Annotated in this window: 56 protein-coding genes and 2 other RNA genes; 27 read left to right on the forward strand and 31 right to left on the reverse strand. The window is 39.4% G+C overall.

What is annotated here, in order from left to right; all coding sequences use genetic code 11:
* The 3 genes from IA57_RS00010 to IA57_RS00020 form a co-directional block, all read left to right on the forward strand.
* On the forward strand, positions 1-1914 hold a 1914-nt coding region (locus tag IA57_RS00010; RefSeq protein ID WP_036117545.1), incomplete at its 5' end, for a gliding motility-associated C-terminal domain-containing protein.
* 13 nt (positions 1915-1927) lie between these two features.
* The gene (locus IA57_RS00015; RefSeq protein WP_036117547.1) at positions 1928-2854 is read left to right on the forward strand and encodes a PorP/SprF family type IX secretion system membrane protein; all 927 of its coding nucleotides are present in this window, start codon (positions 1928-1930) and stop codon (positions 2852-2854) included.
* Positions 2855-2865: 11 nt separating this feature from the next.
* Positions 2866-4776 carry an OmpA family protein gene (locus IA57_RS00020; protein ID WP_036117551.1) on the forward strand — a complete coding sequence of 637 codons (1911 nt, stop codon included), beginning with the start codon at positions 2866-2868 and terminating at the stop codon, positions 4774-4776.
* Between the two features lie 315 nt (positions 4777-5091).
* On the opposite strand, the gene IA57_RS00025 is transcribed toward IA57_RS00020, so the two are convergent.
* Both IA57_RS00025 and pdxH read right to left on the reverse strand, forming a co-directional pair.
* Entirely contained in the window at positions 5092-5586 is a 495-nt protein-coding gene (locus IA57_RS00025; protein WP_036117554.1) for a CAP domain-containing protein, read from the reverse strand.
* A gap of 165 nt (positions 5587-5751) precedes the next feature.
* A complete protein-coding gene (gene pdxH / locus IA57_RS00030) occupies positions 5752-6402 on the reverse strand; it encodes a pyridoxamine 5'-phosphate oxidase (protein ID WP_036117557.1) in 651 nt (216 codons plus the stop codon).
* A gap of 82 nt (positions 6403-6484) precedes the next feature.
* On the opposite strand from pdxH, the gene IA57_RS00035 reads away from it, so the two are divergent.
* Positions 6485-6922 (forward strand): hypothetical protein, encoded by a 438-nt coding sequence (locus IA57_RS00035; protein ID WP_036117560.1) that lies wholly within the window; start codon positions 6485-6487, stop codon positions 6920-6922.
* Here the strand turns inward: IA57_RS00035 and IA57_RS00040 are convergent.
* From IA57_RS00040 to lon, 8 genes are all read right to left on the reverse strand, one after another.
* Positions 6891-7802: a ribonuclease Z gene (locus IA57_RS00040; RefSeq protein ID WP_036117563.1), complete on the reverse strand. Its 912-nt coding sequence runs from the start codon at positions 7800-7802 to the stop codon at positions 6891-6893. The two genes, IA57_RS00035 and IA57_RS00040, sit on opposite strands and share 32 nt — an antisense overlap.
* 1 nt (position 7803) lies before the next feature.
* A complete protein-coding gene (locus IA57_RS00045) occupies positions 7804-8136 on the reverse strand; it encodes a hypothetical protein (protein WP_036117565.1) in 333 nt (110 codons plus the stop codon).
* Between the two features lie 5 nt (positions 8137-8141).
* Complete coding sequence (locus IA57_RS00050; protein WP_036117568.1) at positions 8142-9071, reverse strand: aspartate carbamoyltransferase catalytic subunit; 930 nt, start codon at positions 9069-9071, stop codon at positions 8142-8144.
* Positions 9072-9080: 9 nt separating this feature from the next.
* Complete coding sequence (gene pyrR / locus IA57_RS00055) at positions 9081-9620, reverse strand: bifunctional pyr operon transcriptional regulator/uracil phosphoribosyltransferase PyrR (RefSeq protein ID WP_036117571.1); 540 nt, start codon at positions 9618-9620, stop codon at positions 9081-9083.
* Positions 9621-9751: 131 nt separating this feature from the next.
* Positions 9752-11590: a 30S ribosomal protein S1 gene (gene rpsA / locus IA57_RS00060; protein ID WP_036117573.1), complete on the reverse strand. Its 1839-nt coding sequence runs from the start codon at positions 11588-11590 to the stop codon at positions 9752-9754.
* 182 nt (positions 11591-11772) lie between these two features.
* The gene (cmk, locus tag IA57_RS00065; protein ID WP_036117576.1) at positions 11773-12468 is read right to left on the reverse strand and encodes a (d)CMP kinase; all 696 of its coding nucleotides are present in this window, start codon (positions 12466-12468) and stop codon (positions 11773-11775) included.
* On the reverse strand, positions 12465-13493 hold the full coding sequence (porQ, locus tag IA57_RS00070) for a type IX secretion system protein PorQ (RefSeq protein WP_036117578.1): 1029 nt from the start codon (positions 13491-13493) through the stop codon (positions 12465-12467). Before porQ ends, cmk begins: the two co-directional genes overlap by 4 nt.
* 94 nt (positions 13494-13587) lie before the next feature.
* Positions 13588-16038: an endopeptidase La gene (gene lon, locus IA57_RS00075; protein WP_036117581.1), complete on the reverse strand. Its 2451-nt coding sequence runs from the start codon at positions 16036-16038 to the stop codon at positions 13588-13590.
* Positions 16039-16256: 218 nt separating this feature from the next.
* Between lon and IA57_RS00080 the strand changes: the two genes are divergently transcribed.
* From IA57_RS00080 to IA57_RS00090, 3 genes are read left to right on the forward strand one after another with little or no spacing between them, the layout of a single operon-like run.
* Entirely contained in the window at positions 16257-16820 is a 564-nt protein-coding gene (locus IA57_RS00080; protein WP_036117584.1) for an RNA polymerase sigma factor, read from the forward strand.
* Positions 16821-16831: 11 nt separating this feature from the next.
* Entirely contained in the window at positions 16832-17383 is a 552-nt protein-coding gene (locus IA57_RS00085; RefSeq protein ID WP_036117589.1) for a hypothetical protein, read from the forward strand.
* Positions 17361-18446: a DUF4097 family beta strand repeat-containing protein gene (locus tag IA57_RS00090; protein ID WP_036117592.1), complete on the forward strand. Its 1086-nt coding sequence runs from the start codon at positions 17361-17363 to the stop codon at positions 18444-18446. The genes IA57_RS00085 and IA57_RS00090 overlap by 23 nt, the downstream gene beginning before the upstream one ends.
* A 53-nt stretch (positions 18447-18499) precedes the next feature.
* Here IA57_RS00090 and IA57_RS00095 read toward each other — a convergent pair whose 3' ends face one another.
* The 3 genes from IA57_RS00095 to IA57_RS00105 form a co-directional block, all read right to left on the reverse strand.
* Positions 18500-19639 (reverse strand): hypothetical protein, encoded by a 1140-nt coding sequence (locus IA57_RS00095; RefSeq protein ID WP_036117596.1) that lies wholly within the window; start codon positions 19637-19639, stop codon positions 18500-18502.
* A gap of 42 nt (positions 19640-19681) precedes the next feature.
* Complete coding sequence (locus IA57_RS00100; RefSeq protein WP_036117601.1) at positions 19682-21001, reverse strand: MFS transporter; 1320 nt, start codon at positions 20999-21001, stop codon at positions 19682-19684.
* Positions 21002-21067: 66 nt separating this feature from the next.
* On the reverse strand, positions 21068-21898 hold the full coding sequence (locus tag IA57_RS00105) for a M48 family metallopeptidase (RefSeq protein ID WP_036117604.1): 831 nt from the start codon (positions 21896-21898) through the stop codon (positions 21068-21070).
* Between the two features lie 236 nt (positions 21899-22134).
* Between IA57_RS00105 and msrB the strand changes: the two genes are divergently transcribed.
* Together msrB and IA57_RS00115 are read left to right on the forward strand one after the other, a co-directional pair.
* Positions 22135-22563, forward strand: coding sequence for a peptide-methionine (R)-S-oxide reductase MsrB (msrB, locus tag IA57_RS00110; RefSeq protein ID WP_036117607.1), 429 nt, complete (start codon positions 22135-22137; stop codon positions 22561-22563).
* Positions 22564-22593: 30 nt separating this feature from the next.
* Complete coding sequence (locus tag IA57_RS00115) at positions 22594-23124, forward strand: DUF1572 family protein (RefSeq protein WP_036117610.1); 531 nt, start codon at positions 22594-22596, stop codon at positions 23122-23124.
* Between the two features lies 1 nt (position 23125).
* Here the strand turns inward: IA57_RS00115 and IA57_RS00120 are convergent, their stop codons facing one another.
* Positions 23126-24424, reverse strand: coding sequence for an NAD(P)/FAD-dependent oxidoreductase (locus tag IA57_RS00120; RefSeq protein WP_036117613.1), 1299 nt, complete (start codon positions 24422-24424; stop codon positions 23126-23128).
* Between the two features lie 108 nt (positions 24425-24532).
* Here IA57_RS00120 and lpdA point away from each other — a divergent pair, with 108 nt between their 5' ends.
* Positions 24533-25909, forward strand: a complete 1377-nt coding sequence (lpdA, locus tag IA57_RS00125) for a dihydrolipoyl dehydrogenase (RefSeq protein WP_036117615.1) — start codon at positions 24533-24535, stop codon at positions 25907-25909.
* A 79-nt stretch (positions 25910-25988) separates the two neighbouring features.
* Here the strand turns inward: lpdA and aroQ are convergent, their stop codons facing one another.
* The 4 genes from aroQ to IA57_RS00145 form a co-directional block, all read right to left on the reverse strand.
* The gene (aroQ, locus tag IA57_RS00130; protein ID WP_036117618.1) at positions 25989-26408 is read right to left on the reverse strand and encodes a type II 3-dehydroquinate dehydratase; all 420 of its coding nucleotides are present in this window, start codon (positions 26406-26408) and stop codon (positions 25989-25991) included.
* A 111-nt stretch (positions 26409-26519) separates the two neighbouring features.
* Complete coding sequence (locus IA57_RS00135; protein WP_051880933.1) at positions 26520-27065, reverse strand: hypothetical protein; 546 nt, start codon at positions 27063-27065, stop codon at positions 26520-26522.
* A gap of 159 nt (positions 27066-27224) precedes the next feature.
* Positions 27225-27758 (reverse strand): hypothetical protein, encoded by a 534-nt coding sequence (locus tag IA57_RS00140; RefSeq protein WP_051880934.1) that lies wholly within the window; start codon positions 27756-27758, stop codon positions 27225-27227.
* A 151-nt stretch (positions 27759-27909) separates the two neighbouring features.
* Positions 27910-28542, reverse strand: a complete 633-nt coding sequence (locus IA57_RS00145) for a porin family protein (RefSeq protein ID WP_036117623.1) — start codon at positions 28540-28542, stop codon at positions 27910-27912.
* 197 nt (positions 28543-28739) lie between these two features.
* Here IA57_RS00145 and xerD point away from each other — a divergent pair, with 197 nt between their 5' ends.
* The gene (gene xerD, locus IA57_RS00150; protein ID WP_036117626.1) at positions 28740-29636 is read left to right on the forward strand and encodes a site-specific tyrosine recombinase XerD; all 897 of its coding nucleotides are present in this window, start codon (positions 28740-28742) and stop codon (positions 29634-29636) included.
* Positions 29637-29892: 256 nt separating this feature from the next.
* On the opposite strand, the gene rny is transcribed toward xerD, so the two are convergent.
* From rny to IA57_RS00165, 4 genes are all read right to left on the reverse strand, one after another.
* On the reverse strand, positions 29893-31464 hold the full coding sequence (rny, locus tag IA57_RS00155) for a ribonuclease Y (RefSeq protein WP_036117629.1): 1572 nt from the start codon (positions 31462-31464) through the stop codon (positions 29893-29895).
* 55 nt (positions 31465-31519) lie between these two features.
* Positions 31520-31627, reverse strand: a non-coding RNA gene (gene ssrS, locus IA57_RS12425) — 6S RNA.
* Positions 31628-31681: 54 nt separating this feature from the next.
* Positions 31682-31975 (reverse strand): cell division protein ZapA, encoded by a 294-nt coding sequence (locus IA57_RS00160; RefSeq protein WP_036117631.1) that lies wholly within the window; start codon positions 31973-31975, stop codon positions 31682-31684.
* A 24-nt stretch (positions 31976-31999) separates the two neighbouring features.
* Positions 32000-32290: a hypothetical protein gene (locus tag IA57_RS00165; protein WP_036117633.1), complete on the reverse strand. Its 291-nt coding sequence runs from the start codon at positions 32288-32290 to the stop codon at positions 32000-32002.
* Between the two features lie 200 nt (positions 32291-32490).
* Here IA57_RS00165 and IA57_RS00170 point away from each other — a divergent pair, with 200 nt between their 5' ends.
* Both IA57_RS00170 and IA57_RS00175 read left to right on the forward strand, forming a co-directional pair.
* Entirely contained in the window at positions 32491-34185 is a 1695-nt protein-coding gene (locus IA57_RS00170) for a M23 family metallopeptidase (protein ID WP_036118657.1), read from the forward strand.
* Positions 34186-34192: 7 nt separating this feature from the next.
* On the forward strand, positions 34193-36655 hold the full coding sequence (locus IA57_RS00175) for a TonB-dependent receptor (protein WP_051880945.1): 2463 nt from the start codon (positions 34193-34195) through the stop codon (positions 36653-36655).
* Positions 36656-36670: 15 nt separating this feature from the next.
* On the opposite strand, the gene IA57_RS00180 is transcribed toward IA57_RS00175, so the two are convergent.
* Entirely contained in the window at positions 36671-37819 is a 1149-nt protein-coding gene (locus IA57_RS00180) for a cysteine desulfurase family protein (RefSeq protein ID WP_036117636.1), read from the reverse strand.
* Between the two features lie 125 nt (positions 37820-37944).
* Here IA57_RS00180 and IA57_RS00185 point away from each other — a divergent pair, with 125 nt between their 5' ends.
* The gene (locus IA57_RS00185; RefSeq protein WP_036117639.1) at positions 37945-38916 is read left to right on the forward strand and encodes a hypothetical protein; all 972 of its coding nucleotides are present in this window, start codon (positions 37945-37947) and stop codon (positions 38914-38916) included.
* On the opposite strand, the gene IA57_RS00190 is transcribed toward IA57_RS00185, so the two are convergent.
* Together IA57_RS00190 and IA57_RS00195 are read right to left on the reverse strand one after the other, a co-directional pair.
* The gene (locus tag IA57_RS00190) at positions 38913-39467 is read right to left on the reverse strand and encodes a Smr/MutS family protein (protein WP_036117641.1); all 555 of its coding nucleotides are present in this window, start codon (positions 39465-39467) and stop codon (positions 38913-38915) included. The genes IA57_RS00185 and IA57_RS00190 overlap by 4 nt on opposite strands.
* A 3-nt stretch (positions 39468-39470) precedes the next feature.
* On the reverse strand, positions 39471-39659 hold the full coding sequence (locus IA57_RS00195) for a hypothetical protein (RefSeq protein ID WP_036117644.1): 189 nt from the start codon (positions 39657-39659) through the stop codon (positions 39471-39473).
* Between the two features lie 96 nt (positions 39660-39755).
* Between IA57_RS00195 and IA57_RS00200 the strand changes: the two genes are divergently transcribed.
* The 4 genes from IA57_RS00200 to IA57_RS00215 all read left to right on the forward strand — a co-directional run bounded on the left by IA57_RS00200 (position 39756) and on the right by IA57_RS00215 (position 41139).
* Positions 39756-40043, forward strand: coding sequence for a DUF2752 domain-containing protein (locus tag IA57_RS00200; RefSeq protein ID WP_036117647.1), 288 nt, complete (start codon positions 39756-39758; stop codon positions 40041-40043).
* A 5-nt stretch (positions 40044-40048) separates the two neighbouring features.
* The gene (locus tag IA57_RS00205) at positions 40049-40381 is read left to right on the forward strand and encodes a CCC motif membrane protein (RefSeq protein ID WP_036117649.1); all 333 of its coding nucleotides are present in this window, start codon (positions 40049-40051) and stop codon (positions 40379-40381) included.
* A gap of 82 nt (positions 40382-40463) precedes the next feature.
* A complete protein-coding gene (locus IA57_RS00210; protein ID WP_036117652.1) occupies positions 40464-40742 on the forward strand; it encodes a CD225/dispanin family protein in 279 nt (92 codons plus the stop codon).
* Positions 40726-41139, forward strand: a complete 414-nt coding sequence (locus tag IA57_RS00215) for a DUF2752 domain-containing protein (RefSeq protein WP_036118663.1) — start codon at positions 40726-40728, stop codon at positions 41137-41139. The genes IA57_RS00210 and IA57_RS00215 overlap by 17 nt, the downstream gene beginning before the upstream one ends.
* 63 nt (positions 41140-41202) lie before the next feature.
* Here the strand turns inward: IA57_RS00215 and rocD are convergent, their stop codons facing one another.
* Positions 41203-42447 carry an ornithine--oxo-acid transaminase gene (gene rocD / locus IA57_RS00220; protein WP_036117655.1) on the reverse strand — a complete coding sequence of 415 codons (1245 nt, stop codon included), beginning with the start codon at positions 42445-42447 and terminating at the stop codon, positions 41203-41205.
* A gap of 184 nt (positions 42448-42631) precedes the next feature.
* On the opposite strand from rocD, the gene rlmD reads away from it, so the two are divergent.
* The 5 genes from rlmD to IA57_RS00245 all read left to right on the forward strand — a co-directional run bounded on the left by rlmD (position 42632) and on the right by IA57_RS00245 (position 48126).
* Complete coding sequence (gene rlmD / locus IA57_RS00225; RefSeq protein ID WP_036117658.1) at positions 42632-44041, forward strand: 23S rRNA (uracil(1939)-C(5))-methyltransferase RlmD; 1410 nt, start codon at positions 42632-42634, stop codon at positions 44039-44041.
* A gap of 7 nt (positions 44042-44048) precedes the next feature.
* On the forward strand, positions 44049-44558 hold the full coding sequence (locus IA57_RS00230) for a DUF6452 family protein (RefSeq protein WP_131505662.1): 510 nt from the start codon (positions 44049-44051) through the stop codon (positions 44556-44558).
* Complete coding sequence (locus IA57_RS00235) at positions 44530-45258, forward strand: DUF6048 family protein (RefSeq protein ID WP_308418516.1); 729 nt, start codon at positions 44530-44532, stop codon at positions 45256-45258. The genes IA57_RS00230 and IA57_RS00235 overlap by 29 nt, the downstream gene beginning before the upstream one ends.
* 92 nt (positions 45259-45350) lie before the next feature.
* On the forward strand, positions 45351-47777 hold the full coding sequence (gene pheT / locus IA57_RS00240; protein ID WP_036117668.1) for a phenylalanine--tRNA ligase subunit beta: 2427 nt from the start codon (positions 45351-45353) through the stop codon (positions 47775-47777).
* Between the two features lie 103 nt (positions 47778-47880).
* On the forward strand, positions 47881-48126 hold the full coding sequence (locus tag IA57_RS00245) for a putative signal transducing protein (RefSeq protein WP_036117671.1): 246 nt from the start codon (positions 47881-47883) through the stop codon (positions 48124-48126).
* Here the strand turns inward: IA57_RS00245 and IA57_RS00250 are convergent, their stop codons facing one another.
* Entirely contained in the window at positions 48127-49752 is a 1626-nt protein-coding gene (locus IA57_RS00250; protein ID WP_036117675.1) for an ABC-F family ATP-binding cassette domain-containing protein, read from the reverse strand.
* A 127-nt stretch (positions 49753-49879) separates the two neighbouring features.
* On the opposite strand from IA57_RS00250, the gene IA57_RS00255 reads away from it, so the two are divergent.
* The gene (locus tag IA57_RS00255; RefSeq protein WP_229730311.1) at positions 49880-51346 is read left to right on the forward strand and encodes a TlpA family protein disulfide reductase; all 1467 of its coding nucleotides are present in this window, start codon (positions 49880-49882) and stop codon (positions 51344-51346) included.
* Positions 51347-51404: 58 nt separating this feature from the next.
* Here the strand turns inward: IA57_RS00255 and fsa are convergent, their stop codons facing one another.
* The 3 genes from fsa to ffs all read right to left on the reverse strand — a co-directional run bounded on the left by fsa (position 51405) and on the right by ffs (position 53062).
* Positions 51405-52058, reverse strand: a complete 654-nt coding sequence (fsa, locus tag IA57_RS00260) for a fructose-6-phosphate aldolase (RefSeq protein ID WP_036117678.1) — start codon at positions 52056-52058, stop codon at positions 51405-51407.
* A gap of 44 nt (positions 52059-52102) precedes the next feature.
* A complete protein-coding gene (locus IA57_RS00265) occupies positions 52103-52906 on the reverse strand; it encodes an SDR family oxidoreductase (RefSeq protein ID WP_036117682.1) in 804 nt (267 codons plus the stop codon).
* Between the two features lie 57 nt (positions 52907-52963).
* Positions 52964-53062, reverse strand: an RNA gene (ffs, locus tag IA57_RS12430) — signal recognition particle sRNA small type.
* A 56-nt stretch (positions 53063-53118) separates the two neighbouring features.
* Here ffs and IA57_RS00270 point away from each other — a divergent pair.
* The 3 genes from IA57_RS00270 (at position 53119) to IA57_RS12615 (ending at position 56164) form a co-directional block, all read left to right on the forward strand.
* Complete coding sequence (locus IA57_RS00270) at positions 53119-54183, forward strand: glutaminyl-peptide cyclotransferase (protein WP_308418515.1); 1065 nt, start codon at positions 53119-53121, stop codon at positions 54181-54183.
* A gap of 141 nt (positions 54184-54324) precedes the next feature.
* On the forward strand, positions 54325-55881 hold the full coding sequence (locus tag IA57_RS00275) for a hypothetical protein (protein WP_036117685.1): 1557 nt from the start codon (positions 54325-54327) through the stop codon (positions 55879-55881).
* A gap of 130 nt (positions 55882-56011) precedes the next feature.
* On the forward strand, positions 56012-56164 hold the full coding sequence (locus tag IA57_RS12615) for a hypothetical protein (RefSeq protein ID WP_160171679.1): 153 nt from the start codon (positions 56012-56014) through the stop codon (positions 56162-56164).
* 67 nt (positions 56165-56231) lie between these two features.
* On the opposite strand, the gene glyA is transcribed toward IA57_RS12615, so the two are convergent.
* Positions 56232-57503 carry a serine hydroxymethyltransferase gene (gene glyA / locus IA57_RS00280; protein WP_036117688.1) on the reverse strand — a complete coding sequence of 424 codons (1272 nt, stop codon included), beginning with the start codon at positions 57501-57503 and terminating at the stop codon, positions 56232-56234.
* Between the last annotated feature and the right edge of the window lie 168 nt (positions 57504-57671).

The following is a 57671-nucleotide window of genomic DNA, read 5'->3' on the forward strand; positions in this document are numbered from 1 at the left end:
GCTGATGGTAACTGTGCTTCGGAGAGCATCATCACCAGAACATGGACTTTAGTAGATGCGTGTAACAATACAACGACTGCCGTTCAGACCATTTCGGTTGTTGATACTACAGCGCCTACCTTTACCGTGCCTGCTGATATCACCATCGAGTGTGATCAAGATTCAACCGACTTGACCCTAACCGGTGACGTGACTGATGAAGCCGATAACTGTGCCACTGGACTAGAAGCCACTTATAGCGATAGCGTTGCTGATGGTAACTGTGCTTCGGAGAGCATCATCACCAGAACATGGACGCTAGTAGATGCCTGTAACAATACGACGACTGCCGTTCAAACCATTTCGGTTGTTGATACTACAGCGCCTACCTTTACCGTGCCTGCTGATATCACCATCGAGTGTGATCAAGATTCAACCGACTTGACCCTAACCGGCGATGTAACCGATGAAACTGATAACTGTGCCACTGGACTAGAAGCCACTTATAGCGATAGCGTTGCCGATGGTAACTGTGCTTCGGAGAGCATCATCACCAGAACATGGACCCTAGTAGATGCCTGTAACAATACGACGACTGCCGTTCAGACCATTTCGGTTGTTGATACCACAGCGCCTACCTTTACCGCGCCTGCTGATATCACCATCGAGTGTGACCAGGATTCAACCGACTTGACCTTAACCGGTGACGTGACTGATGAAGCCGATAACTGTGCCACTGGACTAGAAGCCACTTATAGCGATAGCGTTGCCGATGGTAACTGTGCTTCGGAGAGCATCATCACCAGAACATGGACCCTAGTAGATGCCTGTAACAATACGACGACTGCCGTTCAGACCATTTCGGTTGTTGATACCACAGCGCCTACCTTTACCGCGCCTGCTGATATCACCATCGAGTGTGACCAGGATTCAACCGACTTGACCTTAACCGGTGACGTGACTGATGAAGCCGATAACTGTGCCACTGGACTAGAAGCCACTTATAGCGATAGCGTTGCCGATGGTAACTGTGCTTCGGAGAGCATCATCACCAGAACATGGACGCTAGTTGATGCGTGTAACAATACAACCACGGCCGTTCAGACGATATCAATAGTTGATTCTACTGCGCCAGAGGTTACAACCGATTTGTCAGACATCTCTGTGAACTGTGACAACATTCCAGAGCCTACAACTTTAAGTTTTGAGGACTGTTCTGAAGTTAGTGTCATTGATTTTTCAGAAGCGACCACGTTCGATGGTTCCAACAACAATTATGATATTGTTTGGACATGGACCGTTGCCGATGCCTGTGGAAATGAGAATATATTTACGCAAAATGTATTTGTAACCGTTTCTGAAACCGTATTAACAATAACCGACAGCAGATGTACAGATGATGGCGATATAGACCTTTACGACTATGTTAATGCTACGGATGACAACGCTGATTGGAATATCGTTTCGGGTAACATAACGCCTAGTGATATTATCAACGGTATATTTGATCCTTCGTTATTAGATCTTGGAGAATACGTATTTAGCTATTCGGTATCTGATACATTTGGCTGCTTTACCACAACAGAAGTTGTTCTAGACATTAACGACGACTGCGTTGTGTTGCCAATAGAATGTTCAAAAGAAGACATTACCATTTCAAAAGCCATTACGCCTAATGGTGACCAATGGAACGAATATTTTGAAATACTTGGTGCAGAAGATTGCGGATTTACAATAGACGTAATGATATTTAACCGTTGGGGAGCCAAAATCTTTGACGCCAAAAACTATCAAAACAATTGGAATGGAAGTGCCCACAAGGCAGCAATTGGTACGGCAGATAAAGTACCAACAGGAACATACTATTACATTGTTAATTTAAGAAACAGTGGATTTGAGCCAATTACAGGACATATCTACGTAGGAACCAAATAAAAAGCTATAACCTATGAAATCTATTAGAAATTCTATAGTTGCTATTGCGCTGCTGAGTACGACATTAGGGGTGGCCCAACAGATGCCTCAGTTTACCCAGTACATGTTCAATACAATTTCTATAAACCCTGCATATGCAGGCAGTAGAGAGACCTTAAGCATTGTGGGGCTTCACAGAAGCCAATGGGTTGGGTTCTCTGGGGGGCCTATTACACAAACCCTATCGGTACACTCGCCTTTAAGGAATGAAAAAATTGGATTGGGCTTTTCGTTTATAAACGACAAGCTTGGAGATGAGCATTTTTCGTACATGTACGGCGATTTCTCCTACACTATTAACACTGGTGTAAAAACAAAATTAGCGTTAGGGTTAAAAGCCGGCCTTACCAGTTATCGATTGGATAGAGAAGCCTTAGACCCCAATGCCCAGGATCCTAACATTTACGGTATTGAAGACAGATGGAGCCCAAACATAGGTGCCGGTCTATATTGGCATACCAATAGATGGTACTTAGGGCTTTCGGCACCTAGAATTTTTACAAATGATTACCACGATAGCGATAGCGGTCAAGATTATGCCGCATTAGAAAGAATAAGCTACTATTTTACGGGAGGGTATGTGTTTGATTTAAGCCAAAACACCAAACTAAAACCCGCCTTTTTAGTAAAAGCGACCAATGGCGCACCGCTTTCTTACGACCTGACGGCCAACTTTCTATTCTACGAAAAGTTTTGGTTAGGCGCTGGTTACAGGTTAAACCAAAATACAGCTGCCCTTGGTGGGATTGCAGATTTTCAAGTCTCTAAACAATTGAGAATTGGTTATGCATACGAATACCCGCTTTCTGAAATTAACGATTATGTTGGCGGAACACATGAAATTCTAATCATGTTTGAATTATTTAAAACAAAAAGAGTTAAATCACCTAGATACTTCTAAAAACGAACAGCATGAGAACAAAAGTTATACTTACAATACTAGCATTAAGCAGCTCTCTTATCTTTTCGCAAGAAAAAGTTGCTGACAAGTTTTTTGAAAAGTACGCCTATTTAAAAGCAGCCGAACTTTACCAAGAAGCCTATAACAAAGGAAAAGATTCCGAGCATGTGCTTACCCGCCTAGGAGACTGTTACTACAACAACTCCAACCCCGAAGAAGCAGCAAAATGGTATAAAATGGCTTTGGATAAATACCATAAAATTGGCCCAGAGTACCTTTACAAGTACATACAAACCCAACGTAGTCTTGGCCATTATGAACAAGCCGACGAATGGCTGGTTAAGTTCAAGGAAATCCAATCGGATGACAGCAGAGTTGAAGAATTAGACGGAAGCAACCTACACCTATATAACGAACTGGCATCGGTTCAAGGGGTTAATGTCGATATAACCAACTTACCCATCAACTCTAAGTATGCCGATTATGGCTCACTTATGTTAGGGAACACACTGTACTTTTCATCTTCTAGAAATACAGACAACGAAATTTATAAATGGAATGGCGAGCCTCACCTAGATCTCTACCAAGCCACAAAAACCGTTGTTGAAGGAAAAATAGAGCTTACAGATGCGACAAGGCTTACCTTTGAAGGCCGAGACAGAAAAAACGTCCACGAAGCCAATGCCGCCGTTACCAACGATGGAAAAACCATGTATTTCACTAGGGACAATGTTAACAAAAGAAACAGGCTGCTTTACGACAGAGCCGGCACCACACACTTAAAAATATACAAAGCCCAACTTATTGATAGCACGTGGTCCAATATTGTAGAGCTCCCATTTAACGATAATGTTTACTCTACAGGTCACCCTGCATTAAGCCCCGATAATAAGACCCTGTATTTTGTTTCGGATCGCGATGGAGGTTATGGACAAACAGACCTTTATAAAGTAGCCATTAACAACGATGGTTCTTATGGTGCTGTTGAAAACTTGGGAAGCAAAGTAAACACCGAAGGACGCGAAGTGTTTCCGCATGTTGCAAAAGACAGTACGCTTTACTTCTCCTCAGATGGGTTTTTAAACCTAGGCCTGTTAGATATTTTTAAATCTAACATTATTAAAGATGAAGCTGCCGAAACCATTAACCTTGGAGCACCATACAATAGTGGTTATGATGATTTTGCCTATTTTGAAGATGAAGATGGCCGCGGCTATTTTGCATCTAACAGACCAGGCGGAAACGGAAGTGACGACATTTATGGCTTTCACGAATATGTATGCATGCAAATTGTTAAAGGCGTTGTAAAAGACAGTAAAACAAATGCACCCTTAGCCTTAGCTACAGTACAATTAATTGACGAAGCAGGCAAGATTGCCGAAACAGTAACCACCAACGAACAGGGCGAATATTCCTTTGAGGTTGACTGCAATAAAACCTATAATATTTTAGGAAGCAAACAAGACTACAAAGACGATTTAAAGGAACTTAAAACCACCGAAGAACACGAAAAAGAACATCTGGTGGATTTATACCTCATACCGCTTATCAATGATAACGAAATTGTAATCAACCCTATTTTCTTTAACTTTGACAAATGGGATATCAGACCAGATGCTGCCTACGAACTAGAGAATATTGTTTCGGTTATGCGTGCACATCCAGACATGGTTATTAAAATAGAATCGCATACCGATAGCCGTGGAAGCGACAAGTACAACATGAAACTTTCAGATCGTCGAGCGAAATCGACCAGAGATTACTTATTATCCAGAAACATCGCAGCAGAGCGTATAGAGAGCGCCATAGGCTATGGCGAATCGCAACTTGTAAACGAATGTGCCAATGGTGTAGAATGTTCTGAAGAAAAGCACCAAGAAAATAGACGATCTAAATTTTTAATTCTTCCAACAGAAGAATAGCCCCCCCTATTTATTTATAACCTATAAAACGTATTTAAGCCAAGTCTGAGACTCCTTACTTGGCTTAAATACTGTTTTACCATACAGGTAATAAGTTCTTGGTTAATTATAATTATTATAGCTTACATATTAGAATTTTCTACTCCCTTATTACCTAAAAGCCACTCTTATCTAGAGTGGCTTTTAAACTTTAATAATATGCCATAAAAAAGCCGCTCGATTAAAAGCGGCCTTGTCATTCATGATTAACATGAAAATCTAAAATTAACAACAAAAATTGTTAAACAATAATATAGCTTACATATTATCCTTAGTTTATTTTTTAATGAAAATGTTTGTGTAATACCACTTCCCTTGGTTGTCCATTTCTGCCGAAATATCAAAATTCGTAAAGTTTCCAAGCATAACATCCCTATGGCCCGGGCTATTTATCCAAGCATTAACAACCGACTCGGCAGACGAATACCCATAGGCTACATTTTCTGAAACATTAAGTGCTCCAGCATTGTTGATTAAAAAACTACTTCTTTCTGAAAAATTATCATGCGATACGTTGCTTTGCGCAATCATGTAATCGGTATGAGAATACGCTTGAGACTTAATAATGTTCATCTCTTGCAAGGCATTTTGCCCTTCGCTAAGCCTATAATTATTAATAAGCTCTAATATTTCTATTTCTATTTGTTTGGCTTGGGGTGCAGCTACTTCCGAAGCTGTGTCGTGTGCTTGCTCATCGATTTGTTCTGTTGAACAAGAAAAAGAGAGCAAACATAACAGCGCCATTAAAGGGAATAAGTTGTAACGTTTCATTGTTAAGCATGATAGATTTGGTTTAGTAAAGTTATCATCCTGTTTAAAATAAAATGTTAACAAAATGTTAAAATCGATAAAACACATGTATTTCATCGATTTTTAATGCTTTTTAACGTTTAGATATTCTTGATTTTACACAAAAACAACCTTTAATCGTCTTTTTTATGGAGATAATCGATTTTTACCCCACTCGCCTGTTTCTTCATTTTTTGTATATACAATTCTGTCGTGCAAGCGGTTAGGCCTTCCTTGCCAAAACTCAAGCTCTAACGGCAAAACCATATACCCACCCCACCAACTTGGCCGTTCTATACTTTTATTGGCATACTCCGCCTCTAAAGCTTCTAATTTGGTATCTAAAACCGACCTGTTTTTAACTACCTCACTTTGGTTGGAAACCCAAGCTCCTAACTGGCTACCCTTTGGTCTGGAATAAAAATACTCATCGTTTACAGCATTTGAGGTTTTTTTAGCCTGGCCTTTAATAATGACTTGGCGTTCTAAACCGGGCCAGAAAAAAGACAAACAAACTTTGGGGTTATTTAATATAGAAGCGCCCTTATGGCTGTTGTAATTGGTAAAAAAAACAAAATGGCCATCCATAATGTGTTTTAACAAAACAATTCTGCTTTCCGGAAAGCCACTTGCTCCAATTGTAGACAATGTCATGGCGTTGGCCTCGACCTCAGAAAATTGCTCTTCTACATCCTTAAACCACGCATTAAATAATACCATGGGATCGCTGGGAGTTTCTGCTTTTGTCAGGCTGTGTTTTTCATACGATCGTCTATAACTACCTAAGTCTCTATCCATTATATGTGCTATTTTTATTTTAATTTATTTTACTTTTTAACCTCATAAAATTAACATAAATTTAGAGAAAATTTTGTTTAAAATGACGTTTGAGAATAGCCCCTATTTTAAGAGTTATGAACATAAAAAAATAAGCCTCTCCTTTGGTGATTTTTACTTTCTTGACCATTTTTTAATTTCTGAATTGAATGAAGGCATTCATTTAGATTGGAAAAAAATACTAGAGGTTATCGCTGAAATTAAAGCCCACTATGGACCGAATAAAAAGTTGGCCTATATCTCCAATAGGGTAAACTCCTACTCTATTGAGCCACATTTGTGGATTAACTTTAATAAAGAGTTTGGTTTTATTATGGCTAGCGCTATTATTTCTTATTCTGAAATGAATTATATAAATGCCACCTTAGAAAAAAGGTTCTCCACCAAAAGCCTTAAGCGATGTACCAGCTTAGAACAAGCTATTGAATGGGTAGAGAATTTAAGGGAGTTTAATCAAAATAAAACACTTCACCTTCTTTAGCGAGTTTTATGTCACCACTAAAAACTGTTTGCGCTTCTTTTTTAAAGGCTTCTAAATTGTCGTAGCGTGTAGAGTAATGCCCTAAAACCAAAGTGCCTACCTCTGCTTTTTTGGCTATTGCTGCGGCTTGCTTTGCCGTGCTGTGTTTTGTGGGCTTTGCCAGTTTTTCGTGCTGCTCTAAAAACGTCGACTCGTGGTACAACACGCTCACCTCTTTAATTATTGGCACGATGGCCTCGTTATAAGCCGTGTCGCTACAAAAGGCATAACTTTTAGGTTTTGGTGGCGGCAAGGTAACTTCGGTGTTTTTAATTAAAACCCCGTCATTATTAATAACATCGCTGCCTTGTTTTAATTTTCTAAAATAAGCCTTATCGATGTTTGCATCAAGTGCAGCTCCTAACCGCAAGGTGCGTTCTCCCGGTTTTTCCTTAAACAAAAACCCGTTTGTGTAAATTCTGTGGTCTAATGGAATGGTACTAACTTCTACGGCATCGTCCTCATAGATTACTTCTGGCTCTTTGGATGTGAGTTCGTGAAAAAATAAATTGTAGTTGGTCCATGAGTCTGCCAACTTCATCTGTAGCGTAATAACCTCTTTTAGGCCTTTGGGGCCATAAACATGTAAATCGGCCTCTCTTGTTAGCAGCCTAAAAGTAGAAATTAATCCGACCAGACCAAAATAATGGTCGCCATGCAAATGCGAGATAAAAATGTGCTTAACTCTATTAAACTTAACCTTATTCTTTCTAAGCTGCACTTGCGTTCCTTCGCCACAATCTATTAAAAACACATGGTTTTTTATATCTAATACTTGGGCCGTAGGGTTGGTATTAATTCTTGGTGTGGCACTATGGCAGCCTAAAATGGTTAATTTCATATTAGAAGCCTAGATCTCTTTCCATTTCTTCCATTTCAATAACATCGTATGCTTCCTTTAGGGTTGGCACAACAACAATTTCGTCGGGCATCTCATCAAAATTGGCGTTGCTAGCCACCACAACAAAAGAATTCTTGGCTGCTCTATGGTCGTTAGAGATTTTTAAAAATTCGACCACATCTTGAAGCGAAACAGGTTTTAAGCCTGTTAAACTTACAACAATGTTATCGTTTTTAAATCCGTTGTACATGACGTCCAACTTCTTGACCAACTCGATAACTGAAGCTTTTTCCTGAGTGATTACGGTTATGTTACCGTTTCTGTCTATAATCATGATAATTACTGTTTTATTTTAGAAGCCAATAAGTAAATAACAGCCATTCTAACGGCAACACCATTTTGGACCTGTTCCAAGATAATGGCTTGATCAGAATCGGCAACATCACTTGTTATTTCCACGCCCCTGTTAATAGGGCCTGGGTGCATAATAACAATTTCTTTATCTAAGGTGTCTAACAATGCTTTATTAACCCCAAATTGCTGCGAATACTCTCTTGTTGAAGGAAAGTAGTTAATATCCATACGTTCGTTTTGCACACGTAACATGTTGGCTACATCGCACCATTCCAAAGCTTTTTTAAGGTTTGTTTCTACCTTTACCCCCAATTTATCGATGTATTTTGGAAGCAGTGTTTTAGGACCACAAACCATAACGTTAGCCCCTTGCAATTGAAGGGCATAAATGTTAGAAAGGGCCACCCTGCTATGTAAAATATCGCCAACAATAACCACATTTTTTCCACCTACCTCTCCTAAGCGTTCCCTTATGGAGTACGAATCCAGAAGTGCTTGGGTAGGGTGTTCGTGGGCACCATCGCCGGCGTTAACAATACTGGCGTTTATGTGTTTGGATAAAAACACCCCTGCTCCCGGGTTGGGGTGGCGCATAACCACCATATCGACCTTCATGGAAAGGATGTTGTTTACCGTATCGATTAAGGTTTCTCCTTTTTTTACTGAAGATTGCGCTGCCGAAAAGTTTATAACATCTGCCGACAAGCGTTTCTCTGCCAATTCGAAAGAGAGTTTTGTTCGTGTTGAGTTTTCAAAAAAAAGATTGGCTATGGTAATGTCCCTTAGTGAAGGTACTTTTTTAATGGGCCTATTAATAACCTCCTTAAAATGATCTGCTGTTTCAAAAATTAAGTCAACATCAGATTTTTTTAAATATTTTATTCCCAACAAGTGATTTACACTTAACTCGCTCATGGTATACAATTAGTTCTTTATTAAATATACAGCATCTTCCCCATCGTGTTCCTGCCATTTTACTTTAACCTTTTCCTCGTTAATGGCATCTACTTGCCTTCCTCTATAATTAGGTTGTATGGGCAAATGCCTGCTAAACCTTCTGTCTATTAGGGTTAGTAGCTCAATTTCATTAGGCCTACCAAACGATTGTATGGCGGTTAATGCTGCTCTTATGCTTCTTCCGGTATACAACACATCATCAATAAACACCACTTTTTTATTTTCGACCAAAAAATTAATCTGGGTGGTATTGGCTTCAAGTATTTTTTCGCCCCTTCTAAAATCATCACGGTAAAATGTAATGTCTAAAAAGCCCAATTTTATGTCTTTTATCTTGTAATCATGCTTTAAAATATCGGCTAACCTTTGGGCTAAAAACGTTCCTCTAGGCTGCAAGCCTATTAATACGGTGTTTTTAAAATCGTGGTGGTTTTCAATAAGTTGACAGGCCAGTCGATGAAGAATGATGTTTACCTCTTTTGCACTAAGTAAAGCTTTATGACTCATATTGTAACCAAAAGTATCTAAAAAGCAAAGTTACGGTAAAAAAGTGTAGGGTACAATCTAAAAATACGTATATAAAAAAAGCCTTGCAGATTTTGCAAGGCTCTTTTTTATTTTAGAATAGCGAAAGCAAATTAGCTTTTACCGTCCATTTTATCTTTAAGGGCTTGAAGCGTTTCGTTAGCATCGCCTAAAGTAGGTTTTGCTTCTGCCGCGGCGTTTGCAGCTTTCTTAGCAGCAGCCTTAACAATTTTAGCTTCTTCTTCTCTAAAGATAGCGGTATGCGAAGCAACTACACGTTTGAATTCTTTGTTGAACTCAATGATTTTAAATTCTGCTTCTTCGCCTTTCTTAAGTTTCTTTCCGTCTTCTTTTTCTAAGTGACGTGATGGAACAAAAGCAACGATATCTTCGTTAAACTCGATTGTAGCACCTTTGTCTACGATATCAGAGATTTCAGCTGTGTGAGATGTTCCTACAGCAAACTCAGCTTCGTATTTATCCCAAGGGTTGTCTGTTGTTTGTTTGTGACCTAAACTTAGTTTACGTCCTTCAACATCCAACTCAAGAACAACAACTTCCAATTCGTCTCCTACGTTACAGAATTCGCTTGGGTGCTTAATTTTCTTAGTCCAAGATAGGTCTGAGATGTAAATTAACCCGTCAATACCTTCTTCTAATTCAACAAACACACCAAAGTTTGTAAAGTTACGTACAATTCCTTTGTGCTTAGATCCTACTGGGTACTTGGTAGTAATGTCTGTCCATGGGTCTGGTGTTAATTGCTTAATACCAAGAGACATTTTACGCTCTTCTCTATCTAAGGTTAAGATTTCTGCTTCTACTTCGTCTCCTACAGATACGAAATCTTGTGCAGAGCGTAAGTGTGTTGACCAAGACATTTCAGATACGTGAATTAAACCTTCTACGCCTTCTGCAACTTCAATAAAGGCACCGTAATCTGCAATAACAACTACTTTACCTTTTACTTTATCGCCTACTTTAACGTCTTCACCTAAAGCATCCCATGGGTGCTTGCTTAATTGTTTTAAACCTAATTGGATTCTAGATTTATCCTCATCGAAATCAAGAATTACAACGTTAAGTTTCTGGTCTAATTCTACAATTTCGTTAGGGTGGTTAATTCTAGACCAAGATAGGTCTGTAATATGAATTAAACCATCTACGCCACCAAGGTCGATAAACACACCGTAAGATGTAATGTTTTTCACAACACCTTCTAGTACTTGACCTTTTTCTAATTGGCTGATAATTTCTTTCTTTTGCTCTTCAATATCGGCTTCGATAAGCGCTTTATGAGACACCACTACGTTTTTGAATTCGTGGTTGATTTTCACCACCTTAAATTCCATAGTTTTGTTTACATACGCATCGTAATCGCGAATTGGCTTCACATCTATTTGAGATCCTGGCAAGAACGCTTCAATACCAAATACGTCAACGATCATACCACCTTTAGTTCTGCACTTAACAAAACCTTTAACGATTTCGCCGTTATCGTGGGCTGCATTTACGCGATCCCAAGCTTTAATTACACGTGCTTTTCTATGCGATAATACTAATTGTCCTGTAGCATCTTCACGAACATCGATTAACACCTCTACTTTATCACCTACTTTTAGGTCTGGGTTGTAACGGAATTCGTTTAAAGAAATTACGCCTTCAGATTTTGCGTTGATGTCGATAATGGCATCGCGATCTGTAATGTGGATTACTTCTCCTTCAACAACCTCATCATCTAAAGTGTCTACAAAGTTCTCGGCAACTAATTGCTCGAACTCTTGTAATTGAGAATCTTCAACCTCATCAATACCTTCTTGGTAATTGTGCCAGTTAAAGTCCTTTAAAAATTGTTCTGGATTTTTTTGAGCCTCAGAAATTTGTACTTCTGGAGCTTCTGCTGTTTTTACCTCAGTTGCTTCAACTTCGGCTTGTTTTGCTTTGTCAGCCATGTGCTGATTAAAATTTGTATTCTGCATGGCTACGGAAAATTTAAAACGACACACACAGAAGTGTTTTATAAAAAGTTGTTTTAGCGCCTTTTCTCTTTTCCGATTATTCGTTGAAAAAAGGTGTGCAAAAATACAACTTTTTATGCAATTAGCCTAATGTTAGCACCTTAAAAATTAAAGGCTTATCTTTTTGTTTCTAAAGCCGTTTGAATAATTTGAAGTATTTTATTCAATTGGGCTTCTGGCGTAAGTGCCGAATTGTCGATTACAATGGCATCTTCGGCCTTTGTTAACGGCGAGTTTGCGCGATGCGAATCGATATAGTCACGTTCTTTTACATTTTTTAAAACCTCATCGAAAACAACCTTATCTCCTCTGTTTATTAGCTCATCGAACCGTCTTTGAGCCCGAACTTCGGCAGAAGCCGTCATAAAAATTTTAACTTCTGCATTTGGAAACACCACAGTTCCTATATCGCGACCATCCATAACCACCCCTTTGGCCTCGCCTATTTGGCGTTGTTGTTTAACCAGTTGGTAACGTACTTCTGGAATGGCCGCCACTTGGCTTACAAATGACGATACGGCCAACGTGCGTATTTGATTTTCTACGTTAGTACCGTTTAGATAAACTTCTGAAAAGCCTAAGTCGGGGTTAAACTGAAAATCGATTTTTAAATCGTGTAGACTGCCTATTAGCTCATTCACCTTAAAATCAGCTGCACTTATAAGGTTGTTTTGCATGGCAAAAAGCGTGACGGCCCTATACATGGCTCCACTATCAACATAGGTGTATCCCAAATGCGCTGCAATTTGCTTGGCAACGGTACTTTTACCTGTTGATGAATGGCCGTCTATGGCTATTGTAATTTTTTTCATTGGCCGTTTAAATCTATTTGCATGCCAAAAAAGTTGGCATTAGCGGCACTGGTGTAACGCGCATGGGTGTAACTAAACCTAAAATTACCAAATTTTAGTCCTAATCCTGCCGAGATACCAGAAAAATTACGCTGGTCTACAATACGCAATTCTTCCCCTCGTCTAAAATTATACCCCAATCGGATGTTAAATCCGCCCTTAGGGAACAATTCGGCTCCTATGATGGTGTGTCGTAAAACATTTCCAAAAAAGCTTACGTCGTCTTGGGTTTGGTTACCTTCTAAATCGCTTTCGGCGCGTGCTGGGTTGGCCACTCCTATTGGCCATTTCTGCAAGTTCTCGAAGGTTAGGTGCCACCGCAACGGAACATTTTCTAGGGTTTGCGACATTCCAAAAGCGACTTCAAACGGCAACGGTTCGTTTTGCCCAGCATAGGTGGTTATTTGCACACCTGCATTACGCACCACCAAGGACGCTTGAAATTCTATGTCTTCGTTTATGTACAACAGACCTGCATCAATTGCAGCACCAAAAGAATTATACTGCTCTAGTTTAGAGGTGATTAGTTTTAGGTTTCCTCCCAAATAAAAATCGGAATACCCTATTTGGCGGGCATAACCTACCGATAGGGCTGCTTCGTTCCCGGTAAAACTATTGGTCGCATTCCCGTATTCGTCGTAGCCATCAAACTGCCCGTAATTAATGTAATTAACACCTATGTGAAGGGTTTGTGTTCTTCGGTCCCAGGTATAGGCATAAGCAGCCGTTCCGTAATTTATACCCCCAAGGTAGCTGGTATAATTTACCGCCAATTGGTTGTCCATTGCAACATTTATGGTTGCCGGGTTGTATAATGCCTGAGTCACATCGTAATCGACATTGGTAAGTACTTTGCCTCCTAAAGCAGCTTGTCTGGGAGAGGCTACCAAATTAAGAAATTGATAGGTTGTCTCGCCACCAACCTGTGCTTTAACCACGCCAACCAGCAATATAAAAAACAAAGAAAGGGTAAAGGTTCTTGACATAAAAGATGCAAAATAACTAAATCTATCTTAAAACGTCTGCAAGTTTAATTTATTTTTACGTCATTAAAAAACCCCGAAACTTCCGGGGTTTTTCTTATAGCGTTTTAGCATTTTTGACTTTAGTATTGGTCAAGGCTATGTTTACCACCTCACTCATATCGGAAACGTAATGAAACTCCAGTCCTTTTAAATATTCGGGGTTAATTTCATTGATGTCTCTTTTATTTTCATCACACAGAATAATTTCTTTAATCCGCGCCCGTTTTGCCGCTAGGATTTTTTCTTTTATCCCGCCTACCGGAAGCACTTTGCCGCGCAGGGTTATTTCGCCTGTCATGGCTAAATTTTTCTTTACCTTTCTTTGGGTAAATAGCGATACCAACGAGGTTAGCATGGTAATCCCGGCACTAGGGCCATCTTTTGGTGTGGCGCCTTCTGGAACGTGTATGTGAACGTTGTAATTATCGAACACCTCTGGATTAATTCCAAAGGTTTTGGCATTCGATTTTATATATTCCATGGCTATGGTTGCCGACTCCTTCATTACCTTACCTAAGTTTCCGGTAATGCTTAAGGTGCCTTTTCCTTTAGAAAGAATAGACTCTATAAATAGAATATCGCCACCAACTCTTGTCCATGCCAATCCGGTAACCACCCCGGCCACGTTATTGTTTTCGTATTTGTCACGCTCTAATTTAGGGGCACCAAGCACGTCAACCACATCTGTATTGGTTACTTTTATGTTATAGGTTTCTTCCATGGCAATATTTTTTGCCGCAAAACGTACCATCTTGGCAATTTGTTTGTCTAGACCACGAACTCCAGACTCGCGTGTATAGCCTTCTACTATTTTTTCTAGTTGGGGTTTTCCTATTTTTAGGTCTTTGGTAGTTAAACCGTGTTCTTCCAACTGTTTTGGCAACAAATGCCTTTTGGCAATCTCTACTTTCTCTTCTATGGTATACCCCGTAACATTTATAATTTCCATTCTGTCTCGCAGGGCAGGTTGTATGGTAGACAAACTGTTACAGGTTGCAATAAACATAACCTTAGAAAGGTCGTAGCCCATTTCCAGGAAGTTATCGTGGAAATCGCTGTTCTGTTCGGGATCCAACACCTCCAGCATGGCCGATGAGGGATCGCCTTGATGGGAATTAGACAGCTTATCGATTTCATCTAACACAAACACCGGGTTTGAGGTTCCTGCTTTTTTAAGGCTTTGTATAATTCTACCTGGCATGGCGCCAATGTAGGTTTTTCTATGGCCACGTATTTCGGCTTCGTCCCGCAGGCCTCCTAACGACATGCGCACATACTCTCTCCCTAAGGCTTCTGCTATAGATTTCCCCAAGGAGGTTTTCCCCACCCCTGGAGGGCCGTACAAACACAGTATAGGCGATTTCATATCGTTACGCAGCTTAAGCACCGCCAAGTATTCTATAATACGGCGCTTAACATCGTCTAGCCCATAGTGATCCCGATCTAGGATTCTCTTGGCACGCTTTAAGTCGAATTTATCCTTGCTAAACTCATTCCAAGGCAACTCCAGAAAAAGATCGAGGTAATTACGCTGTATGGAGTATTCTGCTACTTGCGGATTCATGCGTTGCATTTTGGCAATTTCCTTTTCAAAATGCTTCGCTACTTTTTCGTCCCATTTTTTACTTTTGGCACGTTGTCGCATCTCTTCCAGCTCTTGGTCGTAGCTTACACCGCCCAATTCTTCCTGAATGGTTTTCATTTGCTGGTGCAAAAAGTACTCGCGCTGTTGCTGGTTCATGTCGTTTTGAACCTTAAGCTGTATGTCGTTTCTTAGCTCTAGCTTCTGAAACTCTAAATTCATGTACTTTAAGGTCTCTAAAGATCGATCTTTTAAGTGATTAATCTCTAGCAGCTTTTGTTTGTCCTTCACATCCAAATTCATGTTTGAAGACACAAAATTTACCAAGAACGAATTGCTTTGAATGTTTTTTATGGCAAACGATGCTTCGGTAGGAATGTTTGGACTATCTTTTATAATTTGAAGCGCCAGTTCTTTTATAGAATCTATTATAGCAGCAAACTCTTTATTTTTTGGTGTTGGCTTTTCTTCTGGCACATCGCTAATGCTCGCTGTCATGTAAGGCTCTTCGGTTAGAACCTCGTTAATTTTAAAACGTTTTTTTCCTTGTATAATAACGGTTACGTTGCCATCGGGCATTTTTAGCACACGTAAAATACGGGCCACTGTACCAGTGTTATATACATCGCTCGCCGTGGGGTTTTCTACTGCTTCGTCCTTTTGGGCGACCACGCCAATAACCTTACCACCGGCATTGGCATCATTTATAAGTTTTATAGACTTATCTCTTCCTGCTGTAATGGGAATAACCACCCCTGGAAACAAAACTGTATTCCTTAAAGATAGTATGGGCAAGGTTGCCGGCAAATCCTCCTTATTAATTTCCTCTTCGTCTTCTGGAGTCATTAAAGGAATTAATTCTGCATTCTCATCAAAATCCTGTAGTGACAAACTGTCAAGGCTTAGTAAACTTGTTTTCTTCATAATCTTATTTGAGCCATTCTGTCATAACCCTATGGCCGCGACAGAAATCCGTCTTTTATTAAACGTTAATATATTATTAGGCTTCAAGCTCTTAAGCTTAAGATAGCCTATCTTAACCTCTTTCTTAGGACAATTAACATGCCATGACGTAAATTTATACCACAAAACTGTAACATTTTCGTTTTTACATTATCTATAAAGCAAACCATACGTTTTAATTGACACTAACCAACCAAAATATCGAGCAGCTTATTTTGCTTTGTAAAACGGGCAACCAACTTGCGCAATTGGAAGTCTATAATAGGTACCACAAAGCCATGTACAACATAAGCTATAGAATTGTGAAAGACCAGTTTGCTGCCGAAGACATTATGCAGGACGCATTGCTTTCGGCATTTACAAAACTAGATTCACTAAACGATATAACCACCTTTGGTGCTTGGTTAAAACGTATTGTGATTAACAAGAGTATTTATCATTTTAACCAAAATAGTAAATACCAAAACGTTGCTTTTGAGGATGTTGCTTTTAAAGTAGAAGCCGAACACCATAACGGGGTTTCACAAGAAGATTTCACACATTTAAAAGCTAAGGAAGTCTTGAAAACTATGGGCCTATTAAAGGACAGCTACAGGATTTCCCTAACCTTACATCTTATTGAAGGTTACGATTACGAAGAAATATGCGATATCATGAACCTGTCTTACAGCAACTGTAGGACAACTATTTCTAGAGCAAAAGCGAGTTTGCGCGACAAACTAAAACATTTGGTCTATAATTAAATTACAACGCTATGAGCAATGACTTAGAACACTTATTTAACCGATTGGAAGGAGATTTTGACTTGGCTTCGCCCAAGGCTGGCCACGAAAAGAGGTTTATGGAAAAACTGCAAAACGCCTCTGAGCAAAAGAAACAAAACGGACGTTTTAAATGGTTGCCGTTTGTTGGTATAGCCGCGACCATAGCCCTGCTGTTTTCTATTGCAGTCTTAAACACCAATCGCCAAGATCAAACCGGTCTTGCCAGTGTATCGCCAGAAATGGCCAAGGCCGAAAGTTTTTTTATATCGACCATTGCCGCCGAGCTTAAAAAGTTGAACCAAGCCGAGAATACCAATACCAAGCTTATTGTAAAGGACGCCTTGGTTCAACTAAAAAAACTGGAAAACGATTACGATCTTTTAATGCTGGACCTCTCGAAAAGCGGTAACGACCAAAGAGTAATCTATGCCATGATCTCGAATTTTCAGAGTAGAATAGACATTTTGCAAAACACCCTTAAACAAATCGAACTCATCAATCAATTAAAAAACAAACATTATGAAACCAATAAAACCCTTTAAAATAGCCTGTATTTTCTTGCTTATTATGCCGTTTATCGCGTTTTCAGCAGAAAAGTACAAACACGATAAAACAAAAACCATTAAACGCAGCTTTAATGTAAACCCAAATGCCGAATTACGTATTGATAACAGCTACGGCAACCTTAACATTACAACATGGAACGAAAACCGCATTGCCATTGAAGTTACCATAACCACCAGCGGGAATAACGAAGATAAAGTCACCGAAAAATTAGATGCCATTACTGTGGCCTTCGAAAACACCTCTAATTTGGTTTCGGCAAAAACCATTTTTAACAAAAAAACGTCCAGCAGTTGGTGGAACTGGGGCAAAAAAACCAATGTTAACATGCAAATTAACTACCTTGTAAAAATGCCCGTAACCAATTCGGTTAACTTAAAGAACGATTATGGCAATATCGACCTAGATAAACTGCAAGGTCGGGCTGTAATAAACTGCGACTACGGTAAAATTACTACCAAGGAGCTCATGGCCAATAACAACAGCCTTAATTTTGACTATACCAAAGGCTGCTATTTCGACTACATTAACGATGGTAGTATTAATGCCGATTATAGCGATTTCACCATTTCTAAAGCTGAAAACATTACCATTAATGCCGATTATACAAATGCTACTGTAGACGTGGCCGAAAAAGTGGTTTACAACAACGATTACGGTACTGTTAAAATTGGCCAAGTCAATAATGTTGAAGGCGATGGCGATTACTTAACCCTTGTTATTGGCGACCTTTATAAACATGCAGATATCGATGCCGATTATGGTTCGATTAACATTAAAAACATTGCTCAAGGTGCCAACAACATTACTATAGACACCGATTACACAGGCATTAAAATAGGCTACGATACCAATTGGAATTTTAATTTTGATTTTGACCTCTCTTATGCAGACCTGCGTAGCGATGACGCCCTACAGTTTTCCTTGAAAGACAAAGATGGCAGCGATAAGACCTATAAAGGGCATTACGGTAACAGCAACTCTTCTAACAACATTACAATAGATGCCGATTATGGCAACTTGACCATAAAAAGAAACTAAACAAAAAAGCCGCTCAAAATTAGAGCGGCTTTTTTTATATCATTAAAAACTGTTTAATACGCTAGGTCTACTTCGCCTTGAGAAAGGTTTAAGTCTGCTCCGTTTGACACACCGGTTACTATACCACCAAAGGTTCCTGTAATTTGGCCACCAGAACTCACGGTTATGGTGCTCGTAAAATCGTCGAAGCCATCGGTATTTGGTGCATAATCACTTCCGTTTAAAGTAAGTATAAAATTCTGCATAACATCAACACCTATTTCGTTTTCGGTCACTTCAAAATAAATGTGATAATTTGCGCCTTGCTCTGTATTCGACCCCGTTACTGTAATTAGCCCATTAGATAAGGTTGCGCTTCTGGTTATAAAATCGATAGGCAGGGTTCCTGCTGTTACCTTTAAAACACCTGTAGATTGCTCTTGACTACAGTCTAAACCATCTATTGTCGCTTGAATGGTACCATTAGGATCGCCACAAGCAGTTATTTTACTTTCTAAAGCGTTAATGTAGGCATTACATAAAGTAGTATCTCCCGAATTTGCATTATAGGCAGCGGCGGCGGCGTTTGCTTCTGTAGTTGCTTCATCGCATGCTGTTACACCGGGATTGTTATCTTGTGTTCTTTGCCATACAGTTGTTGAAACAATTTCAATAACAACATCAAGTCCTTCTACATTTTCAACGGTTTCTTGGTTTTGCGAGATCGTTAAGGTGTTCCCATTATTAGTAATTAGAAACGTTGCCGTTTGCGGACCTGCTATTTCTGAAGTCTCTACACCGCCAATCTCTAGGTTAAAAAATGCGTCATTGGTTGATAGAGTATTGCCTTCAACAGTATATTCGCCATTACCGTTTACATTTTGAAACGATTCGACAAAAGGTCCCGACTGCACCCCATTCATATAAGCTGTCGCGGTCATAACATAATCGCCTGAAGTTGTAAATGTGGTTTCGTCAAAAATTACCGTATAATCAAGCTCGCTACCAACTACAATAGATTCAGAATTAATGACCATGCCATTAAAACTGCTTGTCGTGTATGTTGTAGCATCAAAAGAAACGGCAAACCACTCGCCAAGTAATAAATTGCTATTAGAACTCGTACCAAACTCCCCGTCTAACGGTTCATTATCGCAAGACATTATGGTTAAAATTGGTAGTACAAAAAGAAGTAATAATTTAATATTTTTCATGATAGATTTAAGTTTACATCTACAAACATAACAATTTTTTAATCAATTTATTTTGGTTTTTAATACCTTAAACAGCAAAATTATTCCTATTAAAAAGAAAATAAACAGAAAAACTATAGCATTGCGCATGCTTCCTGTTACCTGGTCGATGGTACCATAAATTACCATGCCAATAACAATGCCTACTTTTTCAGACACATCGAAAAAACTAAAATACGAGGTTGTGTCTTTGGTTTCTGGTAAAAATTTAGAATAAGTAGACCTTGAAAGCGATTGTATACCACCCATAACCAGCCCCACAAAAGATGCCGTAACATAAAACTCTATGGGTTGTGTTACAAAATAAGCGGCAAAACAAAGCACCATCCAAATAAAGTTAATTGCAATTAGTGTTTTTATGTTCCCAAATTTTTCTGAAGCTCTGGAGGTTAGCACCGCACCGAGAATTGCTACTATTTGAATGACAAGAATACTAACAATTAAGCCCATGGTTTTTTGCTGGTCTGTACCCCAGGCTATTTCCTGCTCCCCAAAATAGGTTGCCACCAACATAATGGTCTGTACAGCCATGCTATAAACAAAAAAGGCATATAGGTAACGCTTTAAAACAAGGTTTTGTTTAAGTGCTTGCCAGACCAAATTAAGCTCTTTAAAGCCATTCATTAACACATCTTTGGTGACTTTATGCCCATTGGAAACCCCTTTAGGTAGCACATAAAAAGTATATTGGCTAAAAAGCATCCACCACAACCCAACGGTAATAAAGGAATACCGCATGGCTTTCACCGCGGTCTCTTCGGGAGTGCCAGTAATGCCAAACCATTCGGGTTTCATAACCATCGTTAAATTAATTACCAACAACAGCACACTACCTATATACCCCATAGAAAACCCTTTGGCACTTACGCGGTCTTGTTGTTTGGGATAAGCAATATCTGGCAAATACGAATTATAAAACACCAAGCTCCCCCAATAGCCCATCAATCCAAAAAAGTAAAACATTAAGCTTAAATGAATGTAGTCTAGGCTAAACCAATTTAAACCTATGCACCCAATACCACCTAGGTAGCAAAAAAACTTCATAAATGCTTTTTTATTGCCAATATAGTCGGCCACCCCCGAAAGGATTGGAGAAGTTAAAGCCACAACAAAAAAAGTAAAGGCAGTAACAAACGAGATTAAAGCTGTGTTTTTAATCTCTAACCCAAAGGCTTGTACTCTATCGCCATCGATAAAATTTAAGGTGCCGTAAAAAATAGGGAAAATGGTCGAGGCTATGGTAAGGGTATAAACAGAATTGGCCCAATCGTAAAAAGCCCATGCGTTAAGAAGTTTTTCACTTCCTTTTTTAAATTTTGCCATAAAAAAAAGCTGCTCGTTTATGGTTTTGAACAGCTCCTAAAGTAAGTATTTATTTTTTATTACAGCTTAAAAATCTGAAGTAGCTCTAAACGAACTAACCCCAAACTTTTTGGCTTCTGCCTTAGCCTTTGACGCTAAGGTTTTTAAGTCGGCAATCCTAGAATCGCTAGACGGGTGAGTGCTTAACATTTCGGGAGGGGCTTGCCCGCCACTATTGGCTTTCATGCGCTCCCAAAGCTTCCAGGATTCGTCTGGATCGTAGCCTGCAATAGCCATTAAATACACCCCTATCCTATCGGCTTCGGTTTCATGAGCCCTACTAAATGGCAACATGCCGCCAACGGTAGTTCCTACCCCATAAGCTTGATTGTACAGCTCTAGATTTTCATCATTTTGCAAAGCCACATTAAGACCAATGGCTCCAATTTGTTGCAACATGCCTGCACTCATACGTTGCTGCCCATGGTTTGCTAAAGCATGCGCCACCTCGTGCCCCATAATAGCGGCAACACCGGTTTCATTTTTGGCAATAGGCAATATGCCTGTATAAAAAACAATTTTTCCGCCTGGCATGCACCAAGCATTTACCGTTTTATCGTCTATTAAATTGTACTCCCATTGGTAATCTTTTAAATACCCTTGGTGCCCATTGGCATTAAGCCAACGTTCCGATGCTATGGCTATACGCTCGCCTACGCGTTTAATCATTTCAGACTGGGTCGTACCGGTTACCACCTTACTTTCCGACAAGACTTGGTTGTACTGCTGAAAAGACGTAGGAAACAATTGATCGTTTGATACAAGTGCCATGGTTTGTTTTCCCGTAAACGGATTGGTCGCACAAGATAAAAACAGTCCTGTTGCAAAAAGCGCTGTTATTTTTCGTTTTAAAGTCATGAACTAGTGTTTTGTTTTAAAAATTAAAAATACAAAAATCGTTTTTAAAAAAAGTAGCGTTTCAAAGAAGAAATAACATTTTATTAAAAACCAGCTTTAACGGTTAAAATCTGTTATTTTAGCCAAACCTTCTCGACCAACTCTAAAAAGAACGCACTATGAAACGTTTATTATTAACATGGGTGGTGACTATAACAGTCTCGTTATTTAGCTGCCAAGGTCAAAATAAAAAGCATATGGATTCAAACAAAAAAACAACCTACAAGGTAACCAAAACAAATGAAGAATGGCGTCAGGTTTTAACCGATGAAGCATACCACGTTTTAAGGGAAAAAGGCACCGAACGACCACATACAGGCAAGTACAACCTTCATTTTGATAAAGGTTCTTATAACTGTGCCGCCTGTGGCGCTAAATTGTTTGAAAGCGATACAAAGTTTCAGTCCGATTGCGGCTGGCCAAGTTTTGACAATGCCATAAAAGGTACCATAGAATATAAAGAAGACCGCACTTTTGGCATGGTAAGAACAGAAATTTTATGCAACAATTGTGGCAGCCACCTAGGCCACGTTTTTAACGATGGGCCAACCCAAACAGGGCTGCGCTACTGTGTTAATTCCGTTAGCTTGAACTTTAATTCGAAACCCGAAAAAAACAAGGAATAGTTACCAACTTAAGACCGTCCTTTACAAAACATGGAAAACAACATTTTACCCAGCGTTATTAAACAGTTTTTATATTATAAAACTGCTGCCGACAAAACATTTGAACAACTGTCTTTTAACGATATGAACTGGCAGCCCAACGAAACCTCGAACAGCATTTCTATAATTGTAAAGCACATGGTAGGAAACATGTTTAGCAGGTGGACGCATTTTTTAACTGAAGACGGCGAGAAAGCTTGGAGAAATCGCGAGCAGGAATTTATAGCAACCTACACCAGCAGCGACCAGTTAGTTGCTGCTTGGGAAAGCGGATGGACCTGTTTGTTTGATGCCTTAAAGCCCCTAAACGACAGTGACCTGGAACGTACTGTTTATATTAGAAATGAAAAACATACTGTTTCTGAAGCCATTTTTAGGCAATTAGGGCATTACGCTTACCATATTGGTCAAATAACGTATATAGGAAAAGTGCGTAAGGAAGACCAGTGGCGCTCTCTATCCATCCCCAAAGGACAATCGGAACAATATAACCAGGAAAAATTCAGCAAAAATAAAGACTAGCCTAATGGTTGCCTTGTTTGGTATTGTGACGTTTTTTAAAAGGCCGTATAATTAAACGTGCCTCACGATCAAAACGAATGTAGTTATACACCCAGTTAACAAAAACCACCGCCCTATTTCTAAATCCAATTAAAAAAAACAGGTGTACAAACATCCATACAAACCAGGCAAACACCCCTTGAAATTTCCATCGTTTTAAATCTACTACCGCTTTGTTTCTTCCCACAGTAGCCATGGCGCCTTTATCTTTGTACTTAAATGGGTGCATAGGTTTGCCCGCTAACATACGGACTAAGTTTTTTCCTAGTTGCTCCCCTTGTTGAATGGCCGGCTGTGCCATCATGGGATAACCTTTTGGCTGCTGTGCCGTTACCATATGAGCAATATCGCCAATGGCAAATACATTATCTAGGCCTTTTACTGCATTAAACTCATCTACAACAACACGGTTGCCTTTGGTAACAAACGATGCTGCATCCAAGCCTTTTATTGTAGCGCCCTTAACACCCGCAGTCCAAATAAGTGTTGCCGTCTCGAAAGTTACATCTGTATTGGTGGTGGCAAGGCTGCCATCGTAATGGGTTACCCTAAGGTTTTTCCATACATTTACGCCCAAACTTTCTAAAAACGCTTCTGCTTTAATAGAGGCTTTTTCGCTCATGTCCTTTAATATGCTATCGCCAGACTGCACCAAATTAATCTGCGCTCTTCTGGTGTCTAGGTCTGGATAATCTTTGGGCAAGATTCCTTTTTTTATCTCGGCAAGTGCTCCAGCCAGCTCTACCCCCGTGGGTCCTGCACCAACAATAACAAAATTCATTAACTTATCACGCTCTTGCAAATCGGAAGTTAACAGCGCATCTTCAAAATTTTCAAGAATTAAACTGCGTAGGTCCAACGACTGCGGAATGGTTTTCATAACCATGCTGTTTTCTGCTATGGTGGTATTGCCGTAAAAATTGGTTTCAGAACCCGAAGCAACTACCAAATAGTTGTAGCTTAGGTCACCTATATTGGTTATTACCTTATTGTTGGCAACATCAATAGCTTCTACATGGGCCAACCGAAACAAAATATTGGGGAAGTTTTTAAGGATTTTCCGCAAAGGGTAAGCTATAGAATCTGGTTCTAACCCACCCGTAGACACTTGATACAAGAGCGGTTGAAAAGTATGGTAGTTATGCTTATCCAGAAGGACCACCTGGACTTCTTGTTTAGACAATTGTTTTGCTAAGGCTATGCCTGCAAATCCGCCACCAACAATAACCACGCGCGGACAGCTTAATCGGGGTATATTCATAAACGTAAGCTTTCCCTACAAAGGTATTATTTTTTTGTCAGCTAAATTCATATTTCGATTTAGGTTTCGTAAATTCGTAGCTTCAAAAATTAGACAAAATAAATTCTCATGAGTAAATACGATATTATTGTTCTAGGAAGTGGCCCAGGAGGCTACGTAACTGCCATTAGAGCATCTCAATTAGGTTTTAAAACCGCTATTGTAGAAAAAGAAAGCCTTGGCGGGGTTTGTTTAAATTGGGGGTGTATTCCTACCAAAGCCCTATTGAAATCTGCTCAAGTATTTGAATACCTTAAACATGCTGAAGATTACGGATTATCTGTAAAAGAAGCCGATAAAGACTTTACTGCAGTTGTAAAACGCAGCCGAGGTGTGGCCGAAGGCATGAGCAAGGGGGTTCAATTTTTAATGAAAAAGAACAAAATAGACGTTATTGAAGGTTTTGGAAAGCTAAAGCCTGGCAAAAAAGTAGAAGTTGACGGCAAAGAGTATAGTGCCGACCACATTATTGTTGCTACTGGAGCGCGCTCACGTGAATTGCCTAGCTTACCACAAGACGGCAAAAAAGTGATAGGCTATCGCGAAGCCATGACCTTAAAAGAGCAACCTAAGAAAATGATTGTTGTAGGCTCTGGCGCCATTGGGGTAGAATTTGCCTACTTCTATAAGGCTATGGGTACCGAAGTAACCATAGTCGAGTTTATGCCAAATGTTGTTCCTGTTGAAGACGAAGAAGTTTCTAAACAACTAGAACGCAGCTTTAAGAAAAGTGGCATAAAAATTATGACCTCTGCCGAAGTAACCAAGGTAGACACCTCTGGATCTGGGGTTAAAGCAACCGTTAAAACCAAAAAAGGCGAAGAAGTTCTTGAAGCCGATGTGGTGCTTTCGGCTGTTGGTATTAAAACCAACATCGAGAACATCGGACTAGAAGACGTTGGTATTGTAGTAGACCGCGACAAAATTTTAGTTAATGACTACTACCAAACCAACATTCCTGGCTACTATGCTATTGGAGATGTTACACCAGGGCAAGCTTTGGCCCACGTAGCTTCTGCCGAAGGTATTTTATGTGTTGAAAAAATTGCCGGCATGCATGTTGAAGCCCTAGACTATGGTAACATTCCTGGCTGCACCTATGCGTCTCCAGAAATTGCTAGCGTTGGTTTAACCGAAAAACAAGCCAAAGAACAAGGTTACGATATTAAAGTTGGTAAATTCCCGTTCTCAGCCTCTGGTAAAGCCAGTGCTGCTGGAACAAAAGATGGCTTTGTAAAAGTGATTTTCGATGCCAAATACGGCGAATGGCTAGGGTGCCACATGATTGGTGCCGGTGTTACCGACATGATTGCCGAAGCTGTTTTAGGTAGAAAATTAGAAACTACAGGACACGAGGTATTAAAAGCCGTACACCCGCACCCAACAATGAGTGAAGCGGTAATGGAAGCCGTTGCCGATGCTTACGACGAGGTCATCCACCTATAGAATATAATGTATTTTACATATACCACTAAAAAAGGTTCCATTTCGATGGAACCTTTTTTTATATGGATTTCCGAAGAAATTACAAAAAACTTTGAATGGCCAACTCGTAACTCTGCAGCCCAAAACCAACAATTACGCCTTTAGCATTTGGCGACACATAGGATTGGTGCCTAAAATCTTCCCGGCTAAACGTATTGGAAATATGCACCTCTACAACCGGCGTTTCTATAGCAGCTACGGCATCGCCTATACCAACCGATGTATGGGTATAAGCGGCAGCATTTAGCACAATACCATCATAAGCTCCAAAACCGGCTTCCTGCAATGCATTAATAAGCTCGCCTTCTACATTGGACTGGTAATGTGTTATACCTATGTTGGGATACTTATCTTTAAGCGTTTCTAAAAACTCTGTAAAAGACAAACTACCGTAAATGCCTGGCTCGCGTTTGCCAAGCAAATTTAAATTGGGCCCGTTTATAATCATGATGTTCTTCATACCGTAAAAGTATAAAAAAAGACTGAAGTAACCCCTTTGCCCCAGTTAACAACAAAAAAAAGAGCAGATATTTAACCTGCTCTTTTTAGTTTGTTTTATATGGTAAAGTCGTTAAAAACTAAACATGGCTCCTACACTTAAAATGCCAAAATTCCAATTAACACTTCTGCTATAGTAACCATAACTATTGTAGTATACATCATCGTAACTAGACCTTACCCCTCTGTATGAGGCGTTCAACTGAATTTTTTCGTTAATGTTATAGCCAAACATGGGACGGTAGTAAACTCCGCCATCATTACCATCGTTAATGCCCACGGCATACCCTAAATCCAGTCCTACCGTAAACATCTCGTTAATATAAAAGCGCCCGGCACCTGCTATGGGTACAAATTGCACATCGTCATAATCGAGGTCTACCCCATAATACGTTCTGGTTTCTCCAAAAGAATGCGAAAACCCTAATGCTGGCCCAGCACTAAATTTTTCGCCAATAGCAAATTGATACGTTGCATCGACCCCTAAAGAAAACGTCGCAAAATCGCTGCCATCGGCCATGGGCAATCCAATAAACGCTCCTACACTAAACCCTTCTTGTGCCCTTACGCCGTAAACAGCAGTTAATACAACAACCCATGCTAATAAAATGTTTTTCATAATCTGTTAAATTTTAATTGTTAAAATAGTTTAGGGTGTTTTTAACCCCTTTGTGAGTTTATGAACGTAAAGACAAAAGGTTAACAAAAAGCGACATTTTATTTAAAAAAAAGGCCAAAACAAATGTTTTGGCCTGCTAATTTATATGCGATAAAATGTTTAAAAGCTAAACATAGCGCCTACACTTAAAATTCCGAAATTCCAATCAACGCTCCTGCTATAGTACCCATAACCATCGTAGTATACATTATCGTAACTAGACCTTACACCTCTATATGAGGCGTTCAACTGGATTTTTTCGTTAATGTTGTAACCAAACATGGGGCGGTAGTAAACCCCACCGTCATTGCCGTCGTTAATACCCACGGCATACCCTAAGTCCAGCCCTACCGTAAACATCTCGTTAATGTAAAAACGCCCGGCACCTGCTATGGGTACAAATTGAGTATCATCATAATCAAAACCGTAATAGGTGTCGCCAAAAGAATGTGAAAATCCTAATGATGGCCCTACACTAAATTTATCGGCTATAGCAAATTGATAGGTGGCATCGAATCCTAAAGAAAAGGTTGCAAAATCGCCTCCATCTGCTACAGGCACACCAATAAACGGCCCTACACTAAACCCTTCCTGGGCTTTAACGCCAAAGGCCATGGCTAAAACAACAACTAAAGTGACATAAATTTTTCTCATAATTAATATCTAATTAAGTGGTTAATATGGAAGTAATTTAGTGAAATTTTTAGACTTCGCCATATCTGGGTTAAAATAACCCAAGCCATAGCACAAAAAAGCCGAAGCAAATGCTTCGGCTTTTTAAAAAGTTTTATTCTAGAATAATGTCTTAGAACATGAATCCTACAGAAAGTTGGATTACACCATTTTTAATTTCTCCATTAGAGTTATCAAAATCGCTAATATCCATTAAACCTAAGCTATAACGAGCATCAAAGTTTAAACCGTTATCCATTTTGTAACCCAAACCAAGGTTAAAGGCAAAATCTATAGACTTTAAGGAATCTTTAATATCCACTTCACCTGAATCAGATTGGTCAAAACCTCCTCCAGTGATAGTTTCTTCCCAGTCGCTTTTTGCTGATACTAAAATACCTACTTGTGGTCCTGCAGAAACATTAAAACCATTTACGATGTAATATTTAAAAGAAAAAGGAATATTTACATAATCCAATTTTAATTTTTCCTCGTATTTAGCAGTTACACCACCAAAGCTCTCAGACTCTTCGTATTTTGTACCTTGAGCAGAATACAACAATTCAGCTTGTACTCCCATTTTTTCGTTAAATTTGAACTCAGCAGCACCACCAACATGAAATCCTATTTTCATATCGTTGTTTTCTATGTCACCAGTTAAAGTTGCAAAGTTAACACCAGCTTTTGGTCCAAAGCTAAATTCTTGTGCCATAGCACCAGTAAATCCAAATACTGCAATTGCAGCAGTTAAAATTAATTTTTTCATAATTGTTTAAGTTTTATAAATTGGTGCTGCAAACTAAATACATTTTTTTTAATTATGAACAATCAAATTACAAATTTATGGCGTGCAAGACTTTAAAAGATTGAAAACCAACTTAATAACAGCTCAAAAACTATTAAATAGCATCAAAATACTGAATACCAAACACTTAACATCCTTATTATAAATTTCACAACGTAATGACCTGGGAGCAAGCCATAAACGATTATAAACTGTATTTAAAGATAGAACGCGGGCTATCTAACAATTCTATTGTTAATTACAGCTTAGATGTTAAAAAACTAACCAAGCACTTAAACGACAACAACATTACAACATCGCCCATACAGATTGAAGCAGAAACCATACAGGATTTTATTTATCAATCGGCTAAATTGGTTAATGCACGATCGCAATCACGCTTAATTTCTGGGTTACGAGGGTTTTTTAATTACCTTATTTTTGAAGGCTACCGGAGCACCAACCCTCTGGAACTTATAGAGTCGCCAAAAATAGGCCGAAAACTTCCTAATACGCTTTCAGAGCAGGAGATAAACCAGTTAATATCGGCCATAGATTTAAGTAAACCCGAGGGTGAGCGCAACCGTGCAATCTTAGAAACCTTATATAGTTGTGGCTTACGTGTAAGCGAGCTTACCCATTTAAAGCTATCGGATTTGTTTTTTGATGAAGGCTTTATAAAGGTTACGGGAAAGGGTAATAAACAGCGGTTTGTACCCATTGTTCCATCTACAAAAAAGTACATTACCATATATATTAAGGCTATTAGGAGCCACTTAAACATACAACCGGGTTGTGAAGACGTTTTATTTTTAAACCGGCGAGGCCAACAGCTTAGCCGCGCCATGATTTTTACCATTGTAAAACGCTTGGCCGAAAAAATTGGGCTACATAAAAGCATCTCGCCCCACACCTTTCGGCACTCCTTTGCCACCCATTTACTAGAAAATGGAGCCGATTTACGTGCCATACAGCAAATGTTAGGTCATGAAAGCATTACCACAACCGAAATATACATGCACATAGAAAAAAGCCATTTAAAGGACGCTATAGAGCGTTTTCATCCAAGGAAGTAACCAAAAAGACCTAGTATTTACTTTTAAATTTCTATCGCGTAAAACAATGCGGAACCTCATAATTTTAATTCCACAACAAAGACCTTTTACCTACCCTGAGTGGCCGTAGGTAAATCTGAAATCACTAAATACTTATATTTTATGGACACTAGAGAGCCGCCTACTAAAGATTTCCAAAGCACACCTTCCACTCTAGCCCATAAAAAAAGCCTGTATTGCTACAGGCTTAATTTAAAGATATGTTTTGTTTTTGAAACTACTTTGCAATATTAACGGCACGAGTTTCTCTAATTACAGTAATTTTTACTTGCCCAGGGTAGGTCATATCGGTTTGTATTTTTTGGGAAATATTAAACGATAATTCCGAGGCTTTTTGGTCATCTACCTTGTCGCTTTCTACAATAACCCTAAGCTCACGTCCGGCTTGAATGGCATAGGCTTTCTTTACACCATTAAACCCAAAAGCGATGTCTTCTAGATCCTTTAAACGCTGTATGTAGCTATCTAATACTTGACGTCTGGCTCCTGGTCTGGCACCGGAAATGGCATCGCAAACCTGTACGATAGGCGCCAACAACGATTTCATTTCAATCTCGTCGTGGTGTGCACCAATGGCGTTGCACACATCGGTTTTTTCGCCGTACTTTTCGGCCCATTGCATTCCTAGTATAGCATGTGGCGTTTCCATATCGGTCTCGGCATCTGGCACTTTTCCTATATCGTGTAACAATCCGGCACGTTTAGCCAACTTAGAATTTAAACCTAGTTCGGCAGCCATAACACCACATAACTTAGCCACCTCACGCGAGTGTTGCAATAAGTTTTGCCCGTAAGACGAGCGGTATTTCATACGGCCAACGGTTTTTACCAATTCTGGATGCAGGTTGTGTATGCCTAAATCTATAATGGTACGTTTACCAACTTCTATAATTTCTTGCTCAATTTGCTTTTTGGTCTTCTTAACAACCTCTTCAATCCTGGCTGGGTGAATTCTGCCATCGGTTACCAACTTGTGTAGCGAAAGTCTCGCAATTTCACGTCGCACAGAATCGAAACACGATAAAATGATTGCTTCTGGGGTGTCATCAACAATAATTTCTACTCCTGTAGCGGCTTCTAACGCCCGTATGTTTCGTCCTTCACGACCAATAATACGGCCTTTAACATCGTCCGATTCAATATTAAAAACAGACACACAGTTATCTATGGCCTCTTCAGTACCTACACGCTGAATGGTGTTTACAATAACCTTTTTGGCTTCTTGCTGGGCCGTTAGTTTGGCTTCTTCTATGGTTGTTTGTATGTACGCCATGGCATCGTTCTTGGCTTCGCCCTTAAGCGATTCTACCAATTGCGCTTTGGCTTCTTCAGCAGAAAGGCTAGAAATAACTTCTAATTGCTCGACTTGGCTTTTGTGAAGCCTATCGATCTCTTCTTGCTTTTTATCAAGAATTTCCAGTCTGTGGTTGTAGTCTTTAACTTTATCTTCCAGCCCTTGGTTTAGCTTTTTGTTTTTAGACAATTCGCTAGAAACCTGCGATTCCTTATCGCGGGTGCGTTTTTCGGCATCGGCCATTTTCTTGTCGCGCGACATGATTACTTTTTCATGCTCGGACTTAAGCTCTATAAACTTTTCCTTGGCTTGAAGTATTTTATCTTTTTTTAAGGCCTCGCCTTCCGATTTGGCTTCTTTAATAATTGTGGCCGCAGATTTTTCGGCATCTTTTACAAGTTTTGAGGCATTTTTCTTTTCGATGGTTTTTGCGATTAAAAATCCGATGATTAATCCTAGCAAAATACCACCTACAGTTAGTATAATTGGGTCCATTGTTAGTGTTTGGTTTTATATATAAAAAAAGCCTACATCAGTTTTATTATTGTATAAACCCCTTAAAAACAAGTTTAGGGCTAACAAGCTGGTCAAGGATCTATTCGAGGATAGCGTGCTTTTACAACTTAAACTCACCCTTTTTAAAGAATTTGTGTTGAGTTTACCAAAAAAATAACTAATGTAGGCAGTAACCTTTATTTTATTTTAAAGAACGTTAAGAGTCTAAATGCTCCAGCAACATATGGTTTAAAGCTTCTAGCTTATCTTGCACCTGTTTGTTGGTCTGGTCTTTATCTATTGTTGTTTGTTCCACTTGAGAGGCAAACTGTAAGGCACACATGGCCAAAACGTCTTGCTTATCTCTAACGGAATAACTTTGCTCAAATTGCTTAATCGTGGTTTCAATTTTCTTGGCCGCTTTTCTTAGGCCCTCTTCCTGACTAGGCAAAATGGTTAACGGGTACACCCGGTTAGCAATGGATATTTTAATTTTTAAATGCTCTGACATCGCCTTTCTTAAAAACCATTTTATCTATTCGGAAAGTTCTGAAATACAGTAGTCAATCTCCCGAATTAATGTGTTTATTTTGAGCTTAGTTTCTCTTTTGTTATTGTCACTACCAAGCATGGTATTTGCCATCTTTAAAGCTTCGAACTTGTCTTCCCAAGCCGTACTTATTTGTGTTTGGGCTTGAAGCTTTTCATGTGCCAATTGCAACGCTTGTTCAAGCTGTTCATTGGTTTGTTGTAATGCGTCCATTTTTAAAAGTGTTTCTTCAATACTTTTTTCTAGACGTTCAACAAGTTGTTCAATCCCACTCATTGGCTATACGCATACTTATCATACAAAGTTAAGACTCCTGACCTAAAATCACAATTGTTTTTGAATAAAATTTGTGTTTTAACGTTGTGTTTCTATTAATAAACGGTATGTTTCTTATTTTATTTTCTATTGTAAATACATATCTAATTAATATTTTAGCCTTTTGTTTTAATTATTTTAATCCTTCGATAAAACGTATTATGCTTAAAAAATTTGCCCTTATCTTTTTTTTACCCGCCTTAATTTTTTCGCAAACTAAAGACGTATACCCTAAGGACTATTTTGTACATCCCTTAGATATTACCCTTGTTCTCTCGGGTACTTTTGCCGAGCTGCGCTCCAATCACTTTCATTCTGGATTAGACATTAAAACCCAACAACGCGAAGGGTTAAAAATATATGCCTCGGCCAGTGGCTATGTTAGCCGCATAAAAGTACAGCACTTTGGTTACGGCAAAGCACTTTACATTACACACCCTAACGGTTATACAACGGTTTATGCCCACTTGCAAAGGTTTAGTCCTAAAATAGAGGCCTATATAAAAAGCAAACAGTACGAAGATGAAACTTTCGAAATTGAACGCTTCCCAAACAACGACGAGCTTATCGTAGAACAGGGCGAAGTTATCGCATATAGTGGCAATACCGGAGGGTCTGGAGGCCCACACCTCCATTTTGAAATTCGCGATAATATGGAGCGCCCCATAAACCCATTGCTTTTTGGCATGGATGTAAAAGACACCACCAAACCCGTAATAAAAAGCCTAATGGTCTACCCCATTAGCGACGATGCCCATGCCAACAAATCCAACGAAGTGCAAAAACTACGACTACGGGCACTGGGAAATGGCGATTATACAACAGAAAAAATACAAGCCTACGGAAAAATAGGCTTTGCCATAGAGACTAACGACCGACAAGATCTTGCCTACAACAACAATGGCGTTTACAACATCCAAACATTTTTTAACGGCAACAAGAAAATAGACATCGGGTTTAAACGCTTCTCCTTCGACGAGACAAAGCATATTAATTGCTTGATTGATTACGGTTACTACAAAACCCACAAAGATCGTTTACAGAAATTATTTATCGAAAAGAACAATCCCTTAAGCCTGTATACCGAAGTAGACGACAATGGCTATTTATTTATTGAAGACAGTACGGCCTCGGTTTATAAAGTACGGGTAAAGGATTTTCATGATAACGATAGCTGGTTAACCATAAACATTGAAGGAAAAAAGGAAACCGACGTTAAACGAACACCAAAAAAAGAAACCTTTTACTACATACAAGCCGATAAAGACAACGAACTGTTGCATAAAAACATTACCGTCCATTTTAATAAAGATACCTTTTACGACAATTTTTACATGGACTTTTCGGTAAGTAACGATACGGTAAGCCTTCATAAAGACATTATCCCCACTAAAAAGTACTTTACCATTACATACGATACTTCAGCTTTTAAAAAAGAAGACTTAAAACACCTGTACATTGCGCGTTTGGTGGGCTATAACGACTACCCCCTTTACTCCAAAACCCACAAAACAGAAAACAGCATTTACACAACCACCAAAACCTTAGGAAAATATGCCTTGGTAACAGATAAAACCCCGCCTACCATTGCACCCATAAACTTTTCAGATGGTAAGTGGTTAAGCAAATACCGCTATCTTAAATTAAAAATAGACGATAAAGGCTCTGGAATATCAAACTACAGGGCTACCGTAAATGGCCAATGGATTTTAATGGAGTACGATTATAAAACAGACACCTTAGTCCACGACTTTAAAGACGGCAACATCACCGAAACCAAAAATAATTTAAAGGTAATTGTAACCGATAATGTAGGAAATAGTTCTACATTTGAAGCTACATTCTATAGAAAATAAAACAGACTTGAAGGCCTATTTCAAAATCCAACTCATCTGCCTTGTACTCCTACCGCTATGGGGTGCCGCACAAACAGGAACGCTTAAAGGTATTATCCTAGACGAAAACAACGCTCCCATTGGCGATGTTAACATTACAGCCCAAAAAACAGGAACCACAACCAACCAAAACGGGTTTTTCCTTCTAAAAATCCCGGCAAACCAAGAGGTTACGGTAAGTTTTACGCATCTTGCCTTTAAAACCATTCAGGCAACATTTACGCTTAAAAACGGCGAGTCTATGGAGTTTAACCCTGTTATGAGCAGCAATGTCGAACAAATTTCTACCGTGGTCATCTCTAGCGAAAAACGCAAAGCAATAGAAGGCATTATTACCCTAGAGCCTAAAACCATACGAAAAATACCAGGCGCCAATGCAGGGGTCGAAAACCTGTTAAAAACCCTTCCCGGTGTTAGCGGAAATAACGAATTGAGCACCCAATATGCTGTTCGTGGTGGAAACTACGACGAAAACCTCGTTTATGTTAATGGCTTTGAAGTGTACAGACCCTTTTTAATTCGGTCTGGACAACAAGAAGGCCTAAGTTTTGTAAATACCGATTTGGTAAGAAATGTCGACTTTTCTGCCGGTGGGTTTCAAGCAAAATACGGCGACAAACTATCGTCTGTCCTAGACATTACCTACCGTCAACCCTACGATTTTGGCGTAAGCCTAGATGCCAGCTTGTTGGGCGGAAGCCTTGCCGTTGAAGGCGCCAGTAAAGATTCGAAATTTACCGGAATTGTAGGCGTTCGGTATAGAGACAATAGCCTATTGGTCGATGCCAAGCAAACAGAAACCAACTACGACCCCACTTTTTTTGATGTGCAATCGTACTTAACCTATAAGTTTAGCGATAAATTTCAGTTGGACTTTTTAGGCAATGCCTCACTAAACAAATACGACTACCAACCCAAAACCAGACAGACCAATTTTGGTACCTTGGACAATCCTTTAGCGCTTTTAGTTTATTACCAAGGGCAAGAAAAAGACCAATACCAAACCCTGTTTGGCGCTTTAAAAGGAACCTATACCGTTAACGACAACCTAACTTTGCAACTTATTGGGTCGACCTACCACACCACCGAAGAAGAATACTTCGACATCTTGGCACAATACCGCTTAGGGGAAGTTAACACCAACATTGGCGATGAAAACCTTGGCGAAGTAGAATTTAGCGAAGGCATAGGAAGCCAATTAAACCACGGACGAAACGATTTGGATGCCTTAATAACCAACCTTGAGCACAAAGGCAGCTATCAATTAGAAGACAACCACTTTGAATGGTCTTTAAAATACACCCACGAAGATATTCGCGATCGGTTAATTGAATGGGAGGTTATCGATTCGGCAGGGTTTTCCATAGCGCCACCAAGTAGCGATGCTTTTAACGACCAACCCTACACCCCGTACGAAGGCCCTTTAGCAGCCTTTCAAAATGTACGCGCTAAAAACCAAACCCAAATAGACCGGATACAAGCGTATTTACAATGGAGCAGACGCCTTAATATTAAAAAAACCGAACTTTGGTTTAATGTTGGCGGCCGGGCACACCAATGGGCCGTAAGCGGTAACAACATCACATCTAAATCGCAAATTGCCTTAAGCCCCAGAGCCCAAATAGCGGTAAAACCCGATTGGAAAAAAGACATGCTCTTTAGGCTTGGTGGTGGTTTATATTACCAACCGCCTTTTTACCGCGAGCTTAGAGACGCTTCTGGGGAGGTAAATCCCGAAGTAAAAGCCCAAAAATCCTACCACGTGGTTCTTGGCAACGATTACAGTTTTAAAATGTGGGACAGACCTTTTAAATTAACCACCGAAGCCTATTACAAAAAAATAACCGATGTTAACCCCTATACCGTAGAGAATGTACGCATTCGTTACCGTGCTAAAAACAATGCCAAAGCCTATGCCTATGGTTTAGATTTAAGGCTTAACGGCGAATTTGTTCCAGGAACAGAATCGTGGGTTAGTTTTGGATACTTAAAAACCGAAGAAAATATAGAAAACCAAGGCTACATAGCACGACCAACCGACCAACGCTTAAAGTTTGCCGCTTTATTTCAAGACTATGTGCCTGTTATGCCTAAAATGAAAATGTACCTTAACCTGGTGTACAATACAGGCGTGCCCGGGGGCTCGCCAAGCTATGCCAATCCCTACGAGTACCAAAATAGACTACCAGATTACAAACGTGCCGATTTGGGGCTGCAATATGTTATTGTAGATTACAACGAGACCTTTAATCGCGGGTGGCGAAAACCTTTTAAATACCTATCGATTGGGTTTGAGATCTTTAATATTTTCGATGTGCAAAACTCCATTACTAACACTTGGGTAAGGGATGTTTATAGCAAACGGCAATACGCCATTCCCAATTACCTAACACCAAGAGTGTTTAATGTACGAACAACCATGAAGTTTTAAAAAAGAAACGCTTTTTTAGCTCGCAACAAATTCTTTTAAAACCGCTACAACGTAATCTATTTCTTCTTTCGTATTGAATTTGCTAAACGAAAAACGAATAGAGGGTTTTTGCTTGTCTTCTTCTGAAAGGATATGGTCTAAAACATGCGACCCCTTGCCGCTACCACTTTGGCAAGCGCTTCCTTTAGAACATGCTATGCCCTTTAAATCTAACTGAAACGGTAAGGTTAAAGCTTTTTCTGGCGACATGGGCAAACAGGCGTTAATTAACGTATAGGTGCTTTTAGTATTGTCGTGGCAATTGCCGTTAAATTTCACCGCTGGTATTGCAGCTTCTAGTTGCGATTTAAAATAATCTTTTAAACCTTGAACATAGGTGCGTTCCTCGTTTAAGTTATCGTAAGCCAGTTTAAACGCCGTCTCTAATCCTTTTATATTATGAACCGACTCGGTACCGGCACGGTAACCGCGTTCTTGTGCGCCTCCAAAAATTAGCGGTTTAAGGTTGCTGTCTTTTCTTATGTAGGCAAAACCTACCCCTTTCGGGCCATGAAACTTATGAGCAGCTGCCGTCATAAAATCAATAGGAATTTGTTGCACGTCCCACTCATAATGTCCTATAGACTGTACAGTATCGCTATGAAACAAAGCGTTGTGTGCCTTGCAAAGCGCTGCAACGTGCTGGATGTCTAAAATGTTACCTACTTCGTTATTAACATGCATTAAACTCACCAATTTTTTATCGTTGTTTTCAGCAAGCAATTGCTCTAGATGGTCGTAATCTGGCGTGCCACATGCCTGAAGCTTAACATACGCCACACGAATGCCGTATTCACTTTTTAGTTCTTCTACAGTATGTAAAACCGCATGGTGTTCTATAGCCGACGTAATGATTGTTTTTACATCACCATCGCGTACGGCACAACGCAATATCATGTTATCGGCCTCTGTACCACCAGACGTAAAAATAATTTCCTGCGGTAAGGCATTTAAATATTTGGCTATGGTTTTTCTGGTTGTTTCTACAATAGTCTTAGATGCGCGCCCAAAAGCATGGGTAGATGACGGATTGCCATAGCTATGGCTTAAAACATCTTGAATGTCGTTTATCACTTCTTCCCTTACCTGGGTAGTTGCAGCACTATCTAAGTATACAGACTTCATAAACTGAATATTTATAAGGTTTTGTTAATTGTGGCACAAAAATATTCAAATAAAATTATTTACTGGGGACAACATTCCTATATTTAACAATATCTTTTATTTTTGTCCCTATTAAAGAAAATGCTATGCGAAAATATGTCTTGCTTTTTGGTTTATTAACCAGTTTTTTGTCTTGTGATGATGGTGATGTTTTTACAGTTTCGTTAGATTTTGACGATACCTTTAACATCTGTGGCGATGTTGTTTTCTACAAAACAAAATCTGACCCCAACGAGTCACTTTCGCTAAAAGTAACCAGTCCTATTAATTCTTTAGAAGACATTATAGCAACAGAACCTATTGTTGATGGCGACCTTACCTTAGTGCAGCTGGTAAACCCAGAAATTACAGGTACCATAAACGGCTCGAGCAATGCCTTTAATTACAGAACCTATAATTCGGCCGTTGGAAACAATGCTTTTTGTAGCGATGTACCACCTTCTAATCTAAACATTGCCGAAGACTACTCGAGTACAAGTGGCACCTTTACCATTACAACAACACTAATTGAAGACGATAATGATGGAATTCCAGCCGAAATGGAAGACCGAAACGGAAATGGCGATTTAAACGACGACGATACCGATGGCGATGGCATACCAAACTACTTGGATGAAGATGACGATGGCGATAACGTTTTAACAAAAACCGAGCTTATCGACTCTGATTTGGTAGACAGCAACAACGATGGCGATAATGACGATGATACAGACAACGACCCACTAACCAACCCTGTTGATACCGATGACGATGGCGTACCAAACTATTTGGACAATGACGATGATGGCGATGGGATACTAACCATAAACGAAGAAAACCAAACCCAAAACCAAAATCCGGCCAACGATTTTACCAATCCCAATGTGGCCGACTACCTTAACCCAGATGTAAGTACCGAGGTTCTAGCAACCGAATACCGCACGCATGAAATAAAACAGGTATTTGTTATCGACATCTTTATTGAAAATATTTCGTTTTCTAACTTAAACCAAAGCACCTTCGATTTTGGTACTAAGGAAATCTCTACCGAAAGCAGGGATTTTACCCCAGAGTTTTAGTTGGAATCGGGCGTTGCATTCTGGTAGATATACACCTCGGTAGCACCCAAACCGTACTTTTTATAATCGGCATCGTAATATTTTACGTTATACCTACCAAACAAGTATTCCAGTTCCATTTTTAGAACGCCTTCGCCAACACCATGAATAAACACCATTTTCTGGAACCGTTTTCTAATGGCAAATTCCAATTGCCGTCTGGCCGTATCAACCTGTAAAGTTAACATGTCGTGGTTAGTCATACGTCCTGGGGTGTCGGTAAGCTGGTGAATGTGTAAATCGACTTCAAAAGTTGGTTGGTATTTATCTTTGGCTTTTTTCTTTTGAGATTGTTGGCGCCTTTTGGGCAATTGTTTCTCTTTTAGAGCCTCTACACTTGGGGCGACTTCCGAAGTATTAATCGCATCATCAATAACCACCAATTCATTTTCTGCAAACTCCAAATCAAAGCCATCGCAGCAAACAACAACTTTTCCGGCTTTTACCGAAACAACCGTGCCCGTTAAATCCTCATCTAAAACCGATACCGTTTGCCCTACTTTAATTTCCATAAGCTAGTTTTCGTGATGCTCTTCTTCAGATTTACTCGGAATTGATCGTGAAATACGATAAACCCCTAACATTAAACAAAACAGCCCTAAAATTAATATGGTTGTGTCTTGTTTTTCATCGGCTTGCGCATATATGGCTACTACTGCGCCAATTATAACAAGAAGATAATTTATAATTTTATTAAATTTCATTTTGAGTGTACTTAGGCATTGAAATAACAAAAATACGTTTAATTACATTCTATTTCCATTAAAATTAATTAGTACTTTAGTCCAAAACAAAAAAAGATGGCGCTTGGAGCGGAAAATTTTATGCTACCTTGCTTAAACAAACAAATTTTAGGGTTTGATTGTATGGGCTGTGGCATTCAACGAGCTTTTGTTCTCTTGGCCAATGGCGAGTTTTTAGCAGCGTTTAAAATGTACCCTGCCATTTACACCTTAATGGCTTTAGCTTTGTTTATTGGTCTTAATTTTTTCTTTAACTTCAAACATTCAAATAAAATTATTAACCTGCTTGCCATACTATCGGTTGTTACCATCGTGGTAAGCTTTTTTATTAAAACTGTGAATTAAATATTATGGAACAACAAAAACTCAACCCTACCCTTGTTTATGTCTTGTCTATTCTTGGTTTACTTTGCTGCTGCTTTGGTGGCTTAGGATTTATCTTGGCAGGAATTGCCTTTTTTGTAGCTAAAAGCAATTTAAAAAAGGCTCAGCTAGCCCCCGAGAGTTACGACCCCGGAAGTGTTAAAGCTATGAACACCGCTAAAATTGTGGCTCTTATTATTTTAGCCATTAACGTGCTGTACTTTGTGGCTACTATTTATAGAATAGCTACTGTTGGCTGGGATGAGATTATGGAGCAATCGCAACAGATGATGGAGCAATGGCAACAACAGAGCAATTAATCTCCTCCTTATATCATTTAAAAGTGGCTTAAACAGTCACTTTTTTATTATTTTTGGATAAATTTTTTATACGCTATAACCTATGGAAATTAAACCAACCAGACCAAACAGTTACTTAGCACTTGCAATTATTAGCACCATTTTATGTTGCTTACCCGCAGGTATTGTAAGTATTATTTACGCCACAAAAGTAAACACCCTTTACGAAGACGGAAAATATGATGAAGCCGAAAAAGCCTCGAAAAATGCCAAAACATGGGGCATTGTATCTATTGCACTAGCCGTACTAATATATGTGGTGGTGTTTGCTATTTATGGTCTTGCAATTTTTGCAGCATTAGCAAATGGTGGTGATTTTTAAACTTCGGTTTTTTATATACCTTATTATAGCGATACTGCTTATTGGCGCAGTATCGCTATATTTTTTAATTAATCCTGCCGAGGCAAACATCTTTCCGCCTTGTCCGTTTCACACCGTAACAGGACTTTACTGCCCGGGTTGTGGTAGCCAAAGGGCCATACACGACATTTTAAATGGTAATTTGCTACAAGGCTTTGGCCACAACTATTTGTTTTTGCTCTTGTTTTTTGTGCTGGGCTATGAGGCCTTAACCTGGATACGGGCCAAATGCTTTAACAAAACAACCTACAACCTTATAAACACTTCAAAATTTACCATAGCGGTGCTGGTTGTTGTACTTGTATTCTGGTGTTTAAGAAACCTCCCCTTCTACCCGTTTACCATGTTAGCACCATAAAAAAATGTGACCAGCTTTAACACCGATCACATTTTCTATAACGATATAAAAACGTTGGTTAGTTTACTTCTCGAATGCTTTTAACGTTTTAATAATTATAGACACACAGTCCAATAACTGCGCTTTATCCATAACTAAAGGTGGTGCAAAACGAATGATGTTACCATGAGTTGGCTTAGCCAACAAACCATTATCACGAAGGGCCAAACAAATGTTCCAAGCGGTTTCGCTTTCTTCGTCATCGTTTATAACAATGGCGTTCAATAAGCCTTTACCTCTTACAAGCTTAACAATATTACTTTCGGCTATATAATTGTTTATCTCTGCTCTAAAAAGTTGTCCTAAAGTTTCGGCGTTGTCGGCTAGGTTTTCCTCTTTTACGACGTCTAACGCAGCCATGGCTACAGCGGCGGCAACAGGGTTCCCTCCAAATGTGCTCCCGTGACTTCCAGGAGTTATAACGTCCATAATATCATCATTTGCCAGTACGGCACTTACAGGGTAAGCTCCACCACTTAGGGCCTTTCCTAAAATTAAGATGTTAGGCTTTACATTTTCATGATCGCAAGCCAAAAGTTTTCCTGTTCTAGCAATTCCTGTTTGTACCTCATCGGCTATAAACAGCACATTATACTTTTCGCAAAGGGCTTTGGCTTTTTGCAAATAACCTTCGGTTGGCACATAAACACCAGCCTCTCCCTGAATGGGCTCTACTAAAAACCCAGCTACATTAGGATTGTTTTTTAAGGCCGCTTCTAAAGCTTCTAAATTGTTATAATCAATTTTAATAAATCCTTGGGTGTATGGGCCAAAGTTTTTTCTGGCTACGGGATCGTTAGAGAACGAAATGATGGTTGTCGTTCTTCCATGGAAATTGTTTTCGCAAACAATAATTTCGGCTTGATTTTCATCAATACCTTTTTCTTGGTAAGCCCAGCGTCTACAAATCTTTAAAGCAGTTTCTACAGCTTCGGCTCCTGTGTTCATGGGTAGCAGTTTATCAAACCCAAAATATGTTGTTGCATATTTTTCAAATCGTCCCAACATATCGTTGTAAAACGCTCTAGAAGTTAAGGTAAGGGTTTGTGCCTGTGTGGTCATCGCCTCAACAATCTTAGGGTGACAATGCCCTTGGTTTACGGCAGAATAAGCCGATAAGAAATCGTAATATTGTTTGCCTTCTACATCCCAAACATATACGCCTTTACCTTTGCTTAAAACCACAGGTAGTGGGTGGTAATTGTGTGCGCCATATTTGTTTTCTAAATCCATCGCCTGCTGCGATGACAATTGGTCTAAAACAGCCATTTTTAATAAAATTTATGTGTGAAAAAATACCTATTCCTTCTCTACCTTTATTCTTCCGAAGTCTCGAAAATTCAGCGTGGGAGAGAAATCATCCCTAAGCGTCCGCAAATTACTAAATATTAACTGCTCTTTAAAATATTTAACAGGTGTTTTTTGCTATAAAAAAACATCCTACTTTTGCAGCATGTCTAGAAAAAACAGAAAGAAAGTTTTTACCGAACTTGAGGTTATCGATGCAGGAGCAAAAGGCAAGGCCATTGCCAAAGCCCCCGATGGAAAGGTTATTTTTTTATCAAACGCCGTACCTGGCGATATAGTAGATGTGCAAACCTTTAAAAAACGCAAAGCCTATTACGAAGGAAAAGCCACCGTATTTCATAAATATTCAAGCAAACGCACCCAGCCTGTTTGCGAACATTTTGGCACCTGTGGCGGCTGCAAATGGCAAAACATGGCTTACGAACACCAATTGCAATACAAGCAAAACGAGGTTGTAAACAATTTAACCCGTTTAGGGCATATCGAGTTGCCTAGTAATACCACCATTCTAGGAGCTGAGGAACCGTATTTCTACCGAAACAAAATGGAATTCTCGTTTAGCGATAGCCGTTGGTTAACCCAAGACGAAATCAATTCTGAAGAAGACTTAGGCGATAAAAATGCCCTTGGCTTCCACATTCCCGGCATGTGGGATAAAATTTTAGACATTAAAAAATGTTGGTTACAAAAAGACCCTTCTAACGATATTAGAAATTTTATTAAGACTTTTGCTGTAGAAAACCAACTCGAGTTTTTTAATACTAGACAACAAAGCGGCTTTTTACGTACCCTAATGATAAGAACGGCAACAACCGGCGACCTTATGGTTTTGGTGCAGTTTTTTAAAGAAGACAAAGCCAAACGCGAATTACTTTTAGATGCTTTAGCCGAAAAATTTCCCGAAATCAGTGCCCTTCTTTATGTTATAAACGAAAAAGGTAACGATACCATTTACGATCAAGACGTTATAACCTACAAGGGGAACGCTTTTATTTTTGAAGAAATGGAAGGCTTAAAGTTTAAAATTAACGCCAAATCATTTTACCAAACCAATTCCAAACAAGCCTACGAACTTTATAAAGTAACCCGCGATTTTGCTGGGCTAACTGGCGACGAGCTTGTTTACGATTTATATACAGGAACCGGAACCATTGCCCAATTTGTTGCCAAAAAAGCCAAAAAAGTTATTGGTGTAGAAGCCGTTCCAGAGGCCATTGAAGCTGCCAAAGAAAACGCGCAACTAAACAACATTGAAAACACCGCATTTTTTGCCGGCGACATGAAAAACATCTTTAACGATGCGTTTATTGCAACCCACGGCAATCCCGATATTATTATTACCGATCCCCCAAGAAACGGCATGCATAAAGATGTTGTTAAGCAAATCCTAAATATTGCACCAAAAAAAATAGTTTATGTAAGTTGCAATACGGCTACGCAGGCAAGAGACCTAGCATTAATGGACGCCATGTACAAAGTCACCAAAATTAAACCTGTCGACATGTTTCCGCAAACGCACCATGTAGAAAATGTTGTACTTTTGGAAAGAAGATAAAATTATTATGAAAAAAATAACGGTTGCTCTTTTGCTCTTTCTAACCCTTTTGGCCTGCGAACGCGACGATATCTGTTCTGAAAGCAACACCACGGCCCGCATTAAAATCGCCTTTTTCGATGCCAACCTTCCTAATGAAGACGCGCCCAAAACCGTGTTTAAGCTTCGCGTGCAAGGTGTGGGCAACGACAACGTTTTAGAAGGCTACAATGCAACCGATAAAAGCGACATGTTATTGCCCCTTAAAACGACCGAAAACACCACCCAATATAAAGTGCATAAAAACTATAGTGTTGACGACAACGACAACATCTTGGGCAATGAGGATATAATTACCATTTCCTACACTTTAGAGCAAGAATACCTTTCCAGAGCCTGCGGCTACAAAACCGTTTTTAAGAACGTAACTATAACCGTAGAAGATGATGGCAATACCTGGATACAAAACATTTTGCCTGCGAATGATAATCTTATAGTCGATAATGAAGATGAAATACATTACAACATTTACCATTAACACCATTTGCCTACTGTTTTTCGTTAGCTTAAGTGCCCAAAACGATAGTATTCCAGAGCAGCCCCAAGTGGTCGACTCGTTAAAAACAAAACAAAAATACGGCATACGCCTTGGGGGCGACATAGGTAAATTAATCCGTTCGTTTGTCGATGATGATTATACCGGATTCGAGATTAATGGAGATTACCGACTTACCAAAAAATGGTATCTGGCTGGCGAAATAGGTGCCGAAGAAAAATTTACCCAAAACGACCAACTAACCAACACCACAAAAGGCACCTACTTTAAAGCAGGTGTAGATTATAATGCTTACGACAATTGGTACGGCATGGAAAACATGATTTATGGTGGCTTTAGAATTGCCGCAAGCACGTTTTCGCAAACCTTAGAATCGTATAGTGTATACGCCGAAAACCAATATTGGGCACCACAATACACCCATGAAGTGCCTACCGAGTTTAGCGGTCTATCGGCATTATGGGGCGAAGTTATTGTTGGACTAAAAGTAGAAATCCTAAACAATTTATACCTTGGCGCCAATGTTCAGTTTAAATACACCATTAACCAAGATCAGCCCGAAGGATTCGAAAACCTCTACGTTCCTGGCTATCATAAAACTTACGACAGTGGAGATTTTGGATTTGGCTACGGCTACAACCTCTCTTATTTAATTCCGTTGTTTAAAAAAAACAAAAACTAATCCACCGGGAAAATCTCGTATAAAAACGGGCTTCCCTTTCAAATAACCTTAGAGGTTTATTATCTTTGCACACCTAAACAGAATTGCATTTTATGAAGATTTCTTACAATTGGCTTAAGCAATTTATACAAGTAGATTGGGACGCCGAAAAAACGGGCGAATTACTTACAGATCTAGGACTAGAAGTAGAAGGCATAGAGCGCTTTCAATCTGTAAAAGGCGGCCTAGAAGGCATTGTTGTTGGTGAAGTACTCACTTGCGAACAACACCCCAATGCAGATCGTTTAAAAGTTACCACCGTTAATATAGGAGAACAGGAGCCCGTACAAATTGTATGTGGCGCCCCTAATGTTGCTAAGGGCCAAAAAGTGCCAGTAGCCACTATAGGAACCACACTATACACCCCCGAAGGCGAAGCCTGGAAAATTAAGAAAGGGAAAATACGAGGTGAATCCAGCTTCGGTATGATATGTGCCGAAGACGAATTGGGCCTAGGAAAATCGCACGAAGGAATTATGGTTTTAAGTGCTGCATTAACACCGGGAAAACCCCTAGCAGAAGTGTTTCAGGTTGAAAACGACCAAGTTTTCGAAATTGGGCTAACACCAAACCGTGCAGATGCCATGAGCCATTTTGGTACCGCTAGAGACCTTAAGGCTGGTTTGCTTCAAAAAGATATAAACTTAGAGTTAATTACCCCTTCGGTAAGTGCCTTTCATGTAGACAACCGCACCCAGCGTATAGATGTGGATGTAAAAGATTACAATTTAGCACCTAGGTATTGTGGTGTGACCATTTCTGGTTTAAAAGTAGAAGCATCGCCCGCTTGGCTAAAAAACAGGTTACAAGCCATAGGCATTACCCCTAAAAACAATGTTGTAGATGCAACCAACTACGTGTTACACGAGCTTGGGCAACCACTGCATGCGTTTGATGCCGCCAAGATAACAGGCAATAAAATTGAAGTTAAAACACTTCCTGCAGGAACAAAATTTACAACCCTAGACGAGGTTGAACGCGAACTTCATGAAGAAGATCTTATGATTTGCGATGCGGAAAAACCCATGTGTATTGCAGGGGTTTTTGGCGGATTGAGCTCTGGCGTGACCGAAACCACAACAAGCATTTTCCTAGAAAGTGCCTATTTTAATCCTGTTTCTGTAAGAAAAACAGCTAAAAGACATGGTTTAAATACCGATGCTTCTTTTAGATTTGAAAGAGGAATAGACCCGAACATTACAGAATACGCCCTTAAGCGTGCGGCTTTGTTAATTCAAGAGATTGCCGGTGGCGAGATTACAAGCGATGTATATGATACCTACCCTAAAAAGATTGAGGATTTCCAAGTACGTTTAAGTTTTGACAACGCCAAGAAACTTATTGGTCAAGACATTCCTAAAGAAACCATTAAAGGTATCTTAATGTCGTTGGGCATAAAAATAAACAATGTTACCGAGGCCGGACTAGGGCTTACCATACCCGCTTACAGGAACGATGTGCAAAGGGAAGCCGATGTTATTGAGGAAGTTTTACGCGTGTACGGTTACAACAACATAAAAACAACAGAAAAACTTAACGCCTCGATTTCTAATACCTCGAGGTTTGAAGACTATAAAGTTCAAAACATTATTGGCAATCAACTGGCTTCACAAGGGTTTTACGAAATGCTTTCAAACTCTTTAACCACGGCCAAGTATACAGCACTTAGCGAACAATTACAACACGACCACAGCGTTGAAATGCTTAACCCTTTAAGCAACGATTTAAGTGTGTTGCGCCAAAGCATGTTGTTTTCTGGGCTAGAAGCCATAAACCACAACATTAATAGAAAACGCAACAACCTAAAGTTATTCGAGTTTGGTAAAACTTACCACGACTTTAATGGAACGCGCCAGGAGTTTAAACGCTTGTCGGTGTTTGTTTCGGGAAATCGCGACAACCAACGTTGGAATACTGTTGTAAAAGAAAGCGATTTCTTCTACCTAAAAGGCATTATCCAAACCATTTTAGAGCGTTTAGGCATTTCTGGCACCACTATTTCGCCCATGCAGAGCGATTTGCTTTCTGAAGGCATTATCCTTTCTAAAAAAAGTCAGCAACTGGTAGAATTTGGTTTGATTAAGAAGCCCGTGTTAAAGGCGTTTGATATTGCCCAAAATGTGCTTTATGCCGAATTTAATTGGGACAATATTTTAAACATTATAAAAGCAAACCATGTCTCGTACACCGAAATTCCAAAATACCCTGAGGTAAGACGCGATTTTGCTTTACTAATAGACCAAAAGGTTTCGTTTGAAGACATTGATAAAATTGCCACACAAACCGAAAAAAACCTGTTAAAGGATGTAGACCTGTTTGATGTTTACCAAGGAAAAAACCTCCCCGAAGGCAAGAAAAGTTATGCTGTAAGTTTTACACTACAAGACAAGAACAAGACACTAACAGATAGCCAGATTGATAAAATCATGAAAAAGCTCCAAACCAATTTCGAAAAACAACTTGGTGCCGAGTTACGATAATAAAAAAGCCTGTTAAAAACAGGCTTTTTTATTATTGCATCCTTAACATGCTAACACCGTAATTTTTCGTATCTTTATTAGGCAACCATAACCTCATTAAATTATGGATTCTACCTATAAAAAAATTTACACCGGAAATTTTATCGTGGTTCAGCTTATTGTGGACAAACTAGAAGCAATAGACATTAACCCCATATTAAAAGACGAATCGGAGTCTGGTCGCTTAGCGGGATTTATGGCCTCTATCCCTGGTCTTCAAGACATTTATGTAAGTGAAGACGAACTAGAAGCAGCGCTTCCTATTGTAGAAAGCGTTGTTAGCGAGCTAGAAGCCAATAATGCCAATTAGTTAAGCTGTTACCGCGTACATTTTATCGCGAAGCTCTTTAATTTTAGGGTCTTGCATGTACTCGTCAAATGTCATGTATCTGTCAATAACACCGTTTGGTGTTAGCTCTACAATTCTATTACCTACGGTTTGGGCAAACTCGTGGTCGTGTGTGGTTAATAGTACGGTTCCCTTAAAGTTTTTTAAAGAGTTGTTAAATGCGGTAATACTTTCTAGGTCTAAGTGGTTTGTTGGTTCGTCCAGCATGAGTACATTGGCTCTAACCATCATCATTCTACTTAGCATACAACGCACTTTTTCGCCTCCAGAAAGTACATTACACTTTTTAAGCGCCTCTTCACCACTAAAAATCATTTTCCCTAAAAAGCCACGAATGTAAACCTCTTCGCGCTCTTCTTCGGTCTTGGCCCATTGGCGTAACCAATCTACCAGCGTTAAATCGCTATTAAAAAACTCGCTATTATCTAGTGGCAGGTAAGATTGGGTGGTTGTAATTCCCCAAGCAAATTCGCCAGAGTCTGCTTTTTCCTTGTCATTTATTATTTGGTAAAATGCCGAAGTAGCTCTAGAATCTTTAGAAAACACAACAACCTTATCGCCTTTTGCCAAGTTAAGGTCGATGTTATTAAATAACGTCTCGCCTTCTAATGAGGCCGAAAGCCCTTCAATATTTAAAATTTGGTCACCAGCCTCGCGATCTCTTTCAAAAATAATGGCCGGATAACGGCGACTAGAAGGCTTAATTTCTGAAACGTTTAGTTTCTCTATCATTTTCTTTCTAGAAGTGGCTTGTTTAGACTTTGCTACGTTTGCAGAAAAACGTCTAATAAACTCCTCTAGTTCTTTCTTTTTATCTTCGGCTTTTTTGTTTTGTTGCGCGCGTTGTTTAGCGGCCAATTGTGAAGACTCGTACCAGAACGAATAGTTACCTGAATAGTGGTTTATTTTACCAAAATCGATGTCGGAAATGTGTGTACAAACGGCATCTAAAAAGTGACGGTCGTGCGATACAACGATAACGCAATTGTCGTAGTTAGCCAAGAAATTTTCCAACCACGAAATGGTTTCGTAATCTAGGTCGTTTGTCGGCTCGTCCATAATCAACACATCGGGGTTTCCAAACAATGCTTGGGCCAACAACACCCGTACTTTTTGTTTCCCGTCAAGGTCTTTCATTAAGGTGTAATGAAGCGCTTCTGATATTCCTAAATTAGAAAGTAAAGCCGCAGCACCACTTTCGGCGTTCCAGCCGTCCATTTCTTCAAATGTTACTTGAAGCTCCCCTATCTTTTCGGCATTTTCATCGGTGTAATCGGCATATAGTTTGTCTATTTCCGTTTTTATCTCGAATAGTGGCTTGTTACCGCGTAAAACCGTTTCTAGCACAGGAAATTCATCATACACATTGTGGTTTTGTTCTAACACCGACATGCGTTTTCCGGGTTCTAAATGAACGTGACCTGATGTGGCGTCCTGCTTTCCTGAAAGGATTTTTAAAAATGTAGATTTTCCAGCACCGTTGGCACCAATAATCCCATAACAATTTCCTTGGTTAAAGGTCGTATTTACTTCATCAAACAAAACACGCTTCCCAAATTGGACCGATAAGTTAGATACTGATAACATTTTTCTAGGTTTTAATTTTTTGCAAAAGTAGAAAAAAGCTCCTACATGCAGAAGCAAAACCTTGCTTAATAATATTTAACAACGTATTAACAACGCATCAGCGTTGCAAAGGGTATTTTTGTACATTATGAAGTTACCTACATTTTTACCTATGTTCTTTTGCAGGGCAAGCCTTTTGTTTGCTTTGGGAGGGCTTGTTATTGCTTGTCAGGAAGATAGCAGCACAACCAGCGCTTCGGCCTATTTGGGCGGCGAAATTATTAACCCAAAAGACAGAACGGTTTACATAACTACTACCGATGCTAGGGCGATTGATACGTTAACCTTAGACGACCGCAACAGGTTTCTTTATAAATTTGACAGCTTGGTGCCTGGGTTATATTCCTTTAGGCTCTCTGCTGCAGATGGCCTGGAGCATCAAATTGTATTGGTCGAGCCCAACGACAGTATTATGCTTAGACTAAACACACTCGAGTTCGACGAGTCTTTGGTTTACACTGGTAAAGGAGCTAAAAAGAACAACTACCTTATAAACCTTTTTCTTGAAAGCGAGCAGGACGACAAGAAAGTACTCGGGTTTAGCCAGCTTTCGCCAAAGGCGTTTGAGGCTCATGTAGACTCCATGAAAGCCCTTAAACTTAAAGCATTAAAAAAGTTTTCATCAGAAAATACGGTCTCCAAACGGTTTATTAACCTTATTGAGACCAACATTAATTACGATTATTATTTAAGTAAAGAGGTTTATCCGTTTGTTAATTACTCGAGCAGTGAGCGCAACATTATTAAATCGCTACCCGAGAGTTTTTATGCCTACAGAACAGATATAGACTACAGCATTCAAAATGTTAGGGACTACTTCCCCTACTACCCATTTTTAAAACATCATTTTGAAAATCTGGCCCTAACCGAACATTTTAAAACCTCTAACGACAGTATATTAAACAGAAAATGCCTAGGTTATAACTTAACCCGTTTAAAGCTTATTGATAGTTTGGTTAAAAACGACGACATGAAAAACCAATTGCTAATCAATACGGCCATAGAGTTTATTAGCGACAATAAAAATGTTAAGGACTACGACTCGCTTTTGGTTTCTTTTAAAGCTAAAAGCACAGATCGTTACCACACCGATTATTTAAACAATATTGTGGCTTCGCTTAAAGTTTTAAAGCCAGGAAACAAGCTTCCTAAACTATACGTTTACGATATTGATAACAACACACATACCTTAAACCAGCTTGTTAAAAACAAGCCTACGGTTATGTATTTTTGGAGGCAATCGTATTTAAGGCACTACCAAGACTCTCACAAAAAAATAGAGGAGCTTAAAGTGAAATACCCCGAAATTAATTTTGTGGCTTTAAACATAAACGAGACCAGCAGCCAAGCTTGGAAAGACCATTTAAAACAGTATAAATACCCTACAAAAAGCGAATATTTGTTTGTAGATCCTAAAAAGGCAAAACAAGATTTGGCCATTTACCCCATTAACAAAGTGATTTTATTAGACAATCAGGGAAAAATTATTAATGCACAGACCAACATGTTTTCCCTACATTTTGAAAAGCAACTGCTAGAAGCCTTAAACCAATAAATAAAAAAGCCTCGAAATTTATTCGAGGCTTTTTTTATGGTAAGTAATACAGGTCTTATTAGTTTCCTTTTTTATAATCTGCTAAAAACTTTTCCAGTCCGATGTCTGTTAGCGGGTGTTTTAACAACCCGGAGATAGAACTTAAAGGCCCTGTCATAACATCGGCTCCAATTTTAGCACAATCAATTACGTGCATGGTATGGCGAACCGAAGCAGCTAAAATTTGTGTTTCGAAAGCGTAGTTGTCGTAAATGTGGCGAATTTCAGAAATTAAATTCAAACCATCTGTCGATATATCATCCAAACGGCCTATAAATGGCGACACATAAGTTGCTCCTGCTTTTGCAGCTAGTAGTGCTTGTCCTGCAGAGAACACTAAGGTTACGTTGGTTTTAATGCCTTTATCGCTAAAGTACTTACAGGCTTTAACCCCATCTTTAGTCATAGGTAGTTTAATAACAATCTGGTCATGTAGCTCGGCTAAAGCCTCGCCTTCTCTTACCATGCCTTCAAAATCGGTAGAAATAACCTCTGCACTTACATCGCCATCTACAATATTGCAAATGTCAACATAGTGTTTCATAATATTGTCGTGCCCTGTAATGCCTTCTTTGGCCATTAAAGACGGGTTGGTTGTTACCCCATCTAAGATGCCCATGTCCTGAGCTTCTTTAATTTGCTCTAGGTTTGCCGTATCGATAAAAAATTTCATCTGATTAAATTCGTTTTAGTTGTGTTAATTCTCGTCCTGCAAAATTACAATTTATAATGGTTCATTAATAACCTTTCGTAAACTTTATCGGGTAAAATACGCTTTAAGACAATGGAGAATTTTTGCATGGTTTCCCCTACCTTATAATGCCCTTTTGGGTGCGTTGTTGTAATAACCTTAAGTATGGCATTTGCCATAATTTTAGGGTCTTGCCCACTATTTACATGCTCATCCATTAAGGTTAAGGTGTTTCCGTAGGATGTCTTATAAGGTGAATTCTCTTTTACCGGGGCATGGTACCGTCCTGCAGCAATATTTGTAGCAAAATCGCCTGGAGCCACATTGGTCATTTCTATATTAAAAGGTTTTAATTCCATTCTATAGGCTTCGGTAATCAATTCCAGAGCGCCTTTGCTGGCACTATAAACCCCTCTAAAAGGCAATCCCATGTATCCTGCAATAGATGTGATGTTAATAACCAGTCCCGACTGCTGCTTGCGCATTTGTGGCAGCACTGCCTTAATCACGTTTAAAGGGCCAAAAAAGTTCGTTTCAAAATTGCGTTTTATCTCTTCCTCCGGAATTTCCTCTATAGGACCTGTTATTCCTGCTCCGGCATTGTTTATTAACACATCTAACCGTCCTGCTTTGCTAATAACCTCGGCAACTGCCGTTTTAATGGTTACAACATCTGCGACATCTAAGGCCACTAAAGGAAATTTGCTGTTCGGGTAGTTGTTTGGTGTGCGGCTGGTCCCGTAAACCTGAAAACCCTTTTCTGTTAGAAACTCACCAACAGATTTCCCTATTCCAGAAGAACCTCCTGTAATTAAAATAACTTTAGCCATGATTATAAAATTTATTGGGGTAAAAATACAACTTAAAAGGAAAGTAAAGCGCATAAAAAAAGGCAAGCTACCTACATCACACTGCTACAACCGCGTACCTTTGCTGCGTTCCCGCCCTGGAGGATTCTGCAGGAGCTAGTTGTGTAGGACTTGCCGACTGCAAAGATACAACCTTTTAATACTTTTACAATGATTTTTTAAACTGAATTTTATTGAATACATTGCCTGAAATTATTTTAAAAACCATGAATGCTGTTAAGCTCCTTATTGTCACCACGTTATTTGCTTTTATAACTTCCTGCGGAAACAATGTTGCAGAGATGAAAAAGCACCTTACAATCAATGCAAACCAAGCTAACCAGTCTTTTTTGCTTGGAGAACCCCTAGACGTTAGCATAAACAACCCAAAAAACTACGATATTGGCGATGTTTCGTTCTCGCTTGACGGCAATGCGATTACTAAAAAAACAACCCTGACCAATATGAAACTTGGCGAGCATACCATTACAGCTCAAATGCAATTAAATGGGGAGCTAGAAACCATTACCAAAACCATTACGGTTTTAAACAATAAAACACCTAAGGTTTATACCTTCGACATTATTAACGAATATCCCCACGATATTACGTCCTATACCCAAGGCCTAGAGTTTTACAAGGGCGAGCTTTACGAGAGCACAGGCCAGTACGGTAGCTCTAAACTTCGCAAAGTAAACTACAAAACAGGAGAGGTTTTGAAAAATCACAACGTCCCTAACGAATATTTTGCCGAAGGCATAACCATTTTTAACCACCAAGTATACCAGCTTACTTGGCGACGAGGAATTGGGTTTGTTTACAATGTAGAAACCTTTGAAAAAACCGGATCTTTTAAATACAACAACAGCAAACAAGGCTGGGGCCTTTGCAACGATGGCAAAGTGCTGTACAAAAGCGATGGCACCGAAAAAATCTGGACGCTAGATCCTGAAACCCTTGCCGAGAAAAGCTACATTCAAGCTTACCACAATAAAGGAAAAGTTGTCGAACTAAACGAACTAGAATGGGTAAACGGAAAAATATATGCTAACCGCTGGGAGAAAAATGGCGTAGCCATAATTAACCCTGAAAATGGCGCTGTTGAAGGGGTTATCGACTTCTCTTCCCTACACAAAAAAGTAACCCAACACCCCAAACTCGATGTGTTAAACGGGATTGCCTATAACCCAGAAACGCAAACGCTTTTTGTAACAGGTAAGCTTTGGGATAAATTATTTGAAGTTAAAATTGTAGAATAACTGGAAGCTTTTCGAAACAAAATTAGATTTATGTATAAAAATAAATCCTAAAAAAACGGCCCCGTTATTTTATAAACCATGCAGGATATTGTAATAAATCATTGATTTAAAAGTTTTACTTTAGCACTTAAACCCTTTCCTATGAAACGCATTGCCACTTTCACCATCTTTTCCCTATTCATCCTGCTGTGGAGCTCCTGCCGAAAAGAATTGGATTTTGACACAAAATCTGGTGGATTGGTATTTTCTAAAGACACCGTGTACCTAGACACCGTTTTCTCCAATATTGGCTCGAGCACCTACAACCTTAAGGTGTACAACCAAAGTGATGATAATATTAGCATTCCTTCGTTAAGGTTAGCGTTTGGCGAAAATTCGGAATACCGATTAAATGTAGATGGTGTTGCTGGTAAGGAGTTTCAAGATGTAGAAATTCTAGCCAACGATAGCATGTACGTTTTTGTAGAAACAACGATAGATATTAATAACTTGCCTAACACCAATGGCGAATTTCTTTATACCGATAAAATTGAGTTTGGAACTGGCGTCAACATGCAAACGGTAGACCTAGTAACCTTAGTAAAAGACGCCTATTTTATTTATCCAGACCGCGACAATACCACAGGAATTGTTGAAACCCTTACTCTAAATATTGGTGGCGAACAAGTAGAAACCAACATTCAAGGGCGTTATTTACTTCCCGAAGAACTTACCTTTACCAACGAAAAACCTTATGTAGTTTATGGCTTTGCCGCAGTACCCAATGGCGAGACACTAACCGTAGATGCTGGAGCACGGGTGCATTTTCATGCCGATTCTGGGCTTTTGGTTTCAGAAGGTGCTTCGCTTAATGTGAATGGCGCTTTAAGTTCTGATTCTGAGGTATTGGAAAATGAGGTGATTTTTGAAGGCGACAGGCTAGAACCATCCTTTTCTGAAGTTCCCGGACAATGGGGCACCATTTGGCTTTTTGAAGGTAGTGTAAACAACACCATTAATTACGCAACCATAAAAAATGCTTCGGTAGGCATTTTAAGCGATGGTAATGCGAATGACATTAATGATAAATTAACCATAACCAACTCGCAAATTTACAATTCCAGCAATTATGGTATTTTGGGTAGAAACACTTCTATCGCAGCAGAGAATATCGTAATCAACAATGCAGGTCTAACCTCGTTTGCAGGAACATTAGGAGGCAAATACAACCTTACACATTGCACCATTGCCAACTACTGGAGCAATGGTTTTAGGCAATTTCCAGCACTGTTGCTAAACAACTTTCAAGAGGATGGCCAAGGCACGGTTTTCCTTGCCGATTTAACCGAAGCCAACTTTAACAACTGCATTATCTATGGCAATGACAATCCGGAATTTATTCTAGATGAAATAAGCGACGACCAAGTTGCTTTCAACTTTAAGTTTACCCATTCCTTATTGAGATTTGATGACCCCAACAATAGCTTTAACGGGCCTAATTACAATTTTGATGATGTAACCAAGTACAACAACAATGTTTTTAATGAAAACCCATACTTTAAAAACCCACAAAACAACCAAATGGCTATTGGCGAAAACTCTGCTGCCAACGGCATAGCAACACCTTTAATACCTGCTGGCACCGATATTTTAGGTACGCCAAGAGATAACAATACTCCAGATAGCGGTGCGTACGAGAGTGCCCCTTTCGAGGATTAATTGCTTTATGGAAAATACCCAAATGTTTTTATTAGGAAATGATTAACAGCCCATTAACATCAGCCTAACAGTTGAAACGTTAATTTTAGCTTAGTTAATTTAAAAGCTATTAATCAAAATACCCGAACAGATGAAACATATTATTACCATTGCCTTTATGATTACCTCATCAGTAACCAATGTAGAGGACACGCAAAAACAAGTGGCCGAGAGTTCTTGCTCCAATCTCACCGAAAAAATTGACAATCACCACACGATTACGGTAAAAAAATTAGCATTATAACAAGAAAAAAGCCTGTAAAAATTACAGGCTTTTTGTTTTATTGAGGTGTTTAAAAAACGCGTATTGCTTAAGAAAACAAGGGTTTATCTCCCATCATGGTATTTACCTTAGCCGCTACTGCACTAAGTGTTTCTTCGTCTTGGTAGTTCATGATAACCTCATCAATCAAATCGACAATAGCTTTCATATCGGTTTCTTTTAAACCTCTGGTGGTTACTGCCGGTGTTCCTACTCTAATCCCCGAAGTTACAAATGGCGATTTATCATCAAAAGGCACCATATTTTTATTTACTGTAATATCTGCCTTAACTAAAGCCGCTTCAGCATCTTTTCCAGAAACCGCTTTATTTCTCAGGTCGATTAACATCATGTGGTTATCGGTACCTCCAGAAATAATGTGATAGCCTTTTTCAACAAACGCCTCGGCCATGGCTGCTGCATTTTTCTTCACCTGAAGGGTATAGTGCATAAAATCCTCGGTTAAAGCTTCGCCAAAGGCAATGGCTTTGGCCGCAATAATATGTTCTAATGGTCCACCTTGATTTCCTGGGAATACAGCAGAGTTTAACAAGGTTGACATTTTCTTTAGGTTGCCATTTTTAAGCTTTAAGCCAAATGGGTTATCAAAATCCTGACCCATCATAATCATACCGCCTCTTGGGCCACGTAATGTTTTATGTGTTGTGGTTGTTACAATGTGGCAATGTGGCAACGGATCGTTTAAAATGCCTTTAGCGATTAATCCTGCTGGATGCGAAATATCGGCCATAAGTATGGCGCCTACCATATCTGCAATTTCACGAAAACGCTTAAAATCCATATCTCGCGAATAAGCCGACGCACCTGCTATAATTAATTTCGGACGTTCCTTTTTGGCCACTTCCTCTACGTGGTTGTAATCTATTATGCCGGTTTCTCTATCAACTCCATAAAATACTGGACGATAAAGCTTGCCCGAAAAGTTAACTGGAGAACCGTGTGTTAAATGCCCGCCATGGGACAAATCGAACCCTAAAATAGTATCGCCTGGTTTTAAACAAGCAGCAAAAACCGCTGTATTGGCTTGGCTTCCCGAGTGTGGCTGTACGTTTACGTATTCGGCATTAAATAAAGCCTTGGCTCGGTCTATCGCTATTTGCTCGACCACATCTACAACCTCACAACCGCCATAATAGCGTTTTCCAGGGTAACCTTCGGCATACTTGTTTGTAAGTACAGATCCTGCAGCTTCCATAACTTGGTCGCTCACAAAATTTTCTGAAGCAATCAGTTCTAAACCATGTAACTGTCTTTCATGCTCCTCTTTAATTAACTCAAATATTTGTTCGTCGCGTTGCATTTTTATAGTATTCGTTAAAAATTAATCAAAAATAATAAATCCATTAGTTTAATACATCAAAAAACATATATTTACTTAGAGAAGTCGTTATTTTTAAAAAACGGCCTCAGTGAACCTATTTTTTTAGCTTGAATTTTAGTATTAAAATAAAAAGTTATGTAGGTTTGA

Source organism: Mangrovimonas yunxiaonensis (assembly GCF_000733475.1).
In the GTDB taxonomy this organism is placed as follows: Bacteria; Bacteroidota; Bacteroidia; order Flavobacteriales; family Flavobacteriaceae; genus Mangrovimonas; species Mangrovimonas yunxiaonensis.

Coding starts and splice junctions, on each gene's coding strand:
- IA57_RS00015 (WP_036117547.1), top strand. CDS start 1,928: ATGAAATCTATTAGAAATTCTATAGTTGCTATTGCGCTGCTGAGTACG.
- IA57_RS00020 (WP_036117551.1), top strand. CDS start 2,866: ATGAGAACAAAAGTTATACTTACAATACTAGCATTAAGCAGCTCTCTT.
- IA57_RS00025 (WP_036117554.1), bottom strand. CDS start 5,586: ATGAAACGTTACAACTTATTCCCTTTAATGGCGCTGTTATGTTTGCTC.
- pdxH (WP_036117557.1), bottom strand. CDS start 6,402: ATGGATAGAGACTTAGGTAGTTATAGACGATCGTATGAAAAACACAGC.
- IA57_RS00035 (WP_036117560.1), top strand. CDS start 6,485: ATGACGTTTGAGAATAGCCCCTATTTTAAGAGTTATGAACATAAAAAA.
- IA57_RS00040 (WP_036117563.1), bottom strand. CDS start 7,802: ATGAAATTAACCATTTTAGGCTGCCATAGTGCCACACCAAGAATTAAT.
- IA57_RS00045 (WP_036117565.1), bottom strand. CDS start 8,136: ATGATTATAGACAGAAACGGTAACATAACCGTAATCACTCAGGAAAAA.
- IA57_RS00050 (WP_036117568.1), bottom strand. CDS start 9,071: ATGAGCGAGTTAAGTGTAAATCACTTGTTGGGAATAAAATATTTAAAA.
- pyrR (WP_036117571.1), bottom strand. CDS start 9,620: ATGAGTCATAAAGCTTTACTTAGTGCAAAAGAGGTAAACATCATTCTT.
- rpsA (WP_036117573.1), bottom strand. CDS start 11,590: ATGGCTGACAAAGCAAAACAAGCCGAAGTTGAAGCAACTGAGGTAAAA.
- cmk (WP_036117576.1), bottom strand. CDS start 12,468: ATGAAAAAAATTACAATAGCCATAGACGGCCATTCATCAACAGGTAAA.
- porQ (WP_036117578.1), bottom strand. CDS start 13,493: ATGTCAAGAACCTTTACCCTTTCTTTGTTTTTTATATTGCTGGTTGGC.
- lon (WP_036117581.1), bottom strand. CDS start 16,038: ATGAAGAAAACAAGTTTACTAAGCCTTGACAGTTTGTCACTACAGGAT.
- IA57_RS00085 (WP_036117589.1), top strand. CDS start 16,832: ATGAGCAATGACTTAGAACACTTATTTAACCGATTGGAAGGAGATTTT.
- IA57_RS00090 (WP_036117592.1), top strand. CDS start 17,361: ATGAAACCAATAAAACCCTTTAAAATAGCCTGTATTTTCTTGCTTATT.
- IA57_RS00095 (WP_036117596.1), bottom strand. CDS start 19,639: ATGAAAAATATTAAATTATTACTTCTTTTTGTACTACCAATTTTAACC.
- IA57_RS00100 (WP_036117601.1), bottom strand. CDS start 21,001: ATGGCAAAATTTAAAAAAGGAAGTGAAAAACTTCTTAACGCATGGGCT.
- IA57_RS00105 (WP_036117604.1), bottom strand. CDS start 21,898: ATGACTTTAAAACGAAAAATAACAGCGCTTTTTGCAACAGGACTGTTT.
- msrB (WP_036117607.1), top strand. CDS start 22,135: ATGGATTCAAACAAAAAAACAACCTACAAGGTAACCAAAACAAATGAA.
- IA57_RS00115 (WP_036117610.1), top strand. CDS start 22,594: ATGGAAAACAACATTTTACCCAGCGTTATTAAACAGTTTTTATATTAT.
- IA57_RS00120 (WP_036117613.1), bottom strand. CDS start 24,424: ATGAATATACCCCGATTAAGCTGTCCGCGCGTGGTTATTGTTGGTGGC.
- lpdA (WP_036117615.1), top strand. CDS start 24,533: ATGAGTAAATACGATATTATTGTTCTAGGAAGTGGCCCAGGAGGCTAC.
- aroQ (WP_036117618.1), bottom strand. CDS start 26,408: ATGAAGAACATCATGATTATAAACGGGCCCAATTTAAATTTGCTTGGC.
- IA57_RS00135 (WP_051880933.1), bottom strand. CDS start 27,065: ATGAAAAACATTTTATTAGCATGGGTTGTTGTATTAACTGCTGTTTAC.
- IA57_RS00140 (WP_051880934.1), bottom strand. CDS start 27,758: ATGAGAAAAATTTATGTCACTTTAGTTGTTGTTTTAGCCATGGCCTTT.
- IA57_RS00145 (WP_036117623.1), bottom strand. CDS start 28,542: ATGAAAAAATTAATTTTAACTGCTGCAATTGCAGTATTTGGATTTACT.
- xerD (WP_036117626.1), top strand. CDS start 28,740: ATGACCTGGGAGCAAGCCATAAACGATTATAAACTGTATTTAAAGATA.
- rny (WP_036117629.1), bottom strand. CDS start 31,464: ATGGACCCAATTATACTAACTGTAGGTGGTATTTTGCTAGGATTAATC.
- IA57_RS00160 (WP_036117631.1), bottom strand. CDS start 31,975: ATGTCAGAGCATTTAAAAATTAAAATATCCATTGCTAACCGGGTGTAC.
- IA57_RS00165 (WP_036117633.1), bottom strand. CDS start 32,290: ATGAGTGGGATTGAACAACTTGTTGAACGTCTAGAAAAAAGTATTGAA.
- IA57_RS00170 (WP_036118657.1), top strand. CDS start 32,491: ATGCTTAAAAAATTTGCCCTTATCTTTTTTTTACCCGCCTTAATTTTT.
- IA57_RS00180 (WP_036117636.1), bottom strand. CDS start 37,819: ATGAAGTCTGTATACTTAGATAGTGCTGCAACTACCCAGGTAAGGGAA.
- IA57_RS00185 (WP_036117639.1), top strand. CDS start 37,945: ATGCGAAAATATGTCTTGCTTTTTGGTTTATTAACCAGTTTTTTGTCT.
- IA57_RS00190 (WP_036117641.1), bottom strand. CDS start 39,467: ATGGAAATTAAAGTAGGGCAAACGGTATCGGTTTTAGATGAGGATTTA.
- IA57_RS00195 (WP_036117644.1), bottom strand. CDS start 39,659: ATGAAATTTAATAAAATTATAAATTATCTTCTTGTTATAATTGGCGCA.
- IA57_RS00200 (WP_036117647.1), top strand. CDS start 39,756: ATGGCGCTTGGAGCGGAAAATTTTATGCTACCTTGCTTAAACAAACAA.
- IA57_RS00205 (WP_036117649.1), top strand. CDS start 40,049: ATGGAACAACAAAAACTCAACCCTACCCTTGTTTATGTCTTGTCTATT.
- IA57_RS00210 (WP_036117652.1), top strand. CDS start 40,464: ATGGAAATTAAACCAACCAGACCAAACAGTTACTTAGCACTTGCAATT.
- IA57_RS00215 (WP_036118663.1), top strand. CDS start 40,726: ATGGTGGTGATTTTTAAACTTCGGTTTTTTATATACCTTATTATAGCG.
- rocD (WP_036117655.1), bottom strand. CDS start 42,447: ATGGCTGTTTTAGACCAATTGTCATCGCAGCAGGCGATGGATTTAGAA.
- rlmD (WP_036117658.1), top strand. CDS start 42,632: ATGTCTAGAAAAAACAGAAAGAAAGTTTTTACCGAACTTGAGGTTATC.
- IA57_RS00230 (WP_131505662.1), top strand. CDS start 44,049: ATGAAAAAAATAACGGTTGCTCTTTTGCTCTTTCTAACCCTTTTGGCC.
- IA57_RS00235 (WP_308418516.1), top strand. CDS start 44,530: ATGAAATACATTACAACATTTACCATTAACACCATTTGCCTACTGTTT.
- pheT (WP_036117668.1), top strand. CDS start 45,351: ATGAAGATTTCTTACAATTGGCTTAAGCAATTTATACAAGTAGATTGG.
- IA57_RS00245 (WP_036117671.1), top strand. CDS start 47,881: ATGGATTCTACCTATAAAAAAATTTACACCGGAAATTTTATCGTGGTT.
- IA57_RS00250 (WP_036117675.1), bottom strand. CDS start 49,752: ATGTTATCAGTATCTAACTTATCGGTCCAATTTGGGAAGCGTGTTTTG.
- IA57_RS00255 (WP_229730311.1), top strand. CDS start 49,880: ATGAAGTTACCTACATTTTTACCTATGTTCTTTTGCAGGGCAAGCCTT.
- fsa (WP_036117678.1), bottom strand. CDS start 52,058: ATGAAATTTTTTATCGATACGGCAAACCTAGAGCAAATTAAAGAAGCT.
- IA57_RS00265 (WP_036117682.1), bottom strand. CDS start 52,906: ATGGCTAAAGTTATTTTAATTACAGGAGGTTCTTCTGGAATAGGGAAA.
- IA57_RS00275 (WP_036117685.1), top strand. CDS start 54,325: ATGAAACGCATTGCCACTTTCACCATCTTTTCCCTATTCATCCTGCTG.
- IA57_RS12615 (WP_160171679.1), top strand. CDS start 56,012: ATGAAACATATTATTACCATTGCCTTTATGATTACCTCATCAGTAACC.
- glyA (WP_036117688.1), bottom strand. CDS start 57,503: ATGCAACGCGACGAACAAATATTTGAGTTAATTAAAGAGGAGCATGAA.